Consider the following 42,302-nt stretch of genomic DNA (forward strand, 5'->3'; position numbering starts at 1 on the left):
TCAGTAAAATTGCTCTTTCCTATTGTACTGGACTAGACTAATAACCGCTATAATACTTCTTCTTTGCTTAATTTAGACTGATTTTTCAGATTTACCGGAGTATAAGTGTGAATTCTACCTTTTATCGCTGGTTTAATTGCTTCAGCAAGAGTGATTATTTCATTTGAATTGGAACTAGCTAGCCCACAAATAGTAGAATTTTTAATTATTTTAGAAATATTAAAGACTTCATCAAAATCTTTTTGAGAACTTGCTGGATAACCAACTTCAATAATATCTACTCCCATTTCTTCGAGCAATTGAGAGATAGTAATTTTTTGTTGTAAATTCATCTTTACACCAGGCGTCAATTCTCCATCACGCATGGTGGTATCAAAAATAATTACTTTGTGATTATTTTCTGACATATTGGCTAGAGATAGCGATCGCTTACATCAAATACAATCTTAAGGAATATCCTCACTTAAGAAAACTATCTCTACTCTAAATCCCGATAAACACTTACAATGCGTACAACTTACTTTTTCCAGATATTGTGAAAAGTCAGAAAGTTTTTGGAGTAAGTTGAAAATAATTCGTAATATCAATTACGAATTACGAACTACGAATTACGAATTAGTTAATTCGCCGCTGTTTGGGCTTCTTGATAAATTATTTCTTGGAACTGGATCATATCTTTTTGTGGATCGGCGTGGCTCACTTTCACTACTATCTGTTCGCCCAAGTTCACGGAACGTTTGAAAGCCATTGGCAACTGCAAGCCCAAATCTTCTAACAAAATTAGAGCTAAGTTGCTGTCTTCTCGCAGCCACATCAACACTGTTACATCCCAAGTTTCTTCTGGATGACGGCGTAAATACTCTAGAGCATAATATCTATTAGTTTGTCGTTCCACCATCGTCACTTCTTGGGTGATACTGGTGACAGTCATCATCACTTCTTTAAGTTGATCTGCGGAAAATGGCAGAACTTCACCCCGCAAATGAGCTTTAATTTGAAAATGGGTGAGTAAGTCACTGTAGCGGCGGATGGGAGAGGTTGCTTGAGTGTAAGTATCCAAGCCCAAACCAGCATGACGCAAAGGCGTAATGCTCATTTCACTCTTGGGCATACAACGACGCATGGCGCAAGCGCGAACGAATCCAGCTGGAAGTAGAAGCAATTCCTCATCTGGAGGTAATTCTGGTTGCGGTTGACCGCGAAAAGGCAAAGGGATGTTATGAGTTTTACCATAACGAGCCGCAACTTCACCGGCAACAATCATCATTTCTGCTACCAGTTGCCGCGATGGGGAATCGTCCAAAATATCAATGTGGATCTCCTCACCTTTGACTTTGATTGTTGCTTCGGGCATGGTGATGCTAATTGCCCCTTGAGCGTAACGCCAAGCTCTGCGCCGCTGTGCCCAAATAGCGATCGCAGCTATTTCTGGTTCTGCTTGTACCCGCAATTGCAGCATTTCATCTACATCTTCGTAGGTAAGGCGATAAGTCGGCTTAATAAAGCTGGTATGAATGCTATAATCTTCCACTCCCCCAGTTGTACCCAAAATAATTCCAAAACTTAGGGCGCAACAAACCTTTCCCTGGATCAGACTCATTGGCCCAGTTGCCAACACTTCTGGAAACATGGGAATCATTCCCGTCGGTAAATAGACTGTACTACCGCGCTTTCTGGCTTCCAAATCTAATTCATCTTCCGGTACTAACCATCTAGTGGGATCGGCGATATGCACCCAAAGGCGTTCCCGTCCATCAGGCAATACTTCCCAACTTAGACCATCGTCGATCTCTGTGGTAGTTTCATCATCAATGGTGTAAACCTTCAGGTGAGTCAGATCAAGGCGGCTTGTATCTGAGTCAATCGGCGGGAAATCCAAACGCTGTTGCGCCACTTCTAATACCTTATGAGGAAATTGAATCGGAATTGAAGAACGACGCAGGAACAAGTTTTCATAAGGACTCCAGCAACCCAAATCTACTAATAGTTGAAAAGCCCCTTGGGGTGTTGTGGGCCGTCCCAGCATGGTCATAGTTTCTAATACTGGAGCGCTGGGCGGATAAGCACGAGCTAAGGAGTCATAATTAACCCCCGTCCGCACCGTGTCAGCTATCAGCGCTGCGTATTTTTCTAGTCCTTCTAAGCGCTGGCGATCGTGGCGCTGCCACTCTACTGCTTCACCTTTGAGCGCCTGCTCTACACGAGTTAAAAATTCCTGCTGTCCTTTAGCTTTTAGTGCCTCTACTTCCAGTTGGTGCTTGCGTTCTGCCACTTGAGCAGCAGTTCTCGGCTCGTAAGCGTCTCCTTTTTGCTTGAAATAAAGTTTGTCGTCTGATAACAAGCAATAGGCGGCGTAACGAGGAGGCGCGGCTGATTCTGAAAATAGCAGATTCGCCATTTGGTCTGGGGTAACTGTTTCCCCATCTTCAACCAGTAATTCCCAAGCCACTTCTAAACTAGATGGGTCTAAATAAGGCTCGATCTGCTCCAAAAAGCTGGCAATTTCAGAAGCCTTGTAAGTCTGTCCGGTAACTGTATAGGTTATTTGTCTAGGCGCGAGGCTGTGGGATTGACCACGTTCGTCTACCACAAACCAGCGGGTTTTACCGTCTGGACGTTCTACGATGCCCAGACGGCGATCGCCTTGAACCCTAAATTCAACTAGCGTCCCCTTCTCCACAACTCTCGCACTCTAATTTGGTGAACAGTTTAAATAGTTTTAAGTTAGGAGTTAGGAGTTAGGAGTTTTGGTTCTTAACTCATCACTCATCACTCATAACTCATCACTCTTTTTAGCCTTCCGCATTGATAAATGGCAACAGAGCCACAATCCGCGAACGTTTAATTGCTAATGTCAACTCTCGCTGTTGCTGAGACGTAAGTCCGGTAATCCGACGTGGCAGTATCTTTCCCCGCTCGGTGACAAACTTACGCAATAAATCAACATCTTTATAATCGATTGGTTCTCCTGGCTTGATCGGAGACAGGCGACGACGGAAATAACTCATCTCTACTTAATTTCCTTGTGAACGGTATGTTTGTTGCAGTGGGTGCAGAACTTTTTCAGTTCTAGCCTGTTGGTGGTGTTGCGACGATTCTTAGTACTGGTATAACGGTTAACACCAGCAGAACGTTTATCTGGATTTGTCCGGCACTCAGTACACTCTAGTGTGATAATAATGCGGGCACCTTTACTCTTAGCCATAATCTTACAAACAGTGAAGCCTGAAGAGAATAAACACAAATGACTATCTTCTCACATTCCGCCGCATATTTTCAACTAATCTTTTAATTTTTATATCGAGCGAGTAGCCACGACGCGACGAAACGATGAAAGTTCCACAATAGCGATCGTGTAAAGCCTGCCGCATCTGGGTATCAGAGAAGGCAGTCCCGCAATCAATTGCTAGGGGAATTACTAGCAGTATAGCAGTCGGATTGGCTCTAATATTGCTCAGGGCAATTGACACTAATAAAGCACCCAAGCCAATAATCGCCTCTCGCTTCACCAGTGAGAGCAAATCGGGAATTCTGCCCACTACTTCCCCATCTTCGACTTCCAACACCTTTAAATCGAACGCCCAACGCCCTAAACTTTGGCCTTGATTGTTGTATACCACCACTACCCGCAAAAACAGCCAAAGTATTACAAAAACTAAGATTTCAACAAATTGAATCCCGATATCGCTGCCTCCCAGTAGGGAACTGACTAACCAGACACCAAGGAAATCAAGTCCCAATGCCATACCTCGGCGTCCAATCTCAGCCTTGGGATAGTGTTTTTGGGGAAGTCGTTCGATACTCATACAAAATAGGTATTTTTATTTAGGGGTTGGGAAATAGCGATCGCTCCTGTTTTTAATATTAAGATGATGACTTGGCTAGTTGCTGCGCTGTAAAGGAACAAAAACCAGCCAACAAAAATTTGTACCCCTGCCAACTGCACGACTTAAAAATAGGATCAAGCAACTACACACTTTTTATACTCTGTTAGTACTTGGTTGGCATCTCATAGAGCAGCTACTACACGTCATGGATGCAACATACAGTAGGGTTGTACATCTATATTGTATTGTTGTAGAAACTTCATTTTAATTTATTTGGAAGTTGTATCTATGACACATCTGTTTACCAAAACAGCTATTAGTCTGGTGACGACTACTACTTTAGCGTTAGCGATCGCCATAACCACCAACAACCTAGCTCATGCTGCTGAGTTCAACTTTAATTGGAAAGGAAATACTGGTTATTCAGCTAAAGGTTCATTTAACTACGATACAACAACTGCTCCCAGCGTCATTTCTGAAAATGGTTTGGGAGCTACGAAAAACTTGCAATCTCTCTCAATTTCTTTCTTCGATCCTTTGAGTAATCTCATCAATAGTTTCACTCCAGTGCTTAATAGCGTATCTAACTACGGCTTTTTGAGATTCAACTTTGATAGTACTACCGAGCAAATCTTTGGCCCTTTTGATGTTGGCAAAGATGATGAGTTTCCCGGCGACGCATGGCTTAATAATAATCTCGCACTCATAGATGAAGGTTTTAGTGATGAGGTTCTAGCTAAAGAATTTGGTTTTAACAATAGAGATACAGTAGGCACAAAGCAAATCCTAGATTTAAGCAACAATTCGGTTCAGGTATCCAAAGTCCCCGAGGGAAGCATAATTATCGGTTTACTAACAGTGTGTAGTTTGGGGTTTAGCCTCAAGCAGAAATCAATCCAAAATCCAAAATCTAAAATTGGTCAGTGTTACTTTACAGGGATAAAAGAAAAGTTTAACTCTTAGAGGATGTTTGAAAAGTATTAGGCGACTTCCAGTCGCCCAGTGAGTAATATATTAGACTTTTCAAACAACCTCTTAAGAAGTTTCTATGGAACAGGACTTACGCAAAATCATGAAAAAACGAACCACAGAGGGCGCAGAGGACACGGAGAAATAAGAGTTTCAGAAAGCTCTTGCGTAAGTCCTATGGAAAAAATAATTCATCCTATTAAATACCGAATTATCGAACGTAAAATTACCCCAGAAAAATCTTATTGGCATTTTCTTAAAGGTAAAACCTTTTATAACCCACTGAATCTACCAAATGAGAGTGATATAGAATTCATGTTCGGTACAACTAAAAAGAAAGTTGTGATTGAATTATTTCGGATTAATGGCGGGAAGGTAGGATACTATTTGGTAAACTTACTAGAGAAAAAATACTACTACTGTGGTCAAGACTGGGCAAGTATCAAAGTAAAGCTAAGAGAATTAGGTATTGGTAGAGATGAGCCAAATTACTCTTAACGTAAGCGTTTAGGGGTATAGAAAAGACAAAAAACAACCTCCAAAATCAAGCAATAAAATTAAGCAGCTTTCAAAAAATCAGAATCATTAGAACAAAATGCTCTGTTGATTGAGTCCTCAGTGTTATTTTACAGGGATAAAGAATAAAAGTCGGAGGCGATCGCTATGTTATCAGTCAGCGATGCAGAAGCAATTATTTTAAATTTGGTGCAGCCGTTGGATCGTCAACGGGATACAGAAGTTGTAGATTTATTGACAGCAGATAGTCGCATTTTGGCAACACCTGTCACCAGTCCGCTAGATTTTCCCCATTGGGATAATTCGGCAATGGACGGCTACGCAGTTCGCTACGAAGATGTACAGCACTCTAACGCCGAACAACCAGCTATTTTAGAAATTGTTGAAGAGATTCCGGCTGGGTATCAGCCCAAGTCTACGATTCAACTAGGGCAAGCCGCACGAATTTTCACGGGTGCGGTAATCCCAGCAGGTGCGGATACTGTAGTCATGCAAGAGAAGACACGCCGCGAGGAAAACCGCCTGTTTATACTGGATGCGCCAAAACCGCAAGAATTTGTCAGACACAAAGCATCTTTCTATCAAGCTGGAACACAACTACTACCAGCAGGAATTAAGTTAAATGCCTCAGAAATTGCGGTATTGGCAGCAGCACAGTGTCCGCAATTAAGTGTTTATCGCCGTCCGCGTGTGGCAATTTTTTCCACTGGTGATGAGCTGGTGATAGTCGATCGACCGTTGCAACCAGGGCAAATTGTGGACTCTAATCAGTATGCGCTGGCAGCTTTGGTAAGACAAAGTGGCGCAGAACCGTTAATTTTAGGCATTGTGAAAGACGATCCAGTTGCTTTGGAGAAAGTTATTGCCCACGCCATTGCGATCGCTGATATAGTTCTCTCTTCTGGTGGCGTCTCAGTGGGAGATTATGACTATATTGACAAAATTCTAGAGTCACTAAAAGCAAAAATCCACATTCGGGCTGTGGAAATTAGTCCAGGAAAACCCCTGACTGTCGCCACTTTCCCCAGTACAGACGCGATGAATCGCGTCTCTACAAACTCCCCACTTTATTTTGGTTTACCAGGCAACCCTGCTGCTGTGTTGGTAACATTTTGGCGGTTTGTGCTACCAGCAATCAAGAAACTTTCGGGAATTACTGAAGGTTGGGAACCAAGATTTTTGAAAGTGCGATCGCATGATGAATTGCGATCGAACGGCAAACGTGAAACTTACCTTTGGGGTAAATTGCATTTAATTGATGGTGTTTATGAATTTCACAAAGCTGGAGGTAGTCACAGTTCTGGCAATTTAATTAATTTAGCTCAAACCAATGCCTTAGCTGTTCTACCAGTGGGTAAAACGTTAATTTCGCCACAAGAAGAAGTGCAAGTTTTACAGCTTTGTAATTCGTAATTCGTAATTCGTAATTCGTAATTAAAAACAGTTGCATAAAGGGATTTAGACACTGTGTGAAATAAAAGCACGTATAGACGAGCGCGTAGTATCTTTGTAGGAGAGGAAGAATTCAACTTCAATTGCTTGGCTTTAAGACAGATAGGGAGAGCAGGAGATGAAAAAAGGTTTAACCCAAGCATCTTGAATTAAACCTAATAATTACGAATTACGAATTACGAATTACGAATTAGTTAAAATGTCTGCTCAAAAGCCTCAATCAAGCTGTTAACTTCTTCAAGGGTGTTGTAATGCACCATACTCACCCGGACTATTCCACCTTGGGACGCTAACCCCAGGTATTCAATGAGCCGTTTGGCATAAAAGTCCCCATAACGAATCCCAATATAATGTTGGTCAACTTTTGCGGGAATAGTTGAGCTATTTATTCCATCAACGACAAAAGATATAGTTGGTACACGGAATTTCCGGTCAGCCTTTGCTTGACCAATCACTCGCACATTCGGCTTACTGTTGAGGTAATTTAAGAGGCGATCGCTAATATGTTCTTCATGTATGCTAATTAAATCAAACGCTTGCATCATTTGATTTCTCAAATCAGGTGCGGTTTCATTTCCGTAGTGCAATTGTGCTAATTCACTTAAATAATCACATAAACCTAACATTCCATAACTTAATTCAAAATTGACATTCCCTAACTGAAATTTATAAGGTATATCTGTTTGTTCAATAAAATAATGGTTAAGACCAGGCAATCTTAATAAATGTTCTTCTTTGCCATAAAGTAGAGCATGGTGCGGCCCATAGACTTTATAAAAACTCAAAGTATAAAAATCAACATCTAAATCTTGGACATCAACTAATCTGTGAGGTGCATAAGCTACACCATCTACACAAATCATAGCGTTGCGATCGTGTACAAATGCAGCAATTTCTTTGATTGGATTGATGGTTCCCAGAACATTAGAAGCATGAGTCAAGGCTACCAGTTTTGTGCGCTGACTCATCAATGGTTCTAAATCTGCTAAATGAAGTTCTAAAGTATCTGGGCGAACTTTCCACACTTTAACCTTCATTCCTTGTTTTTCAAGAGCGACCCAAGCACCAATATTGGCCTCATGGTCACAATTAGTAACAATCACCTCATCACCAGGTGTAAAGGTTTGACCCAGACATATTGAAAGAACTTTCAACATCATTGTAGTAGATGGCCCCATGACTACTTCTTTATAAGAATTAGCATTAATGAAAGTAGCCATTCTCCTAGTTGCTAAAGCCAATCGTTCTCCAGCCAGTTGAGAGGTTCCATAAGAAGCTCCTAATTGGACATCTGAGCTGAGGAGAAATTCGCTAATTCTATCTACTACTTTTTTCAAGGTTTGTGACCCACCGGCATTATCAAAAAAAGTCCACTCACCAGCTAGAGCCGGAAAATATTGACGAACTTTATCAAGATTCAGGAGCATAATATAAGTTTTCTAGAGAATGTTCTTTACCCTAGCCTACCTTCTGACAAGTCGCCCAGAGAACATCTATCATTCTCTTTTGATGTTTGCAGCTTGTTGTCCTAACCTTATTGCTCTAGACATTTGGTGAAAAAGAATGTAGAAAGATGTAGCGATGCTATGTCTCTACAAGGGTTCTAGATCGTGCATATTATTTAATTTCTGGATATGTCTTCTACAAGAAACTATCTAAAGAGGGTATACTTAAATCCATAAAGAGTATTTTACTATTTGTAACTATACAAGTTACACCTTTCCCCCACCCGCACCCCACTTGCTTTCATAGCGGAAAGTCTAAGAGCAAACAAGTCAGTCGGGCTGACCAACGTAGTGGCAACACTTACAAAGGGGAAAGTGATCGATTATTTCTGTATCTCATGTTGGCGTAGCCTCTGTCTCCGACACGCTGTTGGCGTTCGTAGAGAAGTTGAAATCTCTTGTATTTAACTTCCAGCAACTATTAATGTCTTGATTCTTCACAATTCTCGCCAATTTTATTTGATAAGTTTAAGGGAGAGTCAAAGCAACTATTGTTTTGAGTCTTAATTCCTTGATTGAAAATAAAGGAACGACTTATGAATACTACGGTTAAATATGACATCAAGGTTATTCAGGAAGAAGCGCTTCAACTTGTTAAAAAGAGACTTGTTAACCGTCAGCAGCCAATTTATACCCTCTGTAAATATATTCCTCATCGTGACTGGGTTAATTTTGAACTTGAGTTAGAAAAAAATGAATTTCTACTCAGAGATAGAATTATCGATTTACTGAATCATGAATATTGGGAAAATGATTGAGGCTGTATAAAGCTAAACCACTATTAGCTGCATCCCAATACAATCAAAATTAAAAATTCATTTTTCAACATTAAAAACTCTCGAATTAATCGAGGGCTATAAGCAAGAGATTATTAAAGTAAGCAATAAATCTTGATGGATGGCTGAGATGCTTGAAAAGATAAGAGAAGCATCGCTAGCGTAGCAACAATTCTCTGTTAAGAAAGTTGGCGCATTCAAAACAAACTGTGTAAAGAAAAGTAAACAAGGTTCAAACCCTTTTTCTCCCTTCTTTATTCCAACGATAATTATTGAACACCGAGCTACTAGTCTGTCAAATTCATTTTGACGGTTAGAGAGACGCGATAAATCGCCGTCTCTAGAAGGAATTTATCCATCAATTATTTATTGACATGACTACTACGGTGTACATACAAGTTTTTTAGAGTTGCCCTACAAACTTACCATTGTCCTCTGGTTCCCCTACTCTCTATGGGAATGGTCAATTAGAGGTTGCTACCTCAAGTCAGATATAGCCTAACCTCAGAAGCAACCTCACCTCTTTGGCTGTAGGTTTGAGAAAGTTTTCTGTCTTCTTTTTCTAGCTGTATCAGTTAGTACCTGATACTTTGGCTAAAGTCTCACATTCTTGAGCAATTGATTACTGAAATTAAGAAAAATCATTATACTAAATGATTTCAGTAAATTGGATTACGTAGATAACTCTTCTAGCCCAATCCATTCGGTAATCGATTGCCATTGGCTTGCGTAAACAATAGTACTCCTACGTTTTTCTTGTTGAGGCTTTCTAGGTAGTTTACCCATGACAACATCAGCGAATGAACTGGATTCGTTCCAATCATAGATAGGCATTTCCTGCCAGCAGTGGCGACAAAACCAGTAAGTCTCTGCACCACGTATATGTTCTAAAAGTAAGCTTGAGCAGCAAGGGCAGTAATTCATATTTTTCTCAAATCCTGTTCATAAAAGTGTTATTGCAATTCAGGGCAGCTACTTGAGAAGCCCGTAAATATTTAAAACAAACTGTCTATATTTTGACTATAGTCTTTAAATATAAGGAACTTGTGAGGATAGTTAAAATACTTAATAAATTAGCAAAACTTATACATATTTATTAAGTAATACTTTCAGGCTGATTGAGCGGTTTTTTCACAAAATCCTCAAATTATATTCAGATAAATTCCAGGAAGCTCACTATAATTGACAAATTAACCATAAAATTCAACGAGCAACTACTTAAATTAGCTAGCTTAGATCATGTTATTAATTATTCTCTACGATCGATTAGCCCTGATAGTTTTTTAGTCGAAGCTATTGTCTCGATCGGTCAGAAAATATTCAGCCAATTGAGATAGAGCAAGTCCACAGCCAAAGTCAAAATAATTTAAAATTATGGGTTGAGGCACAATCGGCTTAAATGATGCAAGTTAATCAGGAACTTCAGCAAGCCCTCGAAGAACTCCAGGTTGTGAAAGAAAAACTGCACCAAGCTTACGAGGAGTTAGAACAACGAGTAACGGAACGGACAGCAGAACTTGTGATGTCTAACGTCCTGTTGCAACAAGAAATTATTGAACGTGAAAGCGCAGAAGCTGCATTACGGCAGAGCGAAAACCTTTATCGCCAACTTGTGGAAAGCCAAAATGATGTAATTATTCGCATTGATTTGCAGGGGCAGATTACCTTTGCCAATGTGGCAGCTTGTCAAACCTTCGGCTGGAAACAAGATGAGTTTCGTGGTCAGCCATTTTTCCAGTTTCTTCATCCAGATGACTTGCCTCAAGTGATGGAAAGTATCATAGCTTTAGGATCTTCATCTTATCCCTTGACTAATTGTGAGCGATGTGCATTTACAGTCAACGGTATCCGCTACTTTCAATGGAATGCGATCGCAATTCATAATGACAAAGAAGAGGTTGTTGAAATACAACTGGTAGGCAGAGATATTACCGAACAGCGAGCCGCGCTACACGACCGCCAACTTGCCGAAGCAGCATTACACCAAAGTGAGGAGAAATTCCGCACTTTTTCCGAAAACACCCACGCCACGATCTGGATTGCTAGCGCAGATTCATTCTACCCTTTGTACATTAGTCCTGCTTATGAGAAGATTTGGGGTCGATCTTCCCAAGGTCTATTTGAGCAGCCAACATTTTGGGTAGACACAGTTCATCCAGACGATCGCGATCGCGCCACCCAATCAATCGAGCAACTGCTTAGTGGCAGTCAATCCATTTCAGCAGAATATCGGATTTTGCGACCTGACGGATCGATCCGTTGGATTTGGAATCGGGGTTTTGCTGTCTATGATGACCAAGGACAAGTTAACTACTATGGTGGCATTGCTGAAGATATCACCGAGCGCAAGCTGGCTGAAGAGTCACTGCGGGAAAGTGAAGCGCGATTGAGTTTAGCGACCGAAGCCGTCCAAATAGGGATATGGGATCGGAACCTGATTACCAATACTTGTGTTTGGTCTGCCAATATGGGGCTACTTTATGGTCTGCCGAGCAATATCTTGTGTCCAACTGTTGAAGACTATTTCAATTTAATTCATCCAGCAGACCGCGAATCTGTAGCTGCGACTATAGCTCGCATGATTGAGGAAGGAAAGGGATCTATAGAGTATCGAATTATCTGGCCCGACGGCAGCCTACACTGGTTAAACTGCAAAGGTCAGGTCTACTATAACGAAATCGGTCAGCCGATCCGGATCATCGGTACAAATAGGGATATCACCGAGCGCAAGCTGGCGGAACAAAAAATTTCCGAACAAGCCGCCCTACTTGATATCGCTACCGACGCCATATTAGTTCGAGATTTCCAGTCTCAAATCTTATTCTGGAATAAAGGTGCAGAACGGATCTATGGTTGGCTTTCTACAGAGGTTATTGGCAAAGACCTCCACGATATTTTATACCCAGCCGGAATTCAGCAGCAATTGCAAGAACCACTAAAAAGCGTAATTGAGAGTGGCTCGTGGCAAGGTGAGTTACATAAAGTTACAAAATCCGGTCAGAAAATTATTGTGGAAAGCCGTTGGACATTGATGCGCGATTCTGCCGGAGATCCCAAATCCATCCTGACTGTTGACACTGACATCACCCAAAAGAAACAACTCGAAGAGCAGTTTTTTCGCACCCAGCGATTGGAAAGCCTTGGTACCCTTGCAGGTGGTATTGCCCACGACTTGAACAATATATTGACACCAATTTTGGCAGCTGCTCAATTATTACAGGGGAAATTTTTCCAAGACGGAGAGCTTTCTGGGCAATTGCTGACACTGATAGAAAGCAACGCCAAACGCGGAGCAGCTTTAGTGAAGCAAGTCTTATCCTTTGCACGGGGATGTAAAGGAGAGCCGACAATTATTCAAGTCCAGTATCTGATTTCAGAAATTATCCAAATTGCTAAACAGACATTTCCCAAATCTATTGAATTTTCCACCGTTATCCCAGAAGATATTTGCGCGATCGCTGGGGATACTACACAACTACATCAAGTGTTAATGAATCTGTTAGTAAATGCCCGCGATGCCTTACCAGATGGTGGCAATATCAATATTTCTGTGGAAAATAAGTTTATTGATGAAGCTTATACCAGAATGAATCTTGATGCCAAGGTTGGGCATTATATTGTGATTACCGTTGCCGATAACGGAATTGGGATACCGCCAGAAATATTAGATAGAATTTTTGAGCCATTTTTCACCACAAAAGAAGTCAACAAAGGTACGGGACTCGGACTTTCAACAGTGTTGGGCATCATTAGAAGCCATGACGGTTTTATTAAAGTATCTAGCAATGTTGGTAGAGGCAGCAAATTTGACCTGTTTATACCAGCTGTAGAAGCAACCCCAGTATTCAAGATAGAAGACCTGGATTTGCTCCCAGGAGAGGGAGAATTTATTTTAGTTGTAGATGATGAAGCCCAAATTCGAGAGATCGCCACAATCATCCTAGAAAACCATAACTATCAGATACTCACTGCCAGTAACGGCATTGAGGCGATCGCACTTTACGCCCAACACAAGCATCAAATCAATGCTGTGTTGATGGATCTAATGATGCCAGAAATGGATGGAATTACCGCTATTCGCACCTTGCGAAAAATGAACAACCAGCTTCAAATTATTGCCTGTAGCGGGCTGAACTCTATAGAAGTGTTTGCTCAAGCTGCTGATGTTAATGTGCAAGTAGTTTTATCAAAACCCTATACGGCCAGAGAATTATTGAACAGTTTACACCATCTATTTAGAGGATAGTAAAGATAAGGGGATAAGGGAGTAAGTTTTTCCCTCTGCCTCTTGTGCCTAATCCCTCACAAGATCCTCAAATTTTTTTCTTAAATTTAGGTGTGGATAACATTGGCAAAATGGGGTTAATCCGGTTGATGAATATTGTTAGGAAGATTAATGATGAGTTAGCGATCGCAGGGCAAATTACACTAGATCAGCTACAACAAATAGCTGATGAGGGTTATAAGTCTGTACTGAACCTACGTTTGCCTGACGAAACAGGCTTGCTGGCTAATGAACAGGAAAAAACTGAGCTTTTGGGATTGTATTATCTTAATCTCCAAACTAAATCTGAAGATATTAATCATCAAGGTATGCTTGAGATATATCAGACCATCACTGAACTACCCAAACCGATTCTGATACATTGTGATAATTCAATTCGTTCAGCTGCAATAGTATTTTTGTATATCGCTCTTAAACAGGGTATAAGCTTTGAAAAAGCACTACAAAAAGTTATTAATATAGGCTTGATATCAGACTAGTAGTCTATCGCAAAAGTTTTGAATGGTTATAAAAGTTTGTAGTAAGCACTTCAGTGCTTAAAATTGAGCGATAAATCGTTCACTACAAACCCATCAAATAATCAAATAATCTGCTTACATTTGATTTGATTCTACTAAAAATTGCTAGATTTAATTTATCGTAAATTAATTTTTAATTGTTAGTTATGGGGTGATATTCTACTAGCGATCGCGCCAATTTGGCTTTAGTACTTAATCGAAAATAGTGTTTTATACCTGAGAAAGAAACTCGTTCAATAATTTTCCCTTGTCTGCCTTCCCACTCTCTCATCCCATAGATTTGAAGTTCTCACAGTTTTTCATCCCAGAGCTAGACGCGAAGATTTTTATAGTAATTTACGATCGTTTGGGGAATATACCTCAAGCAAACCGAAAACTGGAAAGAAAAATGAGGTAGTTACCTAGCTAAATTTCTGGAATTCGTCATCATGTATGAACTAGTTCAAGCTCTCTCCAACGGTGATGAAAAAACTGCTCTACATCAGTTGATTTATGCGTTGAGTGTTTCAGGTAAGCATTACTTCCTAAGAAACGAGATTTTGCAAGCTTTTGCTGATTACTGTCATCAATCCCAAAAGCCAGCTTATTTTTACCACTCTTCTTCTGTTGGCAAACTAATACAGTACACCCATGAAATAATTCTCGAAGAGGAAAGTACTTGGTTCGTGATTCGACCGAGGATTGCTAATCAAGAAGTTTGGCAACTGACAGCCGATTTTAGCAGGTTCGAGCAGATGACGCCTCAAGCGCTGTTAGATGTGAGAGATCGTCTAGTCAACCGCTACCAACCCCATATTTTGGAAATCGACCTCCACCCCTTCTATGAGAGTTCTCCAAGAATTGACGACGCGAGAAATATTGGTCAAGGTTTAGCCTTTCTCAATCGTTACCTGTGCAATCAATTGTTGACTGACTCTGAATATTGGGTAGAAATGTTATTTAAAGCATTACATAGGCTGCAATGCAATGGTATTCGCCTATTGTTGAGCGATCGCATTTCTTCCGGTATTGAGTTAGCCAAACAAATTAAGCTAGCGCTGAAATTGCTGAGTGAGCGATCGCCTGATGAACCTTATGAAAAATTTAGCTTTGACCTCCAAGAACTCGGCTTTGAGCCGGGTTGGGGTAACACTGCGGCGCGAGTCTCCGAAACTTTAGAACTCCTCGACCGACTCATTTACTCCCCAGAACCCGGCATTTTAGAAACATTTGTAGCCCGCGTCCCCGCCGTCTTTCGCGTCGTCCTCGTTTCCGTCCACGGCTGGGTTGGACAAGAGGATGTTTTGGGAAGAGATGAAACACTCGGTCAAGTTATCTACGTCCTCGAACAAGCTCGCAGTCTAGAAAACGAACTACGCGAACAAATCAAACTCGCTGGACTCGACCAGCTAGGCATTAAACCCCATGTGATTATTCTGACTCGATTAATTCCTAACTGTGAAGGCACATTTTGTAACCTGCCCTTAGAAAAAGTGCAAGATACCGAAAATGCTTGGATATTGCGCGTTCCTTTTGGTGAATTCAATCCAGAAATTACGAATAATTGGATTTCTAAGTTTGATATTTGGCCCTATTTAGAGCAATTTGCTGTAGATGCAGAAAGAGAATTACTAGCTCAATTCCAAGGTAAGCCTAATCTAGTTGTTGGCAATTACAGCGACGGTAACTTAGTGGCCTTTCTGCTATCTCGCCGCATGAAAGTCACCCAGTGTAACATTGCCCATTCTTTGGAAAAGCCTAAATATCTATTTAGCAATTTATATTGGCAAGATTTAGAAGATAAATATCATTTCTCGGCACAATTCACCGCCGATTTGATTAGCATGAATGCAGCTGACTTTATCATCACATCGTCCTATCAAGAAATTGTCGGCACGCCTGATACGATAGGTCAATACGAGTCGTATAAGTGGTTTACGATGCCGCAGTTGTATCATGTAGTTGATGGAATTGATTTGTTTAGTCCTAAATTTAACTTAGTGCCGCCGGGAGTAAATGAAAATATTTTCTTTCCCTACAGCCAAAAAGAAAACCGAGATTCTAAACTTTGTACACAAGTCCACGACTTACTCTTTACCCGCGAAGATCCACAAATTCTCGGACATTTAGAACGTCCCAATAATCGACCAATCTTTGCCCTTGATACCATCAATTCAATCAAAAATTTCACTGGTTTAGCTGAATGTTTTGGTAAAAGTCAGGCGTTGCAAGAGCGTTGTAACCTGATTCTCTTAACTACTAAACTGCATCTACATGAAGCTAGCAACCCAGAAGAAGCAGAAGAAATTAAAAAACTCCACGACATTATCGACCAATATAATCTTGATGGCAAGATTCGCTGGGTGGGAATGCGTGTTCCTAGCAGCGACATCGGCGAAGCCTACCGAGTAGTTGCCGATTCTCAGGGAATTTATGTCCATTTTGCCCTTTTTGAATCCTTCGGTCGGAGTATTTTGGAAGCGATGATTTCTGGCTTGCCGACTTTTGCTACTCAATTTGGCGGTTCTTTAGAAATTATCGAGAACAAAGAAAACCAATTTAATGTTAATCCTACAGACTTAGAAGAAACAGCAACAAAAATTTTAGACTTCCTTGAGCAATGCGATACTCATGCTGAATACTGGCCAGAAGTTTCAGAATGGATGAGTCAACGAATTCATCACAAATATAATTGGCATTTACATAGCAATCAATTACTACTGCTTGCGAAAATGTTTAGTTTTTGGAATTTTGTTGCTCCCGAAAATAACGAAGCCAGAGATCGCTACATGGAAACCTTATTTCATCTCATTTATAAACCCAGAGTCGAAAAGATTTTGGAAAAGCACATGGGGACTAATTTGTAATTCGTAATTCGTAATTCGTAATGACGCTCTCTACGAGATGCTAAAAGCGAACGAATACTCGCTAACGTAATTCGTAATTGTGACTGGATGGGAATTTTGAGTCTATCAGAAGGAGTTAGAACTTGAAGCATTAAGCTAAAAGACTGATTCATCCACCTCGGAACTCCGTTCATCCACCTCAGATACTTGTTCATCCACCTCGGAATCAAATTTCCCAATCTCCAATTTATGCAAACAAAAGGTCGTTCTCGCCATTTTATCTACACAGACTGGATATTAATCGAAACCCAGTTTGACTCTGAGCAATTGCACTCCAAAGAAACCGTCTTTACAATCGGCAATGGATACCTGGGAACCAGAGGCAGTTTTGAGGAAGGTTATACTCATGCATTGCCAGCTACTTTTATCCACGGTGTCTATGATGATGTGCCTGTGGTATACACTGAACTGGTAAATTGCCCTGACTGGCTACCCTTGATAGTGATTGTAAATGGCGATCGCTTCCGTCTCGATCGAGGTGAGATATTGAGCTACGATCGCCAGCTTGATTTACGCCAAGGACTACTGATTCGGGCCGTGCGTTGGCGCTCTCCCAGTGGAAACACCATAGATATTAGCTTTGAACGCTTTGCTAGTCTTGCAGATCCGCACGTGTTGGCGCTACGCTGCCATTTAACACCAATAGATTTTGAGGGGTTAATCGAAGTTCAAGCTAGCATCAATGGCTATCCCGAAAATCAGGGTTTCAATCACTGGGAAGAATTAGATCAGGGCAAGACTAATCAAGGAATCTGGTTGCAACGCCGCACGCGCAACTCTCGAATTGAACTTGGTATGGCAGCTAAGATGACAATATTAGGCACTGAAGCATCTTTGCAAGTCAATACCGCACCTGGTTATCCTACCTTGAGTACAACCTTCTTGGGTAAAGCGCAGCAGACTGTGACGGTGGAAAAACTTGTGACGGTTTTTACCTCGCGGGAGATTGAAGCACCAGTTCCAGCAGCTCAAGAAAAACTCGCACAACTGCCAGACTACGCAACATTACTAAAAGCCAATGAGCAGGCATGGAATGAGGTTTGGCAGCAAAGTGACATCCTGATTGAGGGGGATAGCACAGCTACTTTTGCTGTTCGCTACAATCTATTTCAACTGCTGATTGCTGCCCCACGAGATGATGACAGGGTGAGCATTCCTGCTAAAACCCTTTCGGGGTTTGGCTATCGCGGTCATATTTTTTGGGATACAGAAATTTTTATGCAACCTCTATTTCTGTTTACTCAACCAGCGATCGCCCGCAACTTACTCAGTTACCGTTGGCACACCTTACCAGGAGCTAGACGCAAGGCAGCCCATTACGGCTATAAAGGGGCAATGTTTGCTTGGGAAAGTGCTGATACCGGAGATGAAGTAACACCACGTTGGGCTATCGGCAGTGATTTTTATGGCGAAGACGTGCGCATTTGGTGTCGCGATCGCGAAATTCATATCAATGCAGATATCCCCTACGCAGTCTGGAACTACTGGCAAGCTACTGGTGATGATGATTGGATGCAAAAGTACGGCGCAGAGATTATCTTAGATGCCGCGCTCTTTTGGGGTAGCCGAGCCGAATTTAATTCTGAGCGCTCACGGTATGAAATTCGAGGAGTAATCGGAGCGGATGAATACCATGAATTAGTCCACAATAACGCCTTTACAAACCGGATGGCGCAATGGCATTTAGAAAAAGCGATCGCCGTCTATGATTGGTTGGCTGACAAATTCCCCGAACGAGCCACCGAACTAGAACAGAAACTAAAGCTGACCCCAGAGGAACGATCGCACTGGCAAGATATCATCGCCAAAATATTGTTTTTCTATGACCCATCAACAGGACTAATCGAGCAGTTCGAGGGATTTTTCCAATTGGAAGATATCAACTTAGCAGATTATGAACCACGCGATCGCTCTATGCAACCGATCTTAGGTATTGATAAAACCAACAAATCTCAAGTACTCAAACAGCCAGACGTATTAATGCTCCTATATTTAATGCGGGAATCAGCAGATTTTCCCTACAACGAAAAAGCATTGCAGACAAACTGGGACTACTACGCACCCCGCACTGATATTACTTATGGTTCGTCCCTTGGCCCAGCAGTTCAAGCCATTTTAGCTTCCGATTTGGGCAAATCAGCTGAAGCTTACGAACAATTTATGCGGGCGTTAATGGTGGATCTTGAAGATAACCGAGGTAACACCAACGATGGAATTCACGGCGCTAGTGCTGGTGGGATTTGGCAAGCTGTAATTTTTGGATTCGGCGGCATCCAATTAACTGAAAATGGCCCTGTCGCCAACCCCCACCTACCCCCTGGCTGGACGCGTCTAAAGTTTAGACTGCACTGGCGCGGGAAATGGCACGACTTCGATCTACATCAGGGAAAAGTCGCCCAAGAGATAACTCGTCAACTAGAATTTCTCCAACTTTCCCTCTCCCCCGATCCCCCAAATTCCCACTCACAAGCTTCTGAACACCAGACTTCTTCCCCTGCTTCCCCGGTCACTGAGCGACTTGCCCTGAGCGGAGCCGTTGGTGCAGCCTCTCGTAGAGAAGGGAGCCGAAGTGCTGCTCCCCACAACCCCAACATCCAAGGATTCATCTTCGATTTAGATGGTGTGCTAACAGATACAGCAGAACTTCACTATCTCGCTTGGCAAAAGCTAGCTGATGAAGAGGGTATACCGTTTAATCGAGAAGCTAACGAAGCCCTGCGGGGTGTATCCCGTCGTGCTTCTCTGATGCTGATTATTGGCGATAGAGCGTATTCGGAAGCGCAAATTGAAGAGATGATGGAGCGCAAAAATCGCTACTATGTAGAATTGATCCAAAACATGACATCCCACGATTTGTTACCAGGTGCGATCGCCTTGTTGGATGAACTGCGGCAAGCTGGTATTAAGATCGGTATTGGTTCAGCGAGTAAAAATGCCCAGACTGTGATCGAGCGATTGGGCATTGCTGATAAAGTAGATGCGATCGCAGACGGTTACAGCGTACAAGAACCCAAGCCAGCACCCGACCTATTTCTGTACGCAGCCAAGCAACTAGGAATCGAACCAGCGCAATCTGTAGTTGTAGAAGATGCCGCAGCTGGTGTTGAAGCCGCTCTAGCTGCTGGGATGTGGGCAATAGGACTCGGCCCGGTTGAGCGAGTTGGAGCCGCTCATATTGTTTTGCCCAGCCTAGAAGGTATTAAATGGGCTGACCTTCGAGAGCAATTGAGTAACATTTCCAAACGAAAACATTAAACAAACGCAAACTGCTTGATTATTGACAGCAGATTTGAAGGAAAGTGAAGTACACAATGATTCGTCTTAAAGCTAGCTAGAAAGAGTGTTTTACTTCTGGATTCTGCTGTATTCAGTCCTAATTACCCCAAAGAACTCAAATCACCTAAAACTAGATTGAAATTAGTGATAACTGCTAAACTCTAAAAGCTAAGATCGTCCAAGTAGGGAATTTAAAAAAACCCAACTTTAAAAATTAGGAGCAAGAGCGTGAATTTGGACGATTTAGCTTTGCAGATAGAGAATATGCGTAAGCGCGTCGCCCTCTTGCAACGCCAGAGCGAACAGCAAAAAGCACAAGCAGATATTGAACTCGTCAACGCAGTATTCAAAGAAGTTTACTTCGCTTTGGAAGAACTGCAACTAGTAAATGAAGATTTAAAGCAGCAGAATGAAGAATTATTCAAAACTCAACAGGCTTTGGTAGCAGAAAGTCAACGCTACCAAGAATTATTTGAGGAAGTACCAGACGCTTATTTTGTGACTGATACAAAAGGGATAATTCAGGAAGCTAACTCAGCCGCCACCACTCTGCTCAACATTTCCAAAAGTTTGCTGTTGGGCACATCCATAGGGATTTTTGTGCTTGAGAAAGAAATAATTGCTTTTCATTTGAAACTGAATCATCTGCGCGATCGCACCCGATTCCCAGACTGGAAAATGCAAGAGTGGGAAGTAACCCTGCGGCCGCGTGACAAAACACCTATTATGGCTGCGGTTAAGGTTGCTGCTATCCGCGATCAATCTAGTGAGTTAGTTAGTCTGCGCTGGCTATTGCGGGATATTAGCGAAAGCAAGCGAACCCAAGCCAAGCTGCAATGGGCAGAAGAGGCGATGCGACAAGCACTTGCTAAAGAAAGGGAGTTTAGCGAACTTAAATCCCGCTTGCTCACCATCACTTCCCATGAGTTTCGCACCCCTTTGGCTACCATCCACTCTTCTGCGGAACTACTAGAACATTATCGCCACCTCTGGAGCGAACAGCGACAACAAACCCACCTGCGTCGCATTCAAGCATCAGTGATGCATATAACCCAGTTGTTGAATGATGTATTGATGGTGAGTCAGGATGAAACAGGCAAGTTAGAGTTTAATCCAACACCCATAAATTTGGTGGAATTTTGCCGCGATTTATTAGAAGAATTACAACAGAGCGATCGCTCACAACATGCGATCGTTTTTAGCAGTGAGGGCCAATGTACACCAGCTAATTTAGACGCCAAACTACTACGGCAAATCTTGAGTAATTTATTCTCAAATTGTCTAAAATACTCTCCCCTTGGTAGTACAGTTAGGTTTTCTGTAACCACTGCCGACGAGCAAGCTATATTTCAGACTCAAGACTCTGGTATTGGCATTCCCGCTTCTGACATTGAACACATCTTTGAACCCTTCCATCGCGCCAGTAATACAGGCAATATTGTAGGAATGGGATTGGGGATGTCCATCGTCAAGCAGGCTGTAGATTTACATGGCGGCGAGATTACAGTCGAAAGTGCGATCGGTGCGGGAACCACCTTTACAGTCATTCTGCCATTTTCAAGAAATTTCCATGTATAGCGAATCAATCACTTTTATTTATTGAATTTAGAAAAAAAAGTAATTGCTTGTATACTGGAAGGTCTTTAAAGTAGAGTTAGCCGGTCAAGAATAGGTTGATTGTAAAGTTTTTCTTCGCAGTAGCTTAGGGAAACTAATTCAAAGACTTTGTATCTTTAAATATGAGCTTAAAATATTACGCCTGTGGTAATCTCTAACAAATCAGAATACGCACTTCTAGCCCTGTTAGAGTTAGCAACCTGCTACCCTAACGGTGAAGCCCTACAAATTCGAGAGATAGCGGCATTGCAAGACATCCCAAACCGCTATTTAGAACAACTCCTAGCGACATTAAGACGTGGAGGTTTAATTAAGAGTATACGCGGAGCCAAAGGTGGCTATGTTCTGGCACGAGATCCTGGAAAGATTACAGTGTTGGATGCTTTTAGCTGCATGGAAGGATCGGATATTGTTGTCTCTCCTTCTGAGCCGACTCCCAACACGGTAGAAGGTGAGCTAATTCAGGAAGTTTGGCAAGAAGCACGTCAGGCTGCTAACTCCGTTTTGGAAAAATATACACTCCAAGACCTTTGTGAACGAAGATCGATCCGAGAACAGAAGGAGCTAATGTATTACATTTAACAAGGATGGACAAATAATTACTAATTCGTAATTCGTAATTCGTAATGACACTCGCGGACTCGCTACCGCTGCGCTAACGTAATTCGTAATTAAAAAGGGAAGATGAAAGTAATAACGAGACAACCTGTGACGCTGTTATATGCCTGAAGTCAATTTTCAACAGCCTATAAATAGTGCCGCTTCTCTCGTGGAGAGTTATGCAGCAGGAAAACGGAACTTTAGTAAAGCAGAATTGGGTAATGCTGATTTGCAAGGTATTAACTTGAAAGGATCTGACCTGAGTTATGCTGACCTGAGTGAAGCTAACCTGAGTAGCGCTAATTTGAGGGGAACTGATTTGAGTTTTGCCTTTCTTAGTCAAGCTAATCTGAAAGATGCCGATCTTAGGGGAGCATTATTGATGTCAGCAAATCTCCGTCAAGCTGCTCTTAAAGGAGCGAACCTGGAAAAAGCAGACTGCGATTACCTACGGTAGGCTACGCCAACGCAACACCCATTTTCCCCAAGATTTCGACCCAGCCAAAGCGGGTATGCAGAGTAAATTTGAAGATTGATTAATTTAAGTTGAGCGATCGCACTGGCCTCAAGATAGAAGATATTTCTCTCAAAAGAGTTGTATTTTGGTAGAAAAGCCTATCTATGAGGTTGACAATGGAGGCGAAAAGTGAAACCTTCAACCGACGCGCACCACTAATCACTGCTGGAATTTTTCTTGGTGTGGGTCTTGGAGGGTTTATTGATGGAATTTTACTGCATCAAATCCTCCAGTGGCATCACATGCTGAGTAACATTAGACCTCTGACAAACAGGGCGAATATAGATTTGAACATGGTATGGGATGGGTTCTTTCATACCTTAAATTGGGTATTCACCGTGGCAGGACTTGTGTTACTATGGCGTGCTGGAAGACGTGATGATGTTCCTTGGTCATCACAAACCTTTATTGGATCGATACTGATTGGGACTGGGTTATTCGACTTGGTTGAAGGTTTAATTGACCATCAAATTCTCGGTGTCCATCATGTTAAACCAGGCCCAAATGAGTTAGCTTGGGATCTAGGATTTCTTGCATTCGGTGCGCTACTTGTTCTCATCGGCTGGCTAATGATAAAAAAAGAGTCAAGAGTCATTAGTAATTAGTCATTGGTCATTAGAGGCAGAGGGGACAGAAGGGAAAAACTTACTGCAACTGCTCCCCTGCTCCTCTGCTCCCCTGCTCCCCTGCCCCCCACTCTCCTCTATGACAGATACTTTTGAAAAAACTAGCTGGAGTTGGCAGTTGTCTCAATTCCAACAACAAGCGGGTGAATGGTGGGAATACCAGTTTTACCGCTTTGAACGGGCTTTACCAGAATTGCCTACTGGATGGTCAATTAGTCCTTGGCTTGGTGAATTGCTGAAATTCCTGTTTTGGCTGGTACTGGGATTATTTATAGCGTGGGTGGGTTGGCGATTATGGCGAGAATTCAGTCCCTACATATATTCTTGGCTAAATAGAAGTAGCAATCTCACTGATTTTCGTGTAAAAACTCGCTCTAATGATTCATCCATTGCTCTTTTGTTAGAGCGATCGCAAGAATTCTACCGTCAAGGTAATTACCGTGAGGCTTGCCGTTGTGTTTATTTAGCAATGTTGCAGCAGTTGGATAAAAATGCGATCGCACCCCACAAACTCAGCCGTACCGATGGAGAATATCTGCAATTGCTGCGATCGTCTGTGACTCCCATACAGCCTTATGAAACTTTAATTACTACTCACGAGCAGTTATGTTTTGGTAATGCCGAGATTTTGCCAGACAATTATGAGCAGTGTCGGCAAGCTTACCGAGAAATTTCCCAGGAATGAAAAAGAGACGTTGCATTGCAACGTCTCTACACAAAACAAACAACATTCTATTTGGTGAGAATTGCAATCGCCTTGTCCACAGCTTGCAAGGCAGTATTGACTTCCGCCTCTGTAACAATTAACGGTGGCACAAACCGGATTACTTTTGGCCCGGCTGGTACTAGCAATACACCTTCCTGGATGGCAGCATTGACGACATCGGCTGCGGTTAACCCAATGTCGGCTCGTAACTCCAAACCGTTGATTAAACCCCAACCCCGAACTTCGCTAATGTGCTGAGGATATTTTGCGGCGATCGCTCTTAATCCAGATCGCAATTGTTCGCCCCTATCTTGCACATTCTGCAAAATATTTTCCCGTTCCAATGTCTGACAAACGCTGAGTGCTACACCACACACAAAAGGATTTCCGCCAAAGGTACTGGCGTGTTCCCCTGGTTGAAAAACATCGCAGAATTTCTTGCTCATCATTGCACCGATGGGGACACCGCCACCTAAGCCTTTAGCACTGGTGAAAATATCCGGTTCAACGCCAAGATGTTCGTAAGCCCATAATTTGCCGCTGCGCCCCATACCAACTTGCACTTCGTCGAAAATCAACAAAACGCCAGTTTCATCACAAATTTGCCGGAGCTTTTTGAAATAGGCAACATCTCCTGGACGTACACCGCCTTCTCCCTGCAATGGCTCGATCAGAATCGCTGCTACCCGATAATCACCTTCATCCAACTCGCTAATCGCTACTTCCACAGCGTTAATATCGTTGTAATTTACGTAGTGGAACCCAGGAACCAAAGGATCGAAGTACTTTTGATACTTCGGTTGTGCCGTGGCGGTAATCGTTGCCAAAGTCCGCCCGTGGAAACTAGCATGGGCGGTTAAAATAATTGGTTTTTCAATGTCTAATACTGTGTGGGCATACTTCCGCGCCAGTTTAATTGCGGCTTCGTTAGCTTCAGCTCCAGAGTTGCAGAAAAATACGCGATCGGCACAGGAATGATCGACAAGCCATTTTGCCAATTCACCTTGCTCAGGAATGTAATACAAATTAGAGACATGGTGCAGCTTTTGGATTTGGCGTGTTACCGCTTCTACCATTGCTGGGTGGGCATGTCCCAAAGTACAAGTAGCAATTCCCGCTACAAAATCCAGATATTCCCGCCCCTGCGTATCCCAAACCCGGCATCCAGCACCCCGTTCTAGGGCTAAAGGAAACCGGGCGTAGGTAGACATGACAGCTTCATTAAAGCTATCTGTATCAAAGGGACTAGATGCTGACCCTGAATCTGGGGGGATGGTGGCTTGGTCAACGAGAGTTTGTAGGCTCACTACCGCTCCTCCTGAAAGTTTTTCATTATATAGTTATTTACTAGTTTCCTAGAAATCCCTAAAAATTACTTTTTATTTAGCACAGATCGTACTTCTTCTTAGGCTAACGCTTATGTAACCTCAAAGGCATGGCGGTGCTGAAAAAAAAATTTGTACTCAATGCTTGAGCAAGAGGATGAGCGACAGGCAATTTTCATAGGCGCAGCCCGTCCAAATCTTGGGTAGAGTGTAGGGGTTTTCTCACTGATGTCCAAAACGCTAAGTAGTTATGAGTTATTTAGATAACTTCTAAGTAAGTGGGCATGAATAATTAAAGGTTTGTAGTAAGCGGCTTCAGCCCTTGCTAAGTACATAATTTCGTAACTTCATAGCGAATCCCTCTGCGTTTCCCTCAGCGTTACTTTGCGTTTAAAACCGCTACGAATTAATGCAAAGCTATACTAACAGACAAATTAATTAATTTTACATGGCGTAACTTAGTTTGATTTATTCTTGCCTACTTACTTAGTTTAAATATACTAAAAAGGACGAATATTAAAAAGTTAGCAGAAAACTAGAAAAATTAGGTTAAAAGTACTATTTTTACCTCATTCTCAACACTTGAGCAAAAATATCAACGTATCCAAAAAGAGTTGATGGCTGGGGCGATCGCTCTTGGCGGTGTTTTCTTCATTGGCACTTTGTGGTACTGGTTAGTGGAGGGCTGGTCATGGGAAGATGCAGCTTATATGACAGTCATCACTTTAGCTACCGTGGGATATGGAGAGACGCACCCACTCGGTAGCCGAGGACGATTATTTACAATTGCCCTAATTTTGTTGGGTGTAGTCAATATCGGTTACATTGTCAACAGATTTACAGAAGCGATTATTCAAGGCTACTTTCAACAAGGAATTCGGCTACAGCAACAGAGGCGGTTAATGGAATCCCTATCAGAACATTACATTATCTGTGGATTTAGTCGGACTGGTCGCCAAATTGCCAAGGAATTTCGGGCAGAAGAGGCACCTTTTGTGGTGATTGATTCAGAGATTGAATCAGTACAAAGAGCGCAGACTGAAGGTTACACAGCATACCAAGGCGACGCTACATTAGATGACACACTTTTAAAAGTTGGTATTGAACGGGCGGTTTGTATCGTTGCAGCTCTTCCTTCTGATGCTGAAAATTTATACATTGTATTATCAGCTAAAACACTGAATTCGGGGATTCGGGTGATCGCGCGTGCAAGTACCGAAGAAGCTTTGCAGAAGTTACGACGGGGCGGGGCGGATGAAGTGATATCCCCCTATATTACTGGTGGAAAGCGCATGGCTGCTGCGGCACTCAGACCCCAGGTGTTGGACTTTGTAGACGGGATTTTGACAGGTGCAGACCGCCAGTTGTATATGGAAGAATTTTTACTCGACCCGGCTTTCTGTCCTTTTGTGGGTCAAAGTTTGCAAAAGGCGAGATTGCGATCGCAATCTGGGGCATTGGTTCTCGCAATTCGCCGTGTTGATGGAACTTTAATCGGTGGCCCCACTGGCGATACGATTTTAATGCCAGGAGACCGGCTAATTGGTATGGGTACAGCAGAGCAATTGCGTAGCCTGAATCAAATTCTCGGCCCAATGAATTCCAAGAAACTGCGACGACCGAAAAATAGTTGAGCTTATTTAATTGCTTTTTTATACTAATTATGTATTGTTATATAGTCATAATTGCGTAAACAGATTTAGACTTTCCCAAATCGCCGCTCCCGTTGTTGGTAGGCACACAAGGCGCGGTGAAATTCGGCACGGTCAAAATCGGGCCAGAGAGCATCGGTAATATAAATTTCTCCATAAGCCATTTGCCAGAGAAGAAAATTTGAGAGGCGCATTTCTCCACTGGTGCGAATTAACAAATCTGGGTCAGTAATTCCGGCTGTGTACAAGTGGCTCTCAAACACCTGTTCATTAATTTCATTGGGTTGTAAGATACCTTGCTGGACTTGCTTTGCGATCGCCTGACAAGCTTGTAAAATCTCTTGCCGTCCACCATAATTAGTTGCTACTGAAAATCGGATACCACGATTATTCTTAGTTTCTTCCATTGAACGGGAAATTTCTTGTTGAAGCGATCGCGGCAGGTCTTGCAAATTTCCCACAAACTTAATTTGAACATTTTCTTCGACCATTTCGCGCAGTTCTTGGCGCAAAACTCTTTGAAATAGAGTCATCAAAAAATCTACTTCTTCTTGCGGTCTTTTCCAGTTCTCCGTTGAAAAAGCATAAGCTGTCAACGCCTGAATTCCCCAATCTTGACAACAGCGAAGTAAATCCTTAAGAGCATCTACTCCTCGTTTATGACCCATAATTCGGGGTAGACCCTGACGTTTAGCCCATCGACCATTACCATCCATAATCACCGCAACGTGCTGCGGCAATAATTCTCGTTTTAAATCAGTAGGTAAATCTTGCAGTTTAGTTTGTTGTGCTGTCATTTTTTATCTCGAGAAGCGGTCGATGGTAATCTGAGTAAACGTGAAACCAGTGCTAGTGTCTTGCCACTTATCCGACGAACAAAACTCAACAGACCAGGAGCAACAGCTTCCCTATCCACGTTTGGAGACAAAAGGGCATCTAATGACTCTTTCAGTTTCCGAATCGTCAGCGGTCTATTTAGGGTTCCCCGTTCCGCTAAGGAAATAGAACCCGTTTCTTCAGAGACAACGACACAAATGCAATTTTCGACCCGCTCAGTAATTCCCATTGCTGCCCGGTGGCGTGTTCCCAACTGGCGCGAGGCTGTGCGTCCCGAAAGTGGTAAAATTATACCCGATGATATAATCCGTGAGCCACGAATCAATGTTGCTCCATCGTGTAACAAAGTTTTTGGCTGAAAAATTGTCTGGATTAGTTCTTTAGAAACTTCCGCATTTAGCTTTACTCCTGGCACAGAAAAATCTCGCTCATCAATTGGCCCTGTGGTTTCCACAATTAGTAAAGCTCCAATGCGGTTTTTTGACAATTCTTTAACAGCCTCAACAATTTCATCAATTACACTATCAGATTTGGGGATTGCCAGACGGTCGGGTTGAAACATCTGGCGGAATTCGCCACGTCCCAATTGCTCCAAAAACCGCCGAAATTCTGACTGTAGAGCAACAGCCATCGCCACAGCACAACCAATCACCAACTTTTCTAGTACAAAACTTAGCAGAGGTAGTCCGAATCTGCCACTTAGTGCTGAGGCTAGCATTAAGATAATGAATCCCCGCACCATCCATAGTGTCCGGCGCTCACTAATAATAACGAGTATCATGTACGTCAGCGCCAGCACCAACACAATATCCAGAGTCCCAAGTAGCAAGGACTGTGACCACCCCAGGTTTGTCAGCCATTGCTTCCACCAATCTCTCATGACATCTGGATTAAACTTTTGCCTCTAATTTACGGTTGAGAGTTATGAGTTAGGAGTTATGAGTTAGGAGTTATGAGTTAGGAGTTATGAGTTATGAAAAAAACTTTAATTGACAACTCATAACTTAAAATTCACAACTCCTAACTTCTAACTATTAACTCCTAACTCTTGATTTTTCAGTCTTTCTGGTAGGCGATCTTGTCGAATTAAATCTTCATAAGTTTCACGTTGCAAAATTAAATTTGCTTCGCCATTCGCCACTACGACTGCTGCCGGTCGAGGCAAGCGGTTGTAGTTAGATGCCATACTGTAATTGTACGCACCAGTTCCCATAACTACGAGAATATCCCCTGGTTCAGTCTTTGGGAGTAGAGCATTTTTAATCAGAATATCTCCTGATTCACAATGTTTACCAGCAATTGTGACTGTTTGGGTTAGGGGAGAAGACATTTTATTGGCAATGACTGCCCGATAAACGGATTGGTAAGTAATGGGGCGGGGATTGTCAGACATTCCGCCATCAATTGCTACGTAGGTACGAATTTCTGGAATAACTTTGGATGAACCAACAGTATAAGCAGTAACGCAAGCTGTAGCAATTAGCGATCGCCCTGGTTCGCTGAGTAATTTCGGCAAAGGCAGATTTTCAGCGGCACAAGCTTCTTGAATTACTTCACAAATCGCCTTCACCCACTCTTCAATGCTGGGGGGATCGTCTGATTCTATATATTTAATCCCTAAACCGCCACCAACATTTAACTCTGTAATATTTAAACCAAACTTAGCAGCATCCCGCAGCCATTGCACCATAACGGCGGCTAAATCTTGATGCGGTTGGCGCTCAAAAATTTGGGAACCAATATGAGCGTGTACTCCTATGCAATTTAGCGCAGATTGTTGACTGACAAAGGTAAAAACTTCATCTAAATCGTTGGGATCAAAGCCAAATTTACTATCTAAGTGTCCCGTGCGAATATATTCGTGGGTATGACACTCGATACCGGGAGTTAGCCGTAGCATGATACGAATTGGAAGAGAGGGTTGGGCGATTTCGACAAGGGTATGTAATTCATACCAGCTATCCGCCACAATAGTGACACCAGACTCGATCGCTAAAATTAATTCTTCACGAGATTTATTATTTCCGTGGAGATAGATTTTCTGGGGACTAACACCCGCTTGTAAGGCGGTGTAAAGTTCGCCGCCAGAAACTACATCGATTCCTAGACCTTCAGAAGCCGCGATCGCACAAACTGCTAAACAATTCCAAGCTTTCGAGGCGTACAATACTTGAGATTCACCCTTGTAGTATTGCTTGAAAGCATCTCGGTATTGCTGACAAGCCGAACGTAGGGTTTCTTCATCTAAAATATATAAAGGTGAACCAAACTGCTCAACTAGGGTCGTGACATCACACCCACCAATTTCCAAGAGGTCATGATGATGAACTCTGGCAGTCAAAGGTAAAAGTTCTTGATTAGGTGATGGATTTGCGCTGGTGTCGTGTCTTTGAGGTAAATATTGACTTCCAGAATGTTGAACCCCAGTGGGGTGAGTCGATACCATAACTATAAAAGTTTTCCTTGTTCAAATTACGGGCTTTGAGTTCGTCTCCCGATTCCCAGTTTACAAAGGGTTTGTAACGTTATTCAATAAATGTGATTTCATTAGACTTAGAAATTAAATTACTCACCCCAGAACATCTGAGTGCGTTGTTGGAACTGGATCGAGCCTGTTTTGGTGGTCTATGGACAATGGAGGGCTACCAACGAGAGTTGGACAGTCCCAACAGCGATTTCCTGGGTTTATTCTCTCCTGTCTATAATTCGAGACTACTGGGGATGGGTTGCTTTTGGTCAATTTTAGAGGAAGCCCATATTACCATTTTGGCGGTTCATCCCGAATATCACCGTCAAGGAATGGGTGCGGCTTTATTATATTCACTCATTAAGACAGCTTGCGATCGCAAAATGGAGCGAGCTACCCTCGAAGTACGAGCTTCCAACTTGGGGGCTATATCTTTATATCAAAAATTTGGCTTCAAAATAGCAGGGCGGCGGCGGCGTTACTACCAAGATAACGATGAGGACGCTTTAATCCTTTGGCTCCCAGATTTACAACACCCCAAATTTCAAGCAACTTTAGACCAATGGTATTCCATTGTCAGCGATCGCCTGGACAAATCCTCTTGGCACTTGCTTTTTAAGTAGTTAGGCATTATTAATTTTGATCTATTAGGGCTTGCGATCGGCTTCAGCAAAAAAATGCAACTTTGCCGCACTATTATTTATTTAAATATTTTATCTAAAATGCTTTTTAAATAAGAAAAGCATATAAAAACTATTTTTGCTTGATATCAATAAATATATATGTTAAATATAAATGTTTGGGATTGAGTCAAGAAACCCTAATTTAAACAGTCAACTATTTATAATAAATCCCAAAAACGCTGGTGAACTAAAGCTCCTCAGTACACTAGCAAGATAAAAGTAGTCAATAGTTAACAATTAGCCCATCAACTCAAGTCATAGGTTCAGGATGTCTATAATCTGTTATACAGGCATCCAAAAGCTTTGCCTGTGCTAAAATCAGCATACCGGCACGACCGCAGATGATGGGATAAAGCCATGTTTGAGCGCTTCACAGAAAAAGCCATTAAGGTAATCATGCTGGCCCAAGAAGAGGCCCGCCGTTTAGGTCACAACTTTGTCGGAACCGAGCAGATCCTCCTGGGTCTGATTGGCGAAGGCACTGGAGTGGCTGCTAAGGTGCTGAAATCAATGGGCGTCAATCTCAAAGATGCCCGAATTGAAGTTGAAAAAATTATAGGACGGGGATCGGGCTTTGTTGCCGTGGAAATTCCGTTTACGCCACGGGCGAAGCGAGTTTTAGAACTTTCCTTGGAAGAAGCACGCCAACTGGGGCATAACTACATTGGCACCGAGCATCTGCTGTTGGGCCTAATCCGCGAAGGGGAAGGCGTCGCAGCCAGGGTGCTAGAAAACCTCGGTGTGGATCTATCTAAGGTAAGAACCCAAGTCATTCGGATGTTGGGAGAAACTGCCGAAGTTTCACCAGGCGGTTCATCTGGGCGGACAAAAACCCCGACTCTGGATGAATTTGGTTCAAACCTGACCCAGATGGCGATTGACAATAAGCTCGATCCAGTGGTGGGACGCGCCAAGGAAATTGAGCGAGTGATTCAGATATTGGGTCGCCGAACCAAAAATAACCCAGTGCTGATTGGGGAACCAGGGGTTGGTAAAACAGCGATCGCTGAAGGTTTAGCTTCACGCATTGCCACTAAAGATGTCCCTGACATTCTCGAAGATAAACGCGTCGTCACGTTGGATATTGGTTTGCTCGTAGCAGGAACCAAGTACCGGGGTGAATTTGAAGAACGCTTGAAAAAAATCATGGATGAAATCCGCTCTGCGGGTAATGTCATTCTCGTGATTGATGAGGTACACACCTTAATTGGTGCGGGTGCAGCCGAAGGTGCAATTGACGCAGCAAATATCCTTAAGCCAGCTTTGGCTAGGGGTGAGTTGCAGTGCATCGGTGCTACAACCTTGGATGAATACCGGAAGCACATCGAGCGAGATGCAGCACTAGAGCGGCGTTTCCAACCAGTAATGGTTGGCGAACCTACAGTTGATGAAACAATTGAAATTTTATATGGTTTGCGCGAACGCTACGAGCAACACCACAAACTGAAAATCTCCGATGAAGCATTGGTAGCGGCGGCGAAATTGTCAGATCGTTACATTAGCGATCGCTACCTCCCAGATAAAGCCATCGACTTGGTTGATGAAGCTGGTTCTAGAGTGCGCTTGATTAACTCCCAATTGCCACCCGCAGCCAAAGAGTTAGACAAAGAACTGCGTCAGATATTAAAAGAAAAAGACGACGCGGTGCGCTCCCAAGACTTTGACAAAGCTGGGGAATTGCGCGATCGCGAAATGGAAATCAAAGCCGAAATCCGGGCGATCGCTCAAAGCAAGACCAATGCAACAGGTACAGAAGGTGAAGAACCTGTAGTTACAGAAGAAGACATTGCTCACATTGTCGCTTCTTGGACTGGAGTACCGGTGAACAAACTCACCGAATCTGAATCTGAAAAGCTGTTGCACATGGAAGACACCTTACACCAGCGTTTAATTGGTCAGGATGAAGCTGTGAGAGCAGTTTCACGGGCAATTCGTCGCGCTCGTGTCGGTTTGAAAAATCCCAATCGACCCATAGCTAGCTTTGTCTTCTCTGGGCCTACTGGTGTAGGTAAAACCGAGTTGGCGAAGTCATTAGCTGCTTACTTCTTCGGTTCCGAAGAAGCGATGATCCGCCTAGATATGTCCGAATACATGGAGCGTCACACCGTCAGCAAGCTGATTGGTTCCCCTCCAGGTTATGTTGGCTATAACGAAGGTGGTCAGCTAACCGAAGCCGTGCGGCGGCGTCCTTACACCGTGGTGTTGTTCGACGAAATCGAAAAAGCGCACCCCGATGTCTTCAACATGCTGTTGCAAATTTTGGAAGACGGTCGGTTAACTGATGCAAAAGGTCGCACAGTAGACTTCAAGAACACCTTGCTGATTTTAACTTCCAATATTGGTTCTAAGGTAATTGAAAAAGGCGGTAGCGGTATCGGCTTTGAATTCTCCGAAGATGCCAGCGAGTCAACTTACAACCGGATTCGCTCTTTGGTCAACGAAGAACTCAAGCAGTACTTCCGTCCAGAGTTCCTCAACCGACTGGATGAAATTATCGTCTTCCGTCAGTTGAACAAGCCAGAAGTGACCCAAATCGCCGAAATTATGCTCAAGGAAGTATTTGGTCGTCTGACGGAAAAAGGTATCACCCTAGAAGTCACAGACCGCTTCAAGGATCGTTTGATTCAAGAAGGTTACAGTCCCAGCTACGGCGCAAGGCCATTACGTCGGGCAATTATGCGCCTGTTAGAAGATAGCCTAGCAGAAGAAATTCTGTCTGGTCGTATCAAAGATGGCGATACAGCCTTAGTTGATGTGGATGAAAATGGCGTTGTCCAAGTTAGTTCTCAACAGCGTCGGGAATTGTTACCCCAAGGTGTTGAGTAAGATTTAGGGTTTGGGATTTAAGTCTCAAATAGAAAACTAGAAAACGGTAGAGTATTTATTGCTCTACCGTTTTTTTGACTCTCTGAGGCGAAAAATTATTTATATTAATTGTTAGATATTTTACGAACTCTTTTGTATATCTCTTGTACAAACCAAGATATTGCTTTTTGGATAGTCTCAAAATTTTCGCTTGAATAGTATAATTGCTTTGCATAAGGCCCCAATTCATTTAGTTGTGAATTTAAATCAGATTTACTGCCATGAGTCTTTAGATTTCTTAATTTATTCATATTCTTTATTATGAAAAAAGTTTCTTTTAGATGCTGCATTTTCATATAGTTAGGTTTGATAATTTCAAAAAATATCTGGACTGATGCAGGAAGACTTTCTTTTCGGATCTTCTTTATATATTCTCTACTAACATATTTACCATCAATTTTTTTTAAATTTTCCGATTTTATAGCAGAATTTGCCACAATTAGACATATTTGCGGTAAAGCCCAATTAGTATTGTCTCGCTTATCATAAGATGATTTAACTCTATTATAAGCTTCTAAAAATACTTTATTATTTTCATTAATATATTTATATTCTTCATCAAAAAGAACTTCGATTGCAGATTCTAAAGTATTACGAGCAGACTGACAAAAATTTGTAATCTGTTTTTTATCTCGGCATTCAGCCATATCTTTACTATATCTTTTTAAGTTATCAACCCAAGATGAATAATTTGTATCCGTTATATATGAATAATCAATATAATATTCATCTGGTATTTTTGACTGTTTTTGAATTTCTTGGAAATTTTCTTTATAAGTGTTGACTGTGATGTTATCAATTGATTTATTGGTTAATGCTTGTGTTTCAGATAACTTATAAATTTGCTCTGAGAGTTGATTTATATTAATAGAAAAACTATCATTTAATCTAATAAATTGAGAATTTATTTCATTAGATAATAGATAAATAGTACTTTTTAGGTCTTGAATTTCTTGTTTTAATTCTTCATCCATATAATATCCAGCATTGTGCATTTAAAGAATTTGCTGAAGTTTACTAATTCTATTATAAAGCTCTAAATATTTTTGATAAATAGAATCATTTTTTCCCTTAACCATACCAATAAACTCTATTTTTCCCCGAAGTACTTGTTTAAAATTTTGTTTCTCCTTGGCGAGTAATCTGCTTTGATATTCATACTTTTCTTGGTAATCTTTTTCCACAGCTTCAAGCCCAAATTTAGCCCAAGCATGAAGCATAGCACGAACCTGACGCACATATTTTCGATCAACGTTAGGAAACAGATTAGTTGTTAATCCCGTTACTTCTTGATGATTACCTTTAATTTGCAGTCGATTTTTATGATTATTTACCCCAAATCCGTTGTGATTAATAATGGATAGTAATCTATTACCAATAAAAACTGTATCGACATCTTCTTCAGCTACTATATATGCTAATTCTTCAGGAAACTTAGGTAAAGTTGTTGAGAAAGTAATATCATCTGCATACCTTGTATAAGTTGCTTTGTATTCTTTAGCTAAACGTTGCAATTGACTATCCATCTTGGCACAAATCATATTAGTCACGATGGGTGAACTTGGCGCACCTTGAGGTAACTGATTGTTATGACAACAAATCTGTGCTAAAACTGTCGCTACATCTGGATGTAAACCATAAGGTGTAGCCATAAACATACCCCGGACTCGACCAAAATTAATAGACGGAAAAAAATCAGTTAAATCAAGATTTAGAACATAGCGTTTTTTAGTATGAGCTTGAGCATTAGTTACAATATTTTTACCTATCACAAAACCATGCACTGAGGGTTTTATCTCATACACTGTTTGTAATACTTGATTAAGTTTTGTTTGAATGATTTTAAGTGCAGTTATCGGAGTTGATATCTGACGAACACCACCAGACTTTTTAGGAATTTCAAAAGTTTTATAACGTTTGTCAGTTTCAACAAGATATATATGATAAACAAGCCGAGGATAGGAAACCTCTAAAAGGTCAGCTATATCCATCGGTTGTTTGAGAGAGTAAAATTTCTCTCGTAAAGATTCAGGGCTATCTGTGAGAAGTAACTGAGAGTTTTTTTTCACTTTGTCCTCTGAGTTATGCTTAATCAGCTACATTTGAGCGATGTAACGTAACAGTCATATTTAGATTTAGCCTTGACACAGATATCATGCTAATTTCTACGATTGGAAATAAAAAATATCACTTGCAGGTGTATTCTCGCCTATTCGGATAAGGATCAGGAGGCAATTTAGAAGAATAAAATCCTCGTAAAGCTGACCGTGAAATACACCGTCGCAGGATCAACAACGGAAATCAATACCTATTCCCGCAAGTGATTGAAGTGGTTTGTCTAAAGAGTCATTGCTAATGATTCCGACTTACCTTTTGGTTATGTTACAGGCAAATGAACTTAAAGTATTGCGTGAAAATAACTAAATTAGTGGTAGGTTGGGCTGAGTAATAAAGAAACTTAACAAATCCCATTGGTATCGTTGGGTTTATTACCTCAGACCAACTTATATAAATTTTTGTTTTTATCGTAGTTGTGGAATTTAGCTGTTTTCAGCGTAAATCCTGGAAATACAAAAAACTAAACCTTTAATCATGAGTGGAATTAATCAATCGTCATGAGTGTGATAGTTGCTAAGTGGACGATTGACGAATATCACCGCATAATTGACGCTGGCATTTTGAGCGATCGCAAAGTCGAACTACTCAAAGGAGAAATTGTCGAAATGTCACCGGAAGGAGAACCTCACGCTTATCTTTAATTTCACCAGATATCTAAATAACCATTCTCAAGATATCTTATGCAGAGACACGATTTTACCCGCATCTCTACAATGTCTTTTCATGAGTTTTATTCTGCGTTTACAAATTCCAAATATCCATTGCTAAGTTCTTTCACTGCTAAATCATAAAATTGCTTACCATGTTCAGGCGTTGCTAAAGCTGGATTTGATCCCATGCGTCCATCTGGATAACGTACTCGAAAGTCAGTAGCGCTATAAATTCGATGTCCGCTTGCAACTTCTGGTGAAAGATATGCTTGCTTAATCGCATTTGGATAAACGTACTGCGTGAGAGCTACTTCACTTGGCGTTGCATGAGAACCTTCTTGATCCCCATATAATTCTTTAGCTAGCTTATATACAGAACCGCACATAAACCAGTTTGCCACTTGACATTGCACCTGTTGAGTGGGAATCTGCAAATCTTCTAAATGAGCGTAGGTTTCTGAAAAAGCAGCTTTGAGGGTGGCAATATTACCACCATGTCCGTTAATAAAGTAGAACTTGCTAAAACCAGCTTTGGCTAAACAAGTTACATAATCTCGCACTACTTGAATTAAAGTGCTGGGACGCAGACTTATTGAGCCAGGAAAAGCAGTATGGTGTAATGCCATCCCCACATTGATTGTAGGGCCAACGATCGCTTGAGTTGCATCACCTACACCGGCTGCGATCGCTTCTGCACAAATAGCATCAGTACCAATTAACCCCGTTGGCCCATGTTGTTCTGTGGAACCAATAGGGAAAATAATCCCCTTTGACTGCTGTAAATAAGCTTCGACTTCTTGCCAAGTACTTAAATGCAGTAACATTGTTAGTTATTTTCCTCAATAAAATTGCGGTGAGATGAAAGCTTTTGCTACTAAATAGCATCTTCCGTAACTAAACTCCCACTAACACGATTATGAACTCTCTGAATTTTCTGTGCTGGCGATCGCACAAGATCCCCGACTTCGCAAAAGTTGTCGGGGATCTTTGTTTAATGCCAAATTTGGAGAGAATGATGCCAAATTTGGGGAGAATGAGAATATCTATTCCTACAAATATTGTTTAGAGAATGGAGTCACAACGAGTTTTGACAGAGATAGATATAAACAATTGGCCGATTCTGCCATTTTATCCTACGATACTCGCCGGGAACCTTCCGATAATAGAAATCAAAATTGATTTATGAAATGTTGCTTTTCTGGATAATCAAGAAAAAAGTTGATCAATTTTGATTTTATTTCTGATTACTCAAAGTAATAATGCTTCTTTACGTCCCTTATAATTTCCCATGTACAGGACATACCAGCCGGAAAAATCACTAAATCGCCCTTACCCATTTGCACTGCTTCTCCGCCATCAGGAGTAACAAGTACGTTACCTTCCAAAAAATAGCAAGTTTCTTGAGAATCATAAGTCCAAGGGAATTTTGAAACTTCCTTTTTCCAAATTTCCCATTTAAATACACCTAATTCATTGAGATATTCTTGTCTTGGTTGCTGCTCAATTTTAATTTCCATATTGGTTTTTTCTAGTTATATTCAGCAGTAGGATTGAATATCCTCTCCACACTGATCTACTAGATAACACAAAGCGCGAAAACGCAAGTAGACAAGTTCGTTATAAAGCGGATTCAGCTTGCACATTGGCGGAATATGAGCTATTTTGCGGCCAAAAAGCATGATATCACGCTCGAATGGACATTGAGCAGGAATTAGTTTAGCAATAAATTTGGCTAATTTCCGATTCTGAATCTCGATTTTATCGAGCCATTGACGTAATGGTTGCAATAAATCTAATTTGGGTTGAGCAAATTGCTTTTTACTACCTATTTGATTCTTTTCTTCTAAAGGTTTAATAAAAGCAGGCAAAAAAATACGATAACTCTGTGTTTTAAGCATAGTTTTAGGCAAGGATTTCCTTGTGTAGATGAACTATTTACCGATTGAAAATGTTCACATGTAATATTTTTAGTCAATTTGCATTGTGCTTGTAGATTCAGAAGCAAAGTAAGCATAATGCAAACAATTTACATGCATCTTTGGGAAGGGAAATGGTTTAACTAATTGTTATTTAAGCCCACCAAATGATGAAGAACTGTCCCGTTAAATACAAAATAACAAAGAAAATATAAAAATGGCATTTCTTTAACTTATCGATTTCTAATCTGTAAGATAACAATCTTATATGTTCAATATAAATACCTGGTTCTGGAACTGCCTAGTATCTAGAGATGTAGTTTATGGCATAAAAACACAGTTTTGTTCTGACCCTGCATACATTTCGCTAGGATTAGCCCCTAATATCTTTCGATTTTAGAGTATTCAATATCCATACATTTGTCTGATACACTACATAAGATAACCTAGATATTATCTAATAAGTAGCAATAAATCATTTGATAAGTCAAAACTAATACAAGGACTTACACAAGAGCAAGGGGCACTTGTACTGAGTAATTCTACAGGTTTTATAATAAGCTTTCTCCAACTACTCACTATGAGATTTTGCCGTTAGCACAACCTCTTGTAGAAAAGTATTGGTTATTTATTCTCCCCTGTCTTCACTCCCCAATTATGAAAAGCTTATTATTTAATATATCTTAACCCAGTATTAACCTGATATTTGCTGATATATTCTACATTCTGTTGCTCTAATTTTGTCAGCAATTTAGCTGGAAATGTCTTTGGTGAATATGTAGGACGATACCAAGGTTGGTTATTAAAGTAATTTTGCAATTCAGTATTATCAAAACGGCGGCCATGACTGGCAAAAATCGAATTTCGCATAATATCGAGTTCAAAACCGCTTTTCCCATCTAAATCTGCATCAGTTACAAGTCTTTGAGAAAGCCAGAGATAATTGTTGAGAGTTGTGGGATCAACTGGCGGTATTGATGTAGTCAACGAGGAAGGTGATTGAGTTGGAACAGATGGGGTAGTTGGTGTCAATGTGGGAGTTTCTATCACTGGGCTTGTAACATTTGACGGTGTTTCTGAAGGTAATACCGTTTTATCTGCTGTAGGTTCAGAAGATTTGGGTAACACTTGACTAATAATCACAGATGCACCAATTAACCCACCTGCAATCAAACTGCCCATAAGGATATTATTCTGACTATTAGTACTTTGAGGGCTAGGCTGTGGTTTGACAGGCACTGTCTGAGGTGGCGGTGCAGAGACAACAGTTGGTTGAGTCAAGAGGGGTTGCGTCGGTGGAATTGGATTTGCTATGCTCTGCAAAGAATCCAGCATTGCTCTGGCTGTGGGATAGCGATCGCGTGGATGATAAGCGATCGCCCGATCGATTACTCTTGCCATAATTGGGCTAACATGATTGGCATATTGCCGCCAGACAATTTCACCCGTTTGAGAATCGGTTTCTAGTTGTTGCGCCTGTTTACCAGTCAGCAAATAAATTACCGTCATTCCTAAACTGTATAAATCACTAGAATAAACAGGTCTACCTGCGGCTTGTTCGCTTGGCATATAGCCAGGTGTACCAATCACAATGGAACTGGTAGGATTACCTTGAGAATTTACTACTGTTCCCATTGACTCCCGCACAGCACCAAAATCAATCAACACTGGTTTACCATCCCGATGACGGACAATAATGTTATCCGGCTTAATATCGCGGTGAACGATATGCTTAGAGTGAACGTAATCCAGGACAGGTAATAAATTCACAAACAATTCCTGGACAGCGCTTTCACTAAATAGTCCCTGCTTCTGGACTTTTTCAGTTAAAGTATCGCCTTCAACCCATTCCTGAACTAAGTAAAATTGTCCACCTGAAGAGAAGTAGGCATATAAGGCCGGAATTTGGTCATTTGCCCCACCAAGTTCTTCTAAAATAGTTGCTTCGCGTTGAAACCTCTCTTGCACTAACTGGTAAATTTGGGGATTATTGTGAATCGGTCTTAGCTGTTTAACCACACAACGACGCTTTGAAGGCATATAGGTGTCTTCAGCTAGATAGGTTTCACCAAACCCACCAGCACCCAGTGTACGGATAACTTGATAGCGATCGTTCAGCAGCTGTATTGTCATGGGAGATTAAAAACGATATTCATAAGATAGTTTTCCCCAAAACTACCCTCATTTCAAATCTAGTAATCCTTCTTCTTTCAATTTAGGATTGAAGCGAATCTGCATTTGCAAACCCCGCACTTCTAACAATTGCGTCGAAATTTCTGCTTCTACTCTCCGTGCCACGTTTTTAAGAACTTTTATTTGTGCTAATTCATCATTAGCTGGATTTTCATATTTCGCCTGTTCTTCAGGTGTCATTACAACTTTGACATCAATCGGATGAGTCCATTTTTCCTTTTGATCCCCATTACCCCAAGGCACACTGCCATTTTCAGCAATCCAAGCATTTTCAGTATTTTCTAAAATTGTGCGACTAGGACGTTCAATAGTTTGAACTTTCACCCAATAGCATTGCTGTGGCTGACGAACTAAATGCTGCTTGAGGCTGAGATATACATCACGGGAGTATCCTACAAATTGAAGTGCTTTTTCTTGGTCAAAGATAGCATATACGCCGATTTTACCCTGAAATTGTTCGGGTAGTTGGCCGCGATCGTCTATATAAGGAATATATTCCAGAGTTGCCAAAGAAGAAAGATTTGTTTCAGAAGCCATACATCAAATATCAAACTTACTATTTGCCTTCAGAATTGAAAATTGCGAATTAGAAAAAAATTATCTTTAAAATTATTCATTACTCAATTTTTGGTAAATTGCACAAAGGCGACTGGGTTTAAAAAGTTTAGCACTGAACATGAAGTTTGGTGGCACGTTGATGATGACATATTCATCAGATTCATGATATTTTTCAAATTCTGCTGGCATTCCTTTAGTGGTAGTTAAGCTATAAGGAACTGGCTGGAAAAGTAATTCTGTAAATTTAAGTCGCTCACACCCCAACTGTTGGCAAATTTGGTTCAAGAAAGCAACGCTTGTCAATAAATTGAATAGAGTTTCTTGAGCTTTTGCTTCAAGAGTAAAACTTCCATCAAAGTTCTGAACGATTTTAAGAGCCATTTTTTGTATTAATAGCTAGTTATTAACGACTAAGTGATGATAGAGGATAGGCAACAGGTCATCCAAATATGTTGGGCAACAAAGCCTACCTTTTTGTACAAATAAACCTGGTTCAAAATAACCACTTTATAGATCAGCCTATTGGATTATGGGACTTCTGTCAGCTAAACGACGAAGCTGGCATCGTTAAGAATTATGAAGTTTTGCAGATTTTTAGTGATAGTTAATTTCTCCCTAATGCTGTACTGATACAACAAGTCTAATTCTCTGAAAAATAATGAAGTTTCATCTGTCAACAAGGGTCATTTCGACAGTTTCTGGTAACGCAATTGCTATGTCTAAATTTATTTTTAGAAGTTAAAAGCCTTATCTGGTTGAGTCTTGGGATAATATCTAAATTTTTCAATCAACAGTATGTGGTAAATATAAATACTGCACAGTTAAAACTTGACGATTTTCAAGATAAACAAAAAGCCCCAAGCTGTAATCGCAAGGGGCTTTTTGTATGAGTAATGAGACCTGGCATTGAGCTATTTTTGCGTAGGGCGACCCCTAAACTATCGTTGCCGCAGCAGCGTTTCA

The 42,302-nt window shown here is 41.4% G+C and carries 34 protein-coding genes and 2 pseudogenes; 17 read left to right on the top strand and 19 right to left on the bottom strand.

Annotated features, from left to right (window positions below):
* Positions 1 to 47: 47 nt before the first annotated feature.
* The 5 genes from ACM0OX_RS23150 to ACM0OX_RS23170 form a co-directional block, all read right to left on the bottom strand.
* Positions 48 to 407 (bottom strand): hypothetical protein, encoded by a 360-nt coding sequence (locus tag ACM0OX_RS23150; RefSeq protein ID WP_414517336.1) that lies wholly within the window; start codon positions 405 to 407, stop codon positions 48 to 50.
* A 212-nt stretch (positions 408 to 619) separates the two neighbouring features.
* Positions 620 to 2,680 carry a ribonuclease catalytic domain-containing protein gene (locus tag ACM0OX_RS23155; RefSeq protein ID WP_414517337.1) on the bottom strand — a complete coding sequence of 687 codons (2,061 nt, stop codon included), beginning with the start codon at positions 2,678 to 2,680 and terminating at the stop codon, positions 620 to 622.
* 112 nt (positions 2,681 to 2,792) lie between these two features.
* Positions 2,793 to 3,008: a 30S ribosomal protein S18 gene (rpsR, locus tag ACM0OX_RS23160; RefSeq protein ID WP_012411240.1), complete on the bottom strand. Its 216-nt coding sequence runs from the start codon at positions 3,006 to 3,008 to the stop codon at positions 2,793 to 2,795.
* 2 nt (positions 3,009 to 3,010) lie between these two features.
* Complete coding sequence (gene rpmG / locus ACM0OX_RS23165) at positions 3,011 to 3,205, bottom strand: 50S ribosomal protein L33 (RefSeq protein WP_069069844.1); 195 nt, start codon at positions 3,203 to 3,205, stop codon at positions 3,011 to 3,013.
* A 43-nt stretch (positions 3,206 to 3,248) separates the two neighbouring features.
* Positions 3,249 to 3,806 carry an RDD family protein gene (locus ACM0OX_RS23170; protein ID WP_414517338.1) on the bottom strand — a complete coding sequence of 186 codons (558 nt, stop codon included), beginning with the start codon at positions 3,804 to 3,806 and terminating at the stop codon, positions 3,249 to 3,251.
* A 309-nt stretch (positions 3,807 to 4,115) separates the two neighbouring features.
* Here ACM0OX_RS23170 and ACM0OX_RS23175 point away from each other — a divergent pair, with 309 nt between their 5' ends.
* The 3 genes from ACM0OX_RS23175 (at position 4,116) to glp (ending at position 6,725) form a co-directional block, all read left to right on the top strand.
* A complete protein-coding gene (locus tag ACM0OX_RS23175) occupies positions 4,116 to 4,790 on the top strand; it encodes a PEP-CTERM sorting domain-containing protein (protein WP_414517339.1) in 675 nt (224 codons plus the stop codon).
* Between the two features lie 39 nt (positions 4,791 to 4,829).
* A complete protein-coding gene (locus ACM0OX_RS23180) occupies positions 4,830 to 5,294 on the top strand; it encodes a hypothetical protein (protein WP_414517340.1) in 465 nt (154 codons plus the stop codon).
* A 165-nt stretch (positions 5,295 to 5,459) separates the two neighbouring features.
* Entirely contained in the window at positions 5,460 to 6,725 is a 1,266-nt protein-coding gene (gene glp / locus ACM0OX_RS23185) for a gephyrin-like molybdotransferase Glp (protein ID WP_414517341.1), read from the top strand.
* 233 nt (positions 6,726 to 6,958) lie between these two features.
* Here the strand turns inward: glp and ACM0OX_RS23190 are convergent, their stop codons facing one another.
* Positions 6,959 to 8,191 carry a cysteine desulfurase-like protein gene (locus ACM0OX_RS23190; RefSeq protein ID WP_414517342.1) on the bottom strand — a complete coding sequence of 411 codons (1,233 nt, stop codon included), beginning with the start codon at positions 8,189 to 8,191 and terminating at the stop codon, positions 6,959 to 6,961.
* Between the two features lie 614 nt (positions 8,192 to 8,805).
* Between ACM0OX_RS23190 and ACM0OX_RS23195 the strand changes: the two genes are divergently transcribed.
* The gene (locus ACM0OX_RS23195; protein ID WP_414517343.1) at positions 8,806 to 9,027 is read left to right on the top strand and encodes a DUF4327 family protein; all 222 of its coding nucleotides are present in this window, start codon (positions 8,806 to 8,808) and stop codon (positions 9,025 to 9,027) included.
* Between the two features lie 690 nt (positions 9,028 to 9,717).
* Here the strand turns inward: ACM0OX_RS23195 and ACM0OX_RS23200 are convergent.
* Entirely contained in the window at positions 9,718 to 9,969 is a 252-nt protein-coding gene (locus ACM0OX_RS23200) for a hypothetical protein (protein ID WP_289795690.1), read from the bottom strand.
* Positions 9,970 to 10,444: 475 nt separating this feature from the next.
* On the opposite strand from ACM0OX_RS23200, the gene ACM0OX_RS23205 reads away from it, so the two are divergent.
* The 9 genes and pseudogenes from ACM0OX_RS23205 to ACM0OX_RS23245 all read left to right on the top strand — a co-directional run bounded on the left by ACM0OX_RS23205 (position 10,445) and on the right by ACM0OX_RS23245 (position 24,054).
* Positions 10,445 to 13,291, top strand: a complete 2,847-nt coding sequence (locus ACM0OX_RS23205; protein WP_414517344.1) for a PAS domain S-box protein — start codon at positions 10,445 to 10,447, stop codon at positions 13,289 to 13,291.
* Positions 13,292 to 13,419: 128 nt separating this feature from the next.
* On the top strand, positions 13,420 to 13,809 hold the full coding sequence (locus ACM0OX_RS23210; RefSeq protein WP_414517365.1) for a beta-lactamase hydrolase domain-containing protein: 390 nt from the start codon (positions 13,420 to 13,422) through the stop codon (positions 13,807 to 13,809).
* Between the two features lie 467 nt (positions 13,810 to 14,276).
* Positions 14,277 to 16,694 carry a sucrose synthase gene (locus ACM0OX_RS23215; protein ID WP_414517345.1) on the top strand — a complete coding sequence of 806 codons (2,418 nt, stop codon included), beginning with the start codon at positions 14,277 to 14,279 and terminating at the stop codon, positions 16,692 to 16,694.
* Between the two features lie 228 nt (positions 16,695 to 16,922).
* A complete protein-coding gene (pgmB, locus tag ACM0OX_RS23220; protein WP_414517346.1) occupies positions 16,923 to 19,988 on the top strand; it encodes a beta-phosphoglucomutase in 3,066 nt (1,021 codons plus the stop codon).
* Positions 19,989 to 20,237: 249 nt separating this feature from the next.
* On the top strand, positions 20,238 to 21,587 hold the full coding sequence (locus ACM0OX_RS23225) for an ATP-binding protein (protein ID WP_414517347.1): 1,350 nt from the start codon (positions 20,238 to 20,240) through the stop codon (positions 21,585 to 21,587).
* Between the two features lie 183 nt (positions 21,588 to 21,770).
* Complete coding sequence (locus ACM0OX_RS23230) at positions 21,771 to 22,208, top strand: RrF2 family transcriptional regulator (protein ID WP_289795696.1); 438 nt, start codon at positions 21,771 to 21,773, stop codon at positions 22,206 to 22,208.
* 139 nt (positions 22,209 to 22,347) lie between these two features.
* A pseudogene (locus ACM0OX_RS23235) lies at positions 22,348 to 22,762 on the top strand (pentapeptide repeat-containing protein).
* Between the two features lie 97 nt (positions 22,763 to 22,859).
* A complete protein-coding gene (locus ACM0OX_RS23240; protein ID WP_414517348.1) occupies positions 22,860 to 23,348 on the top strand; it encodes a DUF2243 domain-containing protein in 489 nt (162 codons plus the stop codon).
* 100 nt (positions 23,349 to 23,448) lie between these two features.
* A complete protein-coding gene (locus ACM0OX_RS23245; protein ID WP_414517349.1) occupies positions 23,449 to 24,054 on the top strand; it encodes a DUF4129 domain-containing protein in 606 nt (201 codons plus the stop codon).
* A 47-nt stretch (positions 24,055 to 24,101) separates the two neighbouring features.
* Here ACM0OX_RS23245 and ACM0OX_RS23250 read toward each other — a convergent pair whose 3' ends face one another.
* A complete protein-coding gene (locus ACM0OX_RS23250) occupies positions 24,102 to 25,382 on the bottom strand; it encodes an aspartate aminotransferase family protein (RefSeq protein WP_414517350.1) in 1,281 nt (426 codons plus the stop codon).
* A gap of 635 nt (positions 25,383 to 26,017) precedes the next feature.
* On the opposite strand from ACM0OX_RS23250, the gene ACM0OX_RS23255 reads away from it, so the two are divergent.
* Positions 26,018 to 27,034 carry a potassium channel family protein gene (locus ACM0OX_RS23255; RefSeq protein WP_334841874.1) on the top strand — a complete coding sequence of 339 codons (1,017 nt, stop codon included), beginning with the start codon at positions 26,018 to 26,020 and terminating at the stop codon, positions 27,032 to 27,034.
* A 65-nt stretch (positions 27,035 to 27,099) separates the two neighbouring features.
* Here the strand turns inward: ACM0OX_RS23255 and ACM0OX_RS23260 are convergent, their stop codons facing one another.
* The 3 genes from ACM0OX_RS23260 to lysA form a co-directional block, all read right to left on the bottom strand.
* On the bottom strand, positions 27,100 to 27,849 hold the full coding sequence (locus ACM0OX_RS23260; RefSeq protein ID WP_335231394.1) for an isoprenyl transferase: 750 nt from the start codon (positions 27,847 to 27,849) through the stop codon (positions 27,100 to 27,102).
* Positions 27,846 to 28,769 carry a diadenylate cyclase CdaA gene (gene cdaA, locus ACM0OX_RS23265; protein WP_414517351.1) on the bottom strand — a complete coding sequence of 308 codons (924 nt, stop codon included), beginning with the start codon at positions 28,767 to 28,769 and terminating at the stop codon, positions 27,846 to 27,848. The genes ACM0OX_RS23260 and cdaA overlap by 4 nt, the downstream gene beginning before the upstream one ends.
* Positions 28,770 to 28,916: 147 nt before the next feature.
* Positions 28,917 to 30,335 (bottom strand): diaminopimelate decarboxylase, encoded by a 1,419-nt coding sequence (lysA, locus tag ACM0OX_RS23270; RefSeq protein WP_414517353.1) that lies wholly within the window; start codon positions 30,333 to 30,335, stop codon positions 28,917 to 28,919.
* 92 nt (positions 30,336 to 30,427) lie between these two features.
* Between lysA and rimI the strand changes: the two genes are divergently transcribed.
* The gene (rimI, locus tag ACM0OX_RS23275; RefSeq protein ID WP_414517354.1) at positions 30,428 to 30,979 is read left to right on the top strand and encodes a ribosomal protein S18-alanine N-acetyltransferase; all 552 of its coding nucleotides are present in this window, start codon (positions 30,428 to 30,430) and stop codon (positions 30,977 to 30,979) included.
* Between the two features lie 417 nt (positions 30,980 to 31,396).
* The gene (locus ACM0OX_RS23280) at positions 31,397 to 33,865 is read left to right on the top strand and encodes an ATP-dependent Clp protease ATP-binding subunit (protein WP_414517355.1); all 2,469 of its coding nucleotides are present in this window, start codon (positions 31,397 to 31,399) and stop codon (positions 33,863 to 33,865) included.
* A gap of 104 nt (positions 33,866 to 33,969) precedes the next feature.
* On the opposite strand, the gene ACM0OX_RS23285 is transcribed toward ACM0OX_RS23280, so the two are convergent.
* Both ACM0OX_RS23285 and ACM0OX_RS23290 read right to left on the bottom strand, forming a co-directional pair.
* Positions 33,970 to 34,878, bottom strand: a complete 909-nt coding sequence (locus ACM0OX_RS23285) for a hypothetical protein (RefSeq protein ID WP_414517357.1) — start codon at positions 34,876 to 34,878, stop codon at positions 33,970 to 33,972.
* A 21-nt stretch (positions 34,879 to 34,899) separates the two neighbouring features.
* A complete protein-coding gene (locus tag ACM0OX_RS23290; RefSeq protein WP_414517358.1) occupies positions 34,900 to 35,973 on the bottom strand; it encodes a reverse transcriptase domain-containing protein in 1,074 nt (357 codons plus the stop codon).
* A gap of 546 nt (positions 35,974 to 36,519) precedes the next feature.
* Between ACM0OX_RS23290 and ACM0OX_RS23295 the strand changes: the two are divergent.
* Positions 36,520 to 36,657 (top strand): annotated as a pseudogene (locus ACM0OX_RS23295) (Uma2 family endonuclease); the annotation flags it as partial.
* A gap of 95 nt (positions 36,658 to 36,752) precedes the next feature.
* Here ACM0OX_RS23295 and ACM0OX_RS23300 read toward each other — a convergent pair.
* The 6 genes from ACM0OX_RS23300 to ACM0OX_RS23325 form a co-directional block, all read right to left on the bottom strand.
* Positions 36,753 to 37,496, bottom strand: a complete 744-nt coding sequence (locus ACM0OX_RS23300; RefSeq protein WP_414517359.1) for a creatininase family protein — start codon at positions 37,494 to 37,496, stop codon at positions 36,753 to 36,755.
* A 420-nt stretch (positions 37,497 to 37,916) separates the two neighbouring features.
* Positions 37,917 to 38,189, bottom strand: a complete 273-nt coding sequence (locus tag ACM0OX_RS23305) for a cupin domain-containing protein (protein WP_414517360.1) — start codon at positions 38,187 to 38,189, stop codon at positions 37,917 to 37,919.
* Between the two features lie 21 nt (positions 38,190 to 38,210).
* A complete protein-coding gene (locus ACM0OX_RS23310; RefSeq protein ID WP_414517361.1) occupies positions 38,211 to 38,570 on the bottom strand; it encodes a Mo-dependent nitrogenase C-terminal domain-containing protein in 360 nt (119 codons plus the stop codon).
* Positions 38,571 to 39,257: 687 nt separating this feature from the next.
* Positions 39,258 to 40,721, bottom strand: a complete 1,464-nt coding sequence (locus tag ACM0OX_RS23315) for a protein kinase domain-containing protein (RefSeq protein WP_414517362.1) — start codon at positions 40,719 to 40,721, stop codon at positions 39,258 to 39,260.
* Between the two features lie 48 nt (positions 40,722 to 40,769).
* Positions 40,770 to 41,318 (bottom strand): GIY-YIG nuclease family protein, encoded by a 549-nt coding sequence (locus ACM0OX_RS23320; RefSeq protein WP_414517363.1) that lies wholly within the window; start codon positions 41,316 to 41,318, stop codon positions 40,770 to 40,772.
* A 72-nt stretch (positions 41,319 to 41,390) separates the two neighbouring features.
* The gene (locus tag ACM0OX_RS23325; RefSeq protein WP_414517364.1) at positions 41,391 to 41,720 is read right to left on the bottom strand and encodes a hypothetical protein; all 330 of its coding nucleotides are present in this window, start codon (positions 41,718 to 41,720) and stop codon (positions 41,391 to 41,393) included.
* Positions 41,721 to 42,302 lie beyond the last annotated feature (582 nt).

It is taken from the genome of Nostoc sp. PCC 9305 (genome assembly GCF_963920915.1).
In the GTDB taxonomy this organism is placed as follows: Bacteria; Cyanobacteriota; Cyanobacteriia; order Cyanobacteriales; family Nostocaceae; genus Nostoc.

What these genes read in the sequence shown, in the direction of transcription:
- ACM0OX_RS23320 (WP_414517363.1), bottom strand. Translation starts at nt 41,318, where the DNA reads ATGGCTTCTGAAACAAATCTTTCTTCTTTGGCAACTCTGGAATATATT.
- ACM0OX_RS23190 (WP_414517342.1), bottom strand. Translation starts at nt 8,191, where the DNA reads ATGCTCCTGAATCTTGATAAAGTTCGTCAATATTTTCCGGCTCTAGCT.
- ACM0OX_RS23285 (WP_414517357.1), bottom strand. Translation starts at nt 34,878, where the DNA reads ATGGATGAAGAATTAAAACAAGAAATTCAAGACCTAAAAAGTACTATT.
- rpmG (WP_069069844.1), bottom strand. Translation starts at nt 3,205, where the DNA reads ATGGCTAAGAGTAAAGGTGCCCGCATTATTATCACACTAGAGTGTACT.
- ACM0OX_RS23205 (WP_414517344.1), top strand. Translation starts at nt 10,445, where the DNA reads ATGATGCAAGTTAATCAGGAACTTCAGCAAGCCCTCGAAGAACTCCAG.
- ACM0OX_RS23195 (WP_414517343.1), top strand. Translation starts at nt 8,806, where the DNA reads ATGAATACTACGGTTAAATATGACATCAAGGTTATTCAGGAAGAAGCG.
- pgmB (WP_414517346.1), top strand. Translation starts at nt 16,923, where the DNA reads ATGCAAACAAAAGGTCGTTCTCGCCATTTTATCTACACAGACTGGATA.
- ACM0OX_RS23325 (WP_414517364.1), bottom strand. Translation starts at nt 41,720, where the DNA reads ATGGCTCTTAAAATCGTTCAGAACTTTGATGGAAGTTTTACTCTTGAA.
- ACM0OX_RS23215 (WP_414517345.1), top strand. Translation starts at nt 14,277, where the DNA reads ATGTATGAACTAGTTCAAGCTCTCTCCAACGGTGATGAAAAAACTGCT.
- cdaA (WP_414517351.1), bottom strand. Translation starts at nt 28,769, where the DNA reads ATGAGAGATTGGTGGAAGCAATGGCTGACAAACCTGGGGTGGTCACAG.
- ACM0OX_RS23305 (WP_414517360.1), bottom strand. Translation starts at nt 38,189, where the DNA reads ATGGAAATTAAAATTGAGCAGCAACCAAGACAAGAATATCTCAATGAA.
- ACM0OX_RS23200 (WP_289795690.1), bottom strand. Translation starts at nt 9,969, where the DNA reads ATGAATTACTGCCCTTGCTGCTCAAGCTTACTTTTAGAACATATACGT.
- ACM0OX_RS23170 (WP_414517338.1), bottom strand. Translation starts at nt 3,806, where the DNA reads ATGAGTATCGAACGACTTCCCCAAAAACACTATCCCAAGGCTGAGATT.
- ACM0OX_RS23310 (WP_414517361.1), bottom strand. Translation starts at nt 38,570, where the DNA reads ATGCTTAAAACACAGAGTTATCGTATTTTTTTGCCTGCTTTTATTAAA.
- ACM0OX_RS23150 (WP_414517336.1), bottom strand. Translation starts at nt 407, where the DNA reads ATGTCAGAAAATAATCACAAAGTAATTATTTTTGATACCACCATGCGT.
- ACM0OX_RS23175 (WP_414517339.1), top strand. Translation starts at nt 4,116, where the DNA reads ATGACACATCTGTTTACCAAAACAGCTATTAGTCTGGTGACGACTACT.
- ACM0OX_RS23210 (WP_414517365.1), top strand. Translation starts at nt 13,420, where the DNA reads ATGAATATTGTTAGGAAGATTAATGATGAGTTAGCGATCGCAGGGCAA.
- glp (WP_414517341.1), top strand. Translation starts at nt 5,460, where the DNA reads ATGTTATCAGTCAGCGATGCAGAAGCAATTATTTTAAATTTGGTGCAG.
- rpsR (WP_012411240.1), bottom strand. Translation starts at nt 3,008, where the DNA reads ATGAGTTATTTCCGTCGTCGCCTGTCTCCGATCAAGCCAGGAGAACCA.
- ACM0OX_RS23300 (WP_414517359.1), bottom strand. Translation starts at nt 37,496, where the DNA reads ATGTTACTGCATTTAAGTACTTGGCAAGAAGTCGAAGCTTATTTACAG.
- ACM0OX_RS23260 (WP_335231394.1), bottom strand. Translation starts at nt 27,849, where the DNA reads ATGACAGCACAACAAACTAAACTGCAAGATTTACCTACTGATTTAAAA.
- ACM0OX_RS23255 (WP_334841874.1), top strand. Translation starts at nt 26,018, where the DNA reads ATGGCTGGGGCGATCGCTCTTGGCGGTGTTTTCTTCATTGGCACTTTG.
- lysA (WP_414517353.1), bottom strand. Translation starts at nt 30,335, where the DNA reads ATGGTATCGACTCACCCCACTGGGGTTCAACATTCTGGAAGTCAATAT.
- ACM0OX_RS23280 (WP_414517355.1), top strand. Translation starts at nt 31,397, where the DNA reads ATGTTTGAGCGCTTCACAGAAAAAGCCATTAAGGTAATCATGCTGGCC.
- ACM0OX_RS23315 (WP_414517362.1), bottom strand. Translation starts at nt 40,721, where the DNA reads ATGACAATACAGCTGCTGAACGATCGCTATCAAGTTATCCGTACACTG.
- ACM0OX_RS23245 (WP_414517349.1), top strand. Translation starts at nt 23,449, where the DNA reads ATGACAGATACTTTTGAAAAAACTAGCTGGAGTTGGCAGTTGTCTCAA.
- ACM0OX_RS23240 (WP_414517348.1), top strand. Translation starts at nt 22,860, where the DNA reads ATGGAGGCGAAAAGTGAAACCTTCAACCGACGCGCACCACTAATCACT.